This is a genomic window from Streptomyces sp. NPDC057854 (assembly GCF_042797055.1).
In the GTDB taxonomy this organism is placed as follows: domain Bacteria; phylum Actinomycetota; class Actinomycetes; order Streptomycetales; family Streptomycetaceae; genus Streptomyces.
The window spans coordinates 1-55,439 of record NZ_JBHVMF010000016.1 but is presented as its reverse complement, the minus strand read 5'-3'; the positions used below and the strand labels follow the sequence as shown (position 1 = coordinate 55,439).

The following is a 55,439-nucleotide window of genomic DNA, read 5'->3' as shown; positions in this document are numbered from 1 at the left end:
GCACCGCCACGTCCCGCACGGTCGTGCACACGGTCGTGGACAGCCCCTACGAGCCGCTGACCCTGGTGGCCGTCGACGGCGTCCTCAGCCGCGTCCACATGACCGGCCAGCGCCACCGCCCGCCCGAGGAGACCTTCGGCGAGCGCGACACGCGCCCCTTCGGCGAGGTGATCCGGCAGCTCGACGCGTACTTCGACGGCGAGCTCACGGAGTTCGACCTGCCGCTCCACCTGGAGGGCACCCCGTTCCAGCTGCGCGTCTGGGAACAGCTCCGGCTCATCCCGTACGGGGAGACCCGCACGTACGGCGAACTCGCCGAGGCCCTCGGCAGCCCGGGCGCCTCCCGCGCGGTCGGCCTCGCCAACGGCAAGAACCCCATCGGCGTCATCGTCCCCTGCCACCGGGTCATCGGCTCCGGCGGCAGCCTCACCGGGTACGGCGGCGGCCTGGACCGCAAGAAGCGGCTGCTGGCCTTCGAGGCGGGCGCCGCCGCCCCGGACGCGCTGTTCTAGGCCGCCGGGCGGGGGCGCGCCGCGCTCCGGGCCAGCCGCTCCAGCAGCGCCGGGAGGGCGGTGCCGATCGGTTCGCGCACGATCTCGGCGGCGAGCGGGTCGTACGGGGTCGGCTCGGCGTTCACGACGATCAGCCGGGCCCCGTGCTCGGCCGCCGTCCCGGCCAGCGAGGCCGCCGGCTGCACCTGGAGGCTCGTCCCGACCGCGATGAACACCTCGGCGGCCTTGGCCACCGCCATCGCGTTCCCCAGCACCACCGGGTCGAGCCGCTGCCCGAACATCACGGTCGCCGGCTTCAGGATCCCGCCGCAGGCCCGGCACGCCGGATCGGGGTCGCCGGCCTCCAGCCGCTCCAGCGCCTCCGCCATCGGCGAGCGGGCGTGGCACGCCGTGCACACCACCGACCGGGCGGTGCCGTGCAGTTCGAGCACCTTCCGCTCGGGCACCCCGGCCGCCTGGTGCAGCCCGTCGACGTTCTGCGTGATCACCCGCAGCGCGTGGCCGGTCCGCTCGAACGCGGCGACCGCCCGGTGCGCCGCGTTCGGCTCCGCCGTCAGCAGGGACGTGTCCCTGCGCATCAGCCACGACCGGCGGCGGACCTCGGGGTCCGCCATGTACGGCCCGTAGGTGACCAGCCGTTCGGCGTCCGGGTCCCGCCGCCACAGCCCGTTCGGCCCCCGGTAGTCCGGGATGCCCGAGTCGGTGGAGATGCCGGCACCGCTGAGGATCGCGACCATCGTCATGGCGGGAGGGTAGGCGCCCCCGACCGGCTCCCGCGAACGGTTTCCCGGTGCTAGGTTCCGTCCATGGCCAAGGTGAACATCGCGCTCGACGCCGAACTCGTCGTGGAAGTCATGGTCCTGGCGGGCGTCGGCAGCCCGCAGGACGCGGTGGAGGCCGTAGTCCGCGACTACATCGCGCGCGGCCACCGCACCGAGGCCCGCACCGCCACCCGCGACGAGGCGAACCGCACCGGCGAGATGCTGCCGCCCGAGCCCCCGCAGGGCTGACGGCGTGGGCGAGGACGCCGACCGGCGTGCCCGGCTCGTCCTGGGCGGCTGCTTCGGCGTGCTGATCGCCGGGATCCTGCTGGCCGTCGTCGCGATGCTGCTGATGTCCCTGGCGATCACCCGCTTCTACGGCGGGGGAGAGGACCCCGCAGGACCCGCCCCGACAGCTTCTCCCTGACGTTCCGTCAGGAGCCCACCGGCAGGCCGTTCTCCAGCTCCGCCGTTCCCCTCCCGTCCGCCAGCACGTCCAGCGCGGCCAGCACCCGCAGACCCAGGCTGCCCGGCAGGTGCGCCGTCACCTCGGAGCGCTCGATCAGCTTCCAGGACACCAACTCGCCCTCCTGGAGCCGGATCTGCCCGAACCGCTCCTCGGACAGCACCCCGCCGTCGTACACGTACGCCACGATCGGCGGCCGGACCGCGCTCTGCGCCCAGTCCACCGCCAGCAGCCGCCCCGGCGGCACGTCGAGCCCGATCTCCTCGGCGGCCTCGCGGCGGGCCGCCTGCCGGGGCGTCTCGCCGGTGCCGGACTCGACCGTCCCGCCCGGCAGCGCCCAGCCCTCGCGGTAGTCCGGCTCCACGACGAGGACCCGGCCCCGGTCGTCCCGGAAGAGCACGGCCGCCGCGGCGAGGACACGCGGCAGACCGGCGATGTAGGTGGCGTAGTCGGTGACCGTCACGTGGCCAGCGTAGCCAGCCGGGGCCCGGGCGGCGGATGGTCCGCCGTTCGCGGCGGGGGAGCGGGCGTCACGCACCGCCCTCGCGGGGCGGCTCGCCGCCCTCCGCGTCGGCGCGGGAGCGGGCCGCGCGGCGCAGCCGGTGGTGGCGGGCGCCGCCCTGCTCGGTCATCGCCTCGCCGACCAGCGTCCGCACCGCGTCCCGCAGCCCGTGCAGGGCGTGGTGGCGGGCCGGGCCGGCGCCGGGGTCCTCCCGCAGCTCCCGCACCAGCGCCCAGCAGAGCACCAGCATGACCACCACGAACGGCAGCGCCACCAGGATCGTCGCCGTCTGCAGCGAGTTCAGGCCGCCCGCCACGAGCAGCACCGCCGCCACGGCCGCCATCAGCACGCCCCAGGTCACCACCAGCCACGTCGGCGGGTGCAGCGAGCCCCGGCTGGTCAGCGAGCCCATGACGAGCGAGGCCGAGTCGGCGCTGGTCACGAAGTACGTCATCACCAGCAGCATCGCGACGACGGAGGTGATCGTGCCGAGCGGCAGCGCCTCCAGCATCGCGAACAGCGACGCCTCCGCGCCGTCCTTCACCGCCGTCGCCAGATCGGCCTCGCCGGTGGACTCCAGCCGGATCGCGGTGCCGCCCATCACGCAGAACCAGACGACCGTCGCGCCCGACGGCACGAGCAGCACGCCCACCAGGAACTCGCGGATCGTCCGGCCGCGCGAGATCCGGGCGATGAAGGTGCCGACGAACGGCGCCCAGGACAGCCACCACGCCCAGTAGAAGATCGTCCAGGCGCCCAGCCAGTCGCGGTCGGTGAAGGCGCCGGTGCGGCTCGCCATCGGCAGCAGCTGGTGCAGGTAGCCGCCGACCGACGCCGGGATGGTGTCCAGGACGTAGACGGTCGGGCCGAGCAGGAAGACGAACAGCGCCAGGCAGGCGGCGAGCACGATGTTCAGCGTCGACAGCCACTTCACGCCCTTGTGGAGGCCCGAGAAGGCCGACAGGACGAACGCCGCCGACAGCGAGGCGATGATGATCAGCTCGGTGGCCGTCGAGTCCTCGACGCCCATCGTGAGGTTCAGCCCCTCGGCGACCTGGAGCGCGCCGAGGCCGAGGCTGGTCGCCGTGCCGAAGACGGTCGCGAAGACGGCGAGCAGGTCGATCGCCCTGCCCTGCCACGACGCGGCCCGCCGCTCGCCCAGCAGCGGGACGAAGGCGCTGCTCAGCCGGTTGCCGCGGCCCTTGCGGAAGCCCGCGTACGCCAGCGCGAGGCCGGCGATGCCGTAGATCGCCCACGGGGTCAGCGTCCAGTGGAAGAAGGAGTACTCCATCGCCGTCCGCGCCGCGCCGCCGGTGCCCGCGGGGACGCCGCTGTCCGGCGGCGGGCTCAGGAAGTGCTGGAGCGGTTCGCCGACGCCGTAGAACATCAGGCCGATGCCCATGCCGGCGCTGAACATCATCGCGATCCACGCCAGGTTCGTGAACTCCGGCTCCGAGTCGTCCGCGCCCAGCCGGATCCGGCCGAACCGGCTCAGCGCCAGCACCACGCACAGCACCAGGAAGGCGTCCGCGGCGACCACGAACAGCCACGCGAAGTTGTCCAGGACCCAGGAGAGGGCGGCGGAGGAGGCGCTGTCGAAGGAGTCCTTGCCGAGCGCCGCCCATCCGACGACGCCGACGACGGCGGCCACACCGATCCCGATGACCTGCGCGTCGGGGCTGTGCCGTTCCGGTACGTGACCGGGGGACGGCCGCTCGTTCATATCCGTGCTCATGTGAGCCCACTATGGTCGGACATGTGTGGTTATCCGGGGGTGGCACGCCGTCTGCCCGTCCGGATAGGGTCGGCCCTGGCGCGACTGCCTGTTCGAAAGCAAGGGATGCAAGGTGACGGACGGAGCAGCAACTCAGGTCGCACACGTGCTGGTGGCGGCCGACAAGTTCAAGGGCTCGCTCACGGCCGTACAGGTCGCGGAGCGGGTCACCGCGGGGCTCCGGAAGGTCGTCCCCGGCCTCTCGGTCGAGGCCCTGCCCGTCGCCGACGGCGGCGACGGCACGGTCGCGGCGGCCGTCGCGGCCGGGTTCGAACGGCGCGAGGTACGGGTCACGGGACCGGTCGGCGACCCCGTCACCGCCGCGTTCGCCCTGCGCGGCACCACCGCGGTCGTCGAGATGGCGGAGGCGTCCGGACTCCAGCTCCTCCCCGCCGGGACGTTCGCCCCGCTGACCGCCACCACGTACGGCTCCGGCGAGCTGCTGCGGGCCGCGCTCGACGCGGGCGCCACCACGATCGTCTTCGGCGTCGGCGGCAGCGCCACCACCGACGGCGGCGCCGGCATGCTCGCCGCGCTCGGCGCCCGCTTCCTCGACGCGGCCGGCGAGCCGGTCGGCCCCGGCGGCGCGGCCCTCGCCGACCTCGCCTCCGCCGACCTGACCGCCCTCGACCCGCGCTTCGACGGCGTCGAGTTCATTCTCGCCAGCGACGTCGACAACCCGCTGACCGGCCCCAAGGGCGCGCCCGCCGTCTACGGCCCGCAGAAGGGCGCCACGCCCGAGGACGTCGAGACCCTGGACGCGGCCCTCGCGCACTACGCGCGGGTCCTGGAGCAGGCGATCGGCCCGAAGGCCGCCGAGCTCGCCGCCTCCCCGGGCGCCGGCGGCGCCGGCGGCATCGGCTACGGCGCGCTGCTCCTCGGCGCGAGCTTCCGCCCCGGCATCGAGCTGATGCTGGAGGTCCTCGGCTTCGCCCCCGCGCTGGAGCGCGCGACCCTCGTCATCACCGGCGAGGGCTCCCTCGACGCGCAGACCCTCCACGGCAAGGCCCCTGCGGGCGTCGCCGCGGCGGCCCGCGCGGCCGGCAAGGAGGTCGTCGCCGTCTGCGGCCGCCTCGCCCTCCCGCCGGAGACCCTCGGCGCGGCCGGCATCCGCCGCGCGTACCCCCTCTCCGCCCTGGAACCGGACCCGGCCAAGTCCATCCCGAACGCGGGCCCCCTCCTGGAGGAGGTCGCCTCCCACATCGCCCGCGACTTCCTGGCGTAGCGGCCCGGGCCGGGCGTCCCGTGACGTCCGGCCCGCCCGTCAGCCCGCGTCGACCGTCCGGTCCGGCGCGCCGGTCGACGGATCCAGCGTGATCCGCGTCGTACCGTCGCCGCCGGTGACCAGGAGGGCGTCCGGGCCGTCCCAGGCGACCGCGACGAAGCCCGACCGCTCGCCGTACGTGGCCACCGGATGGCTCCGGGCGGTCAGACCCGAGCCGGAGACCACCGTCACCCGCCACAGCGGGTCGATGAGCGCGGCACCCGTGTCCACGGTGACGTACCGCTCCGCACCGCCCGGCGCGGCCCAGCGCTCCGACTCCTCCCAGCCGGGGGAGAGGAAGCCGCCGAGGACCAGCCGCAGGAACACCAGCAGCACGGCCGCCGCCGCGCACAGGGCGACCAGCCCCTCACGCGCCCACCCCCGCGGTCCCGCCAGCCGGACGCCCACCGCGCACAGCACCGCCATGGCGAGCCAGTACGGCCACGGGGCCCCGAACACGGCCAGCAGCACCACCAGCCGCGTCGACTCCGCCACCAGCGCCCCCAGCACCTGCACCACCGGAGCCAGCAGCCCCACGGCGATCAGCACCTTCCCCGGAGCCGTCCACCGTTGCGTCGTACGCGCGTTCGTCCTCATGATCACGGGGGAATCCTGCCAGGCGGCCGTCACCCCTGCGCAGTCAGCCGGAACGCGTCCAGGGCCAGCGTCATCTCCGTGAGGTCCCGCGGCCGGGACAGGGACCGGGACGTCAGCTGTTCCAGGCGGCGGAGGCGGTTGAAGACCGTGTTGCGGTGGCAGTAGAGGCGGCCCGCCGCGCGGCCCGCCGAGCCCTCGCAGTCGAGCCACGCGTCCAGGGTCTCCAGGAGGACCGCGCGGTCGGCCGGGTCCAGTTCGAGGAGGCCGCCGAGGACGTCCGTCACGAGGAGTTCCGCCAGGTCCGGGCGGCCGACGAGCAGCGCGCCGGCGATGCGGCGGTCCAGCCGGACGACCTGCCGGCTGCCCGACGGGCAGGTGCGGAGGGCCAGTTCGGCCAGGTGCCGGGCGCGGCCCAGCTCGGTGAGGCCCGTGACGACGGGACTGATGCCGCCCGGGCCGGGCGCCCGCCCGTCGAGGAGCTCCGCCAGCGCGTCTAGGTCCGTGCCGCCGGCCAGCGCCACCACCCCGATCTCGCAGTCGGCCCGCATCCGCCACAGGAACCGCAGGCCCTCCGCCCGCACCTGCCGGTGGAACGGCTCCCGCTCCTCCCGGCGGTCCGGCCGCAGCACCACGACCGCGTACCGCCCCTGCTCCGGCAGGTCCAGCCCCGCCGCCGCCCGCGCCACCATCTCCGGCGACCGCTCGCCCTGGAGCAGGGCGTCCAGCAGCGCCTGGAGCTGTTCGTCCGTGCGGCGCCGCAGCTCCGCCTCCGTCGCCCGGTACGCCTCCGACGCGCGGTCCGCCTGCGCGTCCACCGCCGACCAGACCGTCGTCGCCGACTGCATCAGCGACGCGATCCGCTCCGCGTCCGGCCCCGCGCCCTCGATCAGCGCCTCCCACACCAGGTGCCCGGCGTGCCGGTACGCGTGCACCACCAGCTCCAGCGGCATGCCCTGCTCGGCCCGCCGGCGGCCCAGCAGCTCCGCGTGCTCCAGGTCCCGCCGGGGCGAGTGCCGGGGCGCCGAGATCATCTCGATCCCGATCCGCATCGCCTCCTGCGCCTCCTGCCAGTGCTGGTCGTACGGCACGATCCGCCCGTAGGCGGGCTCGTACGCGTGCAGCTCCGCCAGGTGCTCGTCCACCAGCTCCGGCACCCGCTCCAGAAGGTCCGTGCACGCGCGGGCGAGCACCTTCCAGTCGTCACCGGTCCGTCGTCTGCGCCGTCCCATGCCGGGAGCATCCACCGCACCGCGCCCCCACGGCAACGCCCTGACGCGCACCGTTGTGCGCGTGCACAGCGCCCCCGCGGCCCCGCTGGTCACCGGCAGCGTTTCTCCCGCCGGGCGTGGACGGGCGGTCCGGCGCGGTGCTGGGGTGAGCGCCACCGAACGGCCGAGTAGCACGCACGAGTAACAACGGCGGCCGGGGAAAGGGGAGTCATGGGAGGTACCGCACCCGCCCTGGCGGTGACGGACCTGACGGCGGGATACGGACCGGTGCACGCGCTCAGGCGCGTGTCGCTGACCGTGCCCGCGGGCGCCGTCGTCACCGTCCTGGGCGGCAACGGCGCCGGCAAGTCCACACTGCTGCGGGCGGTCTCGCGCACCCTGCGGTTCCACGGCGGTGCCGTGGTCTCCGGCACGGTCGCCGCGGCCGGCCGGCCGCTCGACGGGCTGCCGCCCGACCGGGTCGTCGCCGCCGGCGTCTGCCAGGTCCCTGAGGGCCGGCAGGTCTTCGCCCGCATGACGGTCGAGGACAACCTGCGGGCCGGCGGCCTCGCCCGGCGCGGCGACCGCGCCGCGAAGGCCACCGCCCTGCGCCGGGTCCACGAACTGTTCCCCGTCCTCGCCGAACGCGCCCGGCAGCCCGCCGGACTGCTCTCCGGCGGCGAACAGCAGATGCTCGCCGTCGGCCGCGCCCTGATGGCCGCCCCCGAACTGCTCCTCCTCGACGAGCCGTCGCTCGGCCTCGCCCCGCTGATGGCGGCCCGGATCGCGGACGCCGTCCGGGAGATCAACGCCCAGGGCACGGCGGTGCTGCTCGTCGAGCAGAACGCGGCGCTCGCCCTGAAGCTCGCCTCGCACGCGTACGTCCTGGAGGTCGGCGAGGTCACCCTCTCCGGCCCGGCGGCCGAACTCGCCGCCTCCGACGAGGTCCGCCGCCGCTACCTGGGTGTCGTCGACGCCGACGCGGCGGAGGACGCCGCCCGCGCCCGCGCCGCCCACCCCGTCCTGTCCCGCTGGGACGCACCACCCCGCGGCCCCCGCCGCAAGGAGACCCCTCGATGAGCACCCCGGACGAGCCGACCGTCCCCGCCCCGCGCACCCCCGACCCCGGAGCCGCCCCGGCCCGCGACGACGTCCCCGCCCTCACCGTCACCGGCCTCACCGTCCGCTTCGCCGGGCTCACCGCCCTCGACGACGTCGGCTTCACCGTCCGCCCCGGCACCGTGCACGCCCTCATCGGCCCCAACGGCGCCGGCAAGTCCACCTGCTTCAACGTGCTCTCCGGGGTGTACCGGGCCACCTCCGGCTCCGTACGGCTCGGCGAGCACGAGCTGACCGACCTGCCCCCGCACGAGATCGCCGGCCTCGGCGTCGGCCGCATCTTCCAGAACCTGGCCCTGCCGCCGCGCGCCACCGTCGAGGACAGCCTGATGCTCGGCCGCCACCGGCTCACCCGCACCGGCTTCCTCGCCGCCGGGCTCCGGCTGCCGTCCGCCGCCCGCGAGGAGGCCCGGCACCGGGCCCGCGTCCGGGAGATCGCCGACTTCGTCGGCCTCGGCGACCAGCTCGCGAAACCCGCGGGCTCCCTCCCGTACGGACAGCAGAAACTCGCCGAACTGGCCCGCGCCCTCTGCATGGAACCCACCCTGCTGCTCCTCGACGAGCCGGTCGCCGGCATGACCGCCGACGAACGGCGCCGCACCGCCGCCGTCATCGCCGGCGTCCGCGACGGCCTCGGCATCTCCGTGCTCCTCGTCGAGCACGACATGGGCCTCGTCATGCGGCTCGCCGACTCCGTCACCGTCCTCGAGTTCGGCCGCCGGATCGCCGACGGCACCCCCGCCGACGTCCAGAACGACCCCGCGGTCGTCCGCGCCTACCTCGGAGAGGAGACCGCCGCGTGAGCACCTTCGCCGAACTCCTCATCAACGGACTCTCGCTGGGCTCCGTCTACGCCCTGATCGCCCTCGGCTTCGTCGTCATCTTCCGCGCCACGGAGGTCGTCAACTTCGCGCACGCCTCGCTGCTCCTCGCCGGCGGCTACCTCGTCGCCGTCCTCCACGAACCGCTCGGCTTCTGGCCGGCGCTGGCCGCCGGCACGGCCGGCGCGGCGGTCGTCGGCGCCGCCGTCGAGTTCCTGGTGATGCGCCGCCACCGGGGCGGCGACCACAGCGTCCTCGCCATCGTCACCATCGGCGTCGACATCCTCCTCGCCACCGAACTCACCCGCCGCATCGGCACCGACATCCTCGCCCTCGGCGACCCGTGGGGCGACGCCGTCGTCACCGTCGGCCCGGTGACGATCGCCGAGACCCGGATCGCGGCCCTGCTCGCCGCCGCGCTCCTCATCACCGCCTTCCTCCTCGCCTTCCGGTACACCTCCTGGGGCGTCGCCATGCGGGCCGCCGCCGAGAACCAGGAGACCGCCGCCCTGATGGGCGTCCGGCTCGGCCGGGTGTCGCTCGGCGCCTGGGCGGTCGCCGGCGCGCTCGCCGCCGTCGCCGCGCTCTTCCTCACCGTCTTCCCCACCCCCGGCCTGGAGCGCGGCACCGCGCTCGCCGCCCTCAAGGCGTTCCCGGCGGCGATCCTCGGCGGCCTCGACTCCACCACCGGCGCGCTCGCCGGCGGCCTGATCGTCGGCGTCACCGAGTCCCTCGCCACCGGCTACCAGTCCGACCTGGCCTTCCTCGGCCGCGGCATCGGCGACCTCGCCCCGTACCTGGTGATGGTCGCGGTGCTGCTGATCCGCCCGGCCGGTCTCTTCGGAACCAAGGAGCTCGCCCGTGTCTGAGCGCCGCGGCATCCCCGCGCGGGCGTACGCCTGGGCCGCCTGCGCCCTCGTGCTCCTCGCCGTCCCCTTCTACCTGGAACGGTTCTGGCTCCAGGCCGGACTGTTCGCCATGGCCGCCGCGATCGGCGCCATCGGCATCAACCTGCTGACCGGCGCCACCGGCCAGCTCTCCATGGGCCACGCCTTCTTCCTCGCCGTCGGCGCCTACGGCTACTGCGCCCTCGCCGGCGACGGCACCGACGGCCTCGCCGGCCTCGGCCTGCCCGGCTGGCTCGCGGCCGTCCTCGCCGTCGGCCTCGCGGGCCTCGCCGGAGGCGTCTTCAGTCCCATCGCGGGCCGGCTGCACGGCGCGTACCTCGGCATCGCCACCCTCGCGCTGATCTTCATCGGCCAGCACGTCCTCTTCAACGCCCACGACCTCACCGGCGGCTACAACGGGCGGGCCGTGCCCCCGCTGAACCTCTTCGGCCTCTCCTTCGACGACACCGAACTGCTGCTGCTCCAGGTGCCGTTCGGCGCCGTCGAGAAGCTGTGGTACCTGGGGCTGGCACTGCTCCTCGCCGGGGTGCTGTTCGCCCGCGGCGTGCTCCGGGGCCGCCCCGGGCGGGCCATGAACGCCATCCGCGACCACCGGATCGCCGCCGGCGTCCTCGGCATCCCGGTCGCCCGCCACCGGGCCGCCGTCTTCGTCCTCTCCTCCATGTACGCGGGCCTGGCCGGCGTCCTGCTCGCCCTGGTCTTCCAGCGGACCGTGCCCGAGTACTTCGGCATGGCGCTCTCCCTGGAGTACCTGGCGATGATCGTCATCGGCGGGCTCGGCTCGGTCGCCGGCGCCGTCGCCGGCGGGATCTTCGTCGCGCTGCTCCCGCAGGTCCTCGGCCGGTACGCCGAGGCGCTGCCGCTGGTCTCCGCGCCCGGCACCGGCGGCGTCGCCCCCGGCGAGGCCGCCCGCTACCTGTACGGCGCCGCCGTCGTCGGCGTCGTCCTCTTCCTGCCCGGCGGCCTCGCGAGGCTCGTCGCGCGCACCCCGTTCCACCGACCCTCAGGGGAGACACGATGAAGCACAGACGACAGGCGGCCGTGCGGGGCCTCGCCGCGGCGCTCGCCACCCTGGTCGCGCTCACGGCCGCGGGGTGCAGCTCCAAGGCGAAGAGCGGCGACGGCAAGGACACCGGCGCGGGCGGGATCAAGACCGGCGAGGGCGTCACCGACACCACCATCGCCCTCGGCGCGCTCACCGACATGACCGGCGTCTACGCCACCCTCGGCAAGAGCGTCACCCAGGCCCAGCAGCTGTGGGTGAAGCAGGCCAACGCCGCCGGCGGCATCTGCGGCCGGAAGCTGGAGCTGACCGTCCGCGACCACGGCTACGACCCGCAGAAGGCGCTCGCCGCCTACACCGAACTGGAGCCGAAGGTCGTCGGCTTCCCCCAGTTCATCGGCTCCCCGTTCGTCGCCGCCGTCAAGCAGCGCGTCGACGGCCAGGACAAGGGCCTGATCATGCCGCAGGCGTGGTCGGCGTCGCTGCTCGGCTCCCCGTACATCCGCGTCCTCGGCTCCACCTACGACGTCGAGACGATCAACGCCGTCGACTTCCTCGTCACCGAGAAGGGCCTCGCGAAGGGCGACAAGCTCGGCCACGTCTACTTCGAGGGCGACTACGGCGAGAACGCGCTCAAGGGCGCGAAGCACGCCGCCGGGAAGGCCGGGCTCACCGTCGTCGAGCAGAAGATCAAGCCCACCGACAACGACATGTCCGCGCAGGTCGCCGCCCTCAAGCAGGCCGGCGTGAAGGCCGTCCTCGTCAGCGCAGGACCGCGCCAGGCCGCCTCCCTGGTCGGCGTCGCCGCCGCCACCGGGCTGCGCGTCCCCGTCGTCGGCAACAACTCGGCCTTCGCCCCGCAGCTCCTCGGCACCCAGGCCGGACCGGCCCTGGAGAAGATGTACTGGTTCGCCTCCCCGAGCCTCCCCATCGGCGCCGACACCCCGGCCGCGAAGAAGCTCGCCGCCGACTACGCCGCCGCCTACCAGGGCGACGGCCTCGACAACGGCGTCGTGGCCGGCTGGACCGCCGCCGCGGCCTTCGGCGAGATCCTGAAGAAGGCGTGCGAGCACCAGGACCTCAGCCGCGAGGGCGTCGCCAAGGCCCTGCTCATCCTCAGCGCCCACGACCCCGGCTTCGGCATCACCCACGACTTCAGCGACCCGAAGTCCCCGTCGTCCCGCCAGTCCGTCATCCTCCAGCCAGACAAGAAGGTCCCCGGCGGCATGCGGACGGTCCGGCAGCCCTTCGTGGCCGAGGCGGCCGAGAGCTACACCCCCTGACCGGCACCCCGGCACCCGCGCACCCGCGCCCGTGGGGCGGGGACGGCACCCGTCCCCGCCCCACGGGCGCGTCACCTGAAGGAAACGTTCCGGTGTGATGCTCGGCCCATGCACACAATGATCGAGGAGAACGCCGCGCACCCGCGCCTGCCCGCCCTGCTCACCGCCTACCACCTCGTCACCGAGGCCGAGAAGGGCGCCGCGGTCACCGGGCCCGCCGACCTGCCGGCCGCCCGCCGCGCCGAGACCGAGGACCCCGCCGCCGCCTTCGCCGGCGACACGGTCCTGCTCGCCACCGCGCCCGGCGCCGGCGAGCCGGCCGGCTGCCTGGTCCTGAAGGCCGGTCCGGTGCCCGAGATCAAGCGGGTGTGGGTCGACCCGGCGGCCCGGGGCCGGGGGCTGGCCGGGGCGCTCATGGACGAGGCGCTGCGCCGGGCCGCCGCGGCCGGGGCCGAGCGGGTCCGGCTCACCGTCTGGGAGTGGCGGGAAGGCCCCCTCGCGCTCTACCGCAAGCGGGGCTTCGCGCCCGCCGCGCCCTGGGAGGACCGGGCGGGCCTCGTCTTCCTGGAGAAGCGGCTCGCCCCCGCCGACCGGGTCGAGCTGCTGGCCCCCGAGGCCGTACGGGAGCACGCGGGGGCCCTGGGGGCGCTGCTGGCGGACGCGGTGGACGGCGGCGCCTCCGTCGGCTTCCTGGCGCCCCTGGACCCCGCCGAGGCCGCCGCCTGGTGGGCCGGGGCCGCCGGGACGCGGGACGTGTGGGCGGCCTTCGGGCCGGACGGCGCCGTCACCGGGGCCGTCACCCTCGTGCGTACCGGCACCGCCAACGGCCGGCACCGCGGCGAGATCGCCCGGCTGCTCGTGCACCGCTCGGCCCGCGGCCGGGGGCTCGGCCGCCGCCTGCTGGCCGTCGCCGAGGCCCACGCCGCCGCCACCGGCCTCACCCTGCTCGTCCTGGACACCCAGACCGACAGCCCCGCCGAGCGCCTCTACCGGAGCGCCGGCTGGACCGCGGCGGGCACCATCCCGGCGTACGCCGCCGACCCGGCCGGCGTCCCGCGGCCGACGACGCTCTACTACAAGCAGCTGCCGGCGGCATGACGAAGGGCCCGGAAGCGCGGTGCTTCCGGGCCCTTCACCCGTTCCGTACGGCCGGCGGGTCAGCGCAGCTGCGCCGCCTCCGCCTGCCGGGCCTCCCGGCTCTCGCGGCGGTTGCCGCGGAAGGTGTTCACCCGGCGGGCGGTCGCGAAGAGGGGGATCACGGCGCCCAGCACGACCTGGAGGGCGCAGCCGGTCTGGAGCAGGAACTGCCCGCCGGGGGCGTCGAACGCCCAGGCGGCCAGCATGGCCATCGCTCCGACGATCCAGCTGAGCATGGCCGCCGCGAGGACGCCCCGCGGCTTGGGGTACTCGACCCGGCTCACCATCAGCCACGCGGTGCCGATGATCGCGAGCAGCGTCGGGATGAACGGCAGCTCCAGCAGGATGATCGAGACCACCGTCAGCGCGCCGAAGGGGCTCGGCATGCCCTGGAACATGCCGTCCTTCATCGTCACGCAGGAGAACCGCGCGAGCCGCAGCACCACGGCGAGCAGCACCACGATCGCGGCGACCGCCGAGACCTTCTGCTGCGCGTCGTCGGCGACCATGCCGTAGACGAGCACGAAGTACGCCGGGGCCAGACCGAAGCTGATCAGGTCCGACAGGTTGTCGAGCTCGGCGCCCATCGGCGAGCTGCGGAGCTTGCGCGCCACGATGCCGTCGAAGAGGTCGAAGATCGCCGCGCACAGCATCAGTATCACGGCCGTGGCGGCGCTGTTGCGCGCCATGCCCGTCTCCGTGCTGCCGGTGAGGTGCGGGATGAGGATGCCCGTGGTGGTGAAGTACACCGCCATGAAGCCACACGTGGCGTTGCCGAGCGTGAGGGCGTCCGCTATGGACAGCCTCAGCGACAGCGGCATCTCCTCCGCCTCGTCGGCCGCGTCCGCCTCGGCGTCGGCGACCCAGTCGGCGGCCCGTGTGTCGGGATCAATCACGGTCAATGCGAGTCACCCCCGCGGTCGTGACCTGTCCCACCTCGACGGCGACCTCGACACCTTCCGGGAGGTAGATGTCGACGCGCGAGCCGAAGCGGATCAGGCCGATCCGGTCACCCTGCTCGACCTTCGTCCCCTGCGGGATGTACGGCACGATGCGCCGCGCCACGGCACCCGCGATCTGGACCATCTCGATGTCACCGAGCTCGGTGTCGAAGTGCCAGACGACGCGCTCGTTGTTCTCGGACTCCTTGTTGAAGGCCGGGACGAATCCGCCGGGGACGTGCTCGACCGAGGTCACCGTGCCGGCCAGCGGCGCACGGTTGACGTGCACGTTCAGCGGGCTCATGAAGATGGCGACGCGGGTCCGCCCGTCCTTCCACGGCATGATGCTCTGCACCACGCCGTCGGCGGGGGAGATGACGCGGCCCTGAGCGATCTCGCGCTCGGGGTCGCGGAAGAACCACAGCATGCCGGCCGCGAGCGCGGTGGTCGGCACGGCGATGGCCCGGGCGCGCTTCGAACGGCCGGAGCGCGCGAGGCTGAGCGCCGCCGTGGCGACGGTCGGCAGGAGCCACGGCGACGCTCCGCGTGCGATGCGTACGCCCTTGAGGCTGTCGCGGTGTGCAGAGTTTGGGCTGTGGGGCATGGATGACCTTCGTAGCGGATGATGCCGCGCTGGCAACGGGGGACGGCGGCTTTCCGGCGATGCTATCGGTTGCGGGGCGCAACTGGGCAAGCCAGGAACCGAGTCGACGGCCGGAAGACGAACACGATGTGTGATCTTCTTCGCGGCCGAATCGACTCAAAACCGACAATCAGCCCTGGAACCGGTACTCCTCAAGGAGGCGGCGGCCAATGATCATTTTCTGGATCTCGGCGGTACCTTCACCGATGAGCAGCATCGGCGCCTCGCGGTAGAGACGCTCGATCTCGTACTCCTTCGAGAACCCGTAGCCGCCGTGAATGCGGAAGGCATCCTCCACGACCTCCTTGCAGTATTCGGAGGCGAGATACTTCGCCATCCCCGCTTCGAGGTCGTTTCGTTCCCCGGAGTCCTTTTTGCGTGCTGCGTTCACCATCATGGCATGGGCGGCCTCGACCTTGGTAGCCATTTCGGCCAGCTTGAACTGGATCGCCTGGTGCTGGGCGATCGGCTTGCCGAAGGTCTGGCGCTGCTGGGCGTACTGGACACCCAGCTCGAAAGCACGCTGCGCGACGCCGCAACCACGGGCCGCCACGTTCACGCGGCCCACCTCGACGCCGTCCATCATCTGGTAGAAGCCCCGGCCGGTGACCCCGCCGAGCACCCGATTGGCCGGAATGCGCAGGCCGTCCATGATGAGCTCGGTCGTGTCGACGCCCTTGTAGCCCATCTTGTCGATCTTGCCGGGGATGGTGAGGCCGGGGCGGACCTCTCCGAAGCCGGGCTCCTTCTCGACGAGGAAGGTCGTCATCGACTTGTGGGGCGCGGTGCCCTCGGGGTGGCCTTCGTCACTTCGGACGAGAACGGCGACCAGCGTTGACGTCCCGCCGTTCGTCAGCCACATCTTCTGGCCGTTCAGGACGTACTCGTCGCCGTCCCGGACCGCCTTCGAGGTGATGGCGGACACGTCCGAGCCGAGGCCCGGCTCCGACATCGAGAACGCGCCGCGCACCTCGCCGGCCGCCATCCGGGGCAGGAAGTGGTCCTTCTGCTCCTGGGTGCCGTGCTGCTTCAGCATGTACGCCACGATGAAGTGGGTGTTGATGATGCCGGACACCGACATCCAGCCGCGCGCGATCTCCTCCACGCACAGCGCGTAGGTGAGCAGCGACTCGCCCAGGCCCCCGTACTCCTCGGGGATCATCAGGCCGAAGACGCCGAGCTCCTTGAGCCCGTCGACGATGTCCTGGGGGTACTCGTCGCGGTGCTCCAGCTCGGTCGCGACCGGGATGATCTCCTTGTCGACGAAGTCCCGCACGGTGGCGAGGATCTCCTGCTGGACGTCGGTCAGACCGTGGGTCTGGGCGAGTCGCGCCATGGCTTACTTCCCCTGTTCCTTCAGCTCCGGGCGGCCCGGCTGCTCGCCGCCGCGCGCGTCGATGTACTCGGCGGTCGGGACCATCACCTTGCGGCGGAAGACGCAGACGAGGGTGCCGTCCTGCTTGTAGCCCTTGGTCTCGACGTACACGATCCCGCGGTCCGTCTTGGACTTCGACGGGGTCTTGTCGAGGACGGTGGTCTCGCCGTAGATCGTGTCGCCGTGGAAGGTCGGCGCCACGTGCCGCAGCGACTCGATCTCCAGGTTGGCGATGGCCTTGCCGGAGACGTCCGGCACGGACATGCCGAGCAGCAGCGAGTAGATGTAGTTGCCCACCACCACGTTCCGCTTGAAGTCGGTCGTGTTCTCCGCGTAGTTCACGTCCATGTGGAGCGGGTGGTGGTTCATGGTGAGCAGACAGAAGAGGTGGTCGTCGTACTCGGTGACCGTCTTCCCGGGCCAGTGCTTGTAGACGGCACCGACCTCGAACTCCTCGTAGGTACGTCCGAACTGCATGGGGTCAGGCCTCCGGGATCTCGAACTTGCTGGTGCGCTGCATGCCGGCGGCGCGGCCCTTGCCGGAGATGACCAGGGCCATCTTGCGGGAGGCCTCGTCGATCATCTCGTCGCCGAGCATCGCGGAGCCCTTCTTCCCGCCGGCCTCGGAGGTGTAGTAGTCGTACGCGTCGAGGATCAGCTCGGCGTGGTCGTAGTCCTCCTGCGAGGGCGAGAAGATCTCGTTCGCGGCGGCGACCTGGTCCGGGTGGAGCACCCACTTGCCGTCGAAGCCGAGGGCGGCGGCGCGCTGGGCGACCGCCCGGTAGCCCTCCTGGTTGCGGATCTGGAGGTAGGGGCCGTCGATCGCCTGGAGGTTGTTGGCGCGGGCCGCCATCAGGATGCTCATCAGAATGTGGTGGTACGCGTCCGCCGGGTAGCCGGGCGGCTGCTCGCCCACGACCAGCGACTTCATGTTGATGGAGGCCATGAAGTCGGCCGGGCCGAAGATGATCGTCTCGACGCGCTGGGACGCCTGCGCGATCGCGTTGACGTTGTTCAGGCCCTGGGCGTTCTCGATCTGCGCCTCGATGCCGATCTTGCCGACCTCGAAGCCCATGGTCTTCTCGATCTGGGTGAGCAGCAGGTCGAGCGCGACGATCTGCTGGGCGTCCTGGACCTTCGGCAGCATGATGCAGTCGAGGTTCTGGCCGGCGCCCTCGACGACCGTGACGACGTCGCGGTACGTCCAGTGGGTCGTCCAGTCGTTGACGCGGACCACGCGGGTCTTGCCGGTCCAGTCGCCCTCGTTCAGGAACTTCACGATGGTGTGGCGGGCCTCCGGCTTGGCCAGCGGGGCGCAGGCGTCCTCCAGGTCGAGGAAGACCTGGTCGGCGGCGAGGCCCTGGGCCTTCTCCAGGAAGCGCGGGTTGGAGCCGGGCACCGCGAGGCAGGAGCGGCGGGGGCGCAGCCGGTTCACGGGGGACGCGGGGCTGGTCATGCGGGGACCTCCAGGGGGTCGAGCTTGTTCGCTTTCCGGATCTCGTCGACGATACGGCCGATGATCTCGGTGATGCCGAAGTCCTTCGGGGTGAAGACGGCGGCCACGCCCGCGCGGCGCAGTTCCTCGCCGTCGGCGTTCGGGATGATCCCGCCGACCACGACCGGGATGTCGGTCGCGCCGGCCTGCTTCAGCCGGTCCAGGACGTCCGGGACGAGCTGGGCGTGGGAGCCGGAGAGGATCGACAGGCCGACGGCGTGCACGTCCTCCTCCAGGGCCGCGTCCACGATCTGCTCCGGGGTGAGCCGGATGCCCTGGTAGACCACCTCGAAGCCGGCGTCGCGGGCCCGGACGGCGATCTGCTCGGCGCCGTTGGAGTGCCCGTCGAGGCCCGGCTTGCCGACCAGGAAGCGGAGCTTGCCGATCCCCAGGTCCTCGGCGGTGCGGTCCACCTTGCGGCGGACCTCGGCGAGCGGCGAGCCGGACTCGGCCGGCACGGCGACCGGGGCGGAGGAGACGCCGGTGGGGGCCCGGTACTCGCCGAAGACCTCGCGCAGCGCCCCGGCCCACTCGCCGGTGGTGACGCCGGCCCGGGCGCACTCCAGGGTGGCCTCCATCAGGTTCTCGGTGCCCCGCGCGGCCTCCTTCAGCTGCTCCAGGGCCTGCTGGGTGGTGGGGAAGACGAACGGGTCGCCGTTGCCCTGGCGGTCGGTGGACTCCTGCCGCTCGGCGCGCCAGCGGGTGACGGCGGCGACCACGCGGGCCTCGACGGCCGGGTCGACGGTCTGGATGGCGGTGTCGAGGTCGGCGGTGAGCGGGTTCGGCTCGGTGGTCTCGAAGACGTTGACGCCGACGATCTTGTCCTCGCCGGACTCGATCCGGGCGCGCCGCTCGGCGTGCGAGGCGACGAGCTGCGCCTTGAGGTAGCCGGACTCGACGGCGGCCATCGCGCCGCCCATCTCCTGGATCCGGTCGATCTCGGCCAGGCACTCGGCGACGAGGGCGTCGACCTTGGCCTCGATGACGTGGGAGCCGGCGAAGATGTCGTCGTACTCCAGCAGGTCGGACTCGTGGGCGAGGACCTGCTGGATGCGCAGCGACCACTGCTGGTCCCAGGGCCGGGGGAGGCCCAGGGCCTCGTTCCAGGCGGGGAGCTGGACGGCGCGGGCGCGGGCGTCCTTGGAGAGGGTGACGGCCAGCATCTCCAGGACGATCCGCTGGACGTTGTTCTCCGGCTGGGCCTCGGTGAGGCCGAGCGAGTTGACCTGGACGCCGTAGCGGAAGCGCCGCTGCCTGGCGTCCTCGATGCCGTACCGCTCCCGCGTGATCTTGTCCCAGATGCGGCCGAAGGCGCGCATCTTGCACATCTCCTCGATGAAGCGGACGCCCGCGTTCACGAAGAAGGAGATGCGGGCGACGACCTCGCCGAACCGCTCCTCGGGGACCTGCCCCGAGGCGCGGACGGAGTCGAGGACGGCGATGGCGGTGGACATCGCGTACGAGATCTCCTGGACCGGGGTGGCCCCGGCCTCCTGCAGGTGGTAGCTGCAGATGTTGATCGGGTTCCACTTCGGGATGTGGTTGACCGTGTACGCGATCATGTCCGTCGTGAGGCGGAGCGAGGGGCCGGGCGGGAAGACGTGCGTCCCGCGCGACAGGTACTCCTTCACGATGTCGTTCTGCGTGGTGCCCTGGAGCTTGGTGATGTCCGCACCCTGCTCCTCGGCCGCCACCTGGTAGAGCGCCAGGAGCCACATCGCCGTGGCGTTGATGGTCATCGAGGTGTTCATCTGCTCCAGGGGGATGTCCTGGAACAGCCGGCGCATGTCACCGAGGTGCGAGACCGGGACGCCGACCCGGCCGACCTCGCCGCGGGCGAGGACGTGGTCGGGGTCGTAGCCCGTCTGGGTCGGCAGGTCGAAGGCGACCGACAGGCCGGTCTGCCCCTTGGCGAGGTTGCGCCGGTACAGCTCGTTGGACGCCTCGGCGGTCGAGTGACCGGCGTACGTCCGCATGAGCCACGGACGGTCCTTCTGACGCTCAGTCATGTGCGGTCCCCGGCTCAGACGTTGCGGAAGCGGTTGATGGCGTCGATGTGCTTGGCCCGCATCTCCTCGTCGCGGACGCCCAGGCCCTCCTGGGGGGCGAGCGCGAGGACGCCGACCTTGCCCTGGTGCAGGTTGCGGTGGACGTCGTACGCCGCCTGGCCGGTCTCCTCCAGGGTGTACGTCTTCGAGAGCGTGGGGTGGATCTTGCCCTTGGCGATCAGGCGGTTGGCCTCCCACGCCTCGCGGTAGTTGGCGAAGTGCGAGCCGATGATCCGCTTCAGCGACATCCACAGGTAGCGGTTGTCGTACTCGTGCATGTAGCCCGAGGTTGAGGCGCAGGTGGTGATGGTGCCGCCCTTGCGGGTGACGTAGACGGAGGCGCCGAAGGTCTCGCGGCCGGGGTGCTCGAAGACGATGTCGATGTCCTCGCCGCCGGTGAACTCGCGGATCTTGGAGCCGAACCGCTTCCACTCGCGCGGGTCCTGGGTCCGCTCGTCCTTCCAGAACTTGTAGCCCTCCGCGTTGCGGTCGATGACCGCCTCGGCGCCCATGGACCGGCAGATGTCGGCCTTCTCGGGGGAGGAGACGACGCAGATCGGGTTGGCGCCGCCGGCCAGGGCGAACTGGGTGGCGTACGAGCCGAGGCCGCCGGAGGCGCCCCAGATGAGGACGTTGTCGCCCTGCTTCATGCCGGCGCCGTTGCGGGAGACCAGCTGCCGGTAGGCGGTGGAGTTGACCAGGCCGGGGGCGGCGGCCTCCTCCCAGCTGAGGTGCTTCGGCTTCGGCATCAGCTGGTTGGACTTGACGAGCGCGATCTCGGCGAGGCCGCCGAAGTTGGTCTCGAAGCCCCAGATCCGCTGCTCGGGGTCGAGCATGGTGTCGTTGTGGCCGTCGGACGACTCCAGCTCGACCGAGAGGCAGTGCGCGACGACCTCGTCGCCCGGGTTCCAGGCGTTGACGCCCGGGCCGGTGCGCAGCACGACGCCCGCGAGGTCGGAGCCGATGACGTGGTACGGCAGGTCGTGGCGCTTGGTCAGCTCGGAGAGGCGGCCGTAGCGCTCCAGGAAGCCGAAGGTGGAGACGGGCTCGAAGATCGAGGTCCAGACCGAGTTGTAGTTCACGGAGCTGGCCATGACGGCGACGAGCGCCTCGCCCGGGCCGAGCTCGGGGAGCGGCACCTGGTCGAGGTGCAGCGACTTGCGGGGGTCCTTGTCGCGGCTGGCGACTCCGGCGAACATCTCGGCCTCGTCCTTGTGGACGGTGACGGCCCGGTACGACTCGGGGAGCTTGATGTTCGCGAAGTCGGCGGACGTGGCGTCCGGCGACTGGATCGCGTCCAGGATTTCCTTCACGGTGTGCCTCCGGCGGTGAGCGTCCGGGACCGGACGCCTGAGGGATACGTCGGGGAGTGCTGCTGCTGTGGAGGTGTGCCGTCGGTTCGGCTCGGGTGGTGCGTGGCGGCGCCGTTGGTGGGGCGCGAGGGTGCCTGTGACGCAGGCGTCCGGGCGCACGGCCACGGGGGCCGAGGGGACGCCCGGAGCACGGGGTTCCGTGTGCTCCGGTCGCCCGGACACCCTCAACGTATGGCACGCCGTGTCACGTGACAAGGCACTGCGTGCCAACAATTTCTCTCAGATGCGAAAAGGTGCTCACGGATGAGCGATGATCGATCGAATGCGCCTCTGAGCTGGGTAAACGCGACGAGGGCCGCCTCCGGAAACCGGAGGCGGCCCTCGTGCCGGACCTTCGAAGATGGGGGAGAAGCGCCCCTCAGCCCTTCGTGAGTGCCTGCTGGATCGTCCGCATGACCTCGTCCAGCGGAGCGTCGGTACGGGCGACGGCGACCACCACGTCACCCGACCCGGAGACCTGCGCGACCGGCGCCTCCGGCGCCTCCGGCGTCTGCTGCGGGGCCGGCTGCCGCGTCTCCCGCGGGGGCTGGGCCTGGGGCGGCTGCGCCTGCGGCTGCGGCGAGGAGGGGGCCGGGCGGCCCGCGCCTATGCCGGTCCCGAACGTGTCCCGGACGATCGCGAAGGCGTGGTCGAGCTGGCTCTCCACGTCGCCCTGGCCGCCGGCCCGCAGCCACCGCCGCAGCACGTGGTTGTGGGCCGTGACCACCGCCGACGCCGCCACCTCGGCGAGCAGCGGGTCGTCGTTGCCGTCGTGGTGGTCCCGCTCGTCGAAGTGGCCCAGCAGATAGCGGGTGAAGAGCCGCTCGTAGCGGGCCACCGAGGCGATCTCGCGCTCCCGGAGCGTCGGCACCTCGCGGGTCAGCCGGTACCGGGCCACGGAGATCGCGGGGGAGCCCGCGTACATCTTCATGACCTCCTTGATGCCCCGGCAGACCGTGTCGAGCGGGTGCTCGTGCGGCGGCGCCGCGTTCAGCACCGCCTCCGCCCGCACCAGGGTGTCGTCGTGGTCCGGGAAGATCGCCTCCTCCTTGGACCGGAAGTGGCGGAAGAAGGTCCGCCGGGCCACCCCGGCCGCCGCCGCGATCTCGTCGACGGTGGTGGCCTCGTACCCCTTCGTGGCGAAGAGCTCCATCGCGGCGGCCGCCAGCTCCCGCCGCATCTTCAGCCGCTGCGCGGCGGCACGGGTCCCCGCCGCGCTCTCCTGAGCGTCCGACGGAGAGGTGGCACGGGGTGTCTTCACGGCCTTGGGCATGACCCGAACGTACTGCATACCCGCAGGAAGACGCGCCCTCGGGGGCGGGCCGCCGGACGGCTCCAGCAGCCCGCCCCACCCCGGTCCGGGATCGCCCGCGTCAGCGCCGGGCATATTCGCGGAAGCCGCGCCCCGTCTTGCGGCCGAGGCAGCCGGCCGCCACCAGGTGCTCCAGCAGCGGCGCCGGGGCCAGGCCCGGGTCGCGGAACTCGCGGTGCAGCACCTTCTCGATGGCGAGCGACACGTCCAGGCCGACCACGTCCAGCAGCTCGAACGGGCCCATCGGGTACCCGCCGCCCAGCTTCATCGCCGTGTCGATGTCGTCCAGCGTCGCGTAGTGCTCCTGGACCATCTTCACCGCGTTGTTCAGGTACGGGAACAGCAGCGCGTTCACGATGAAGCCGGCCCGGTCGCCGCAGTCCACCCCGTGCTTCCGGATCTTCGCGGTGACCTCGCGGACGGTGGCGTGCACGTCGTCGGCGGTCAGCACCGTCCGCACGATCTCGACCAGCTTCATCGCCGGCGCCGGGTTGAAGAAGTGCATGCCGATGACGTCCTGCGGACGCGTGGTGGCCCGCGCGCACGCCACGACGGGCAGCGAGGAGGTCGTGGTGGCGAGCACCGCGCCCGGCTTGCAGACCTTGTCCAGCCGGGCGAAGAGCTCCTGCTTGATCGCCAGGTCCTCGGCGACCGCCTCGACCGCCAGGTCCACCTCGGCGAAGGCGTCCAGCGAACCGGCCGGCGTGATCCGGGCCAGCGCCTCGTCGCGGGCCTCCGCGGTCAGCCGGCCCTTCTCCACCGAGCGGCCCAGCGACTTCGCGACGAACGCCTTGGCCGCGTCCGCCTTCTCCTGCGAGCGGGCGGCGAGGACGACGTCGTACCCGGCCTTGGCGAAGACCTCGGCGATGCCCGAGGCCATCGTGCCCGACCCGGCCACGCCGACCGCGCGCACCTCGCGGCCCGCGCCGCCCGCGCCCGGCCCGGCCGGGGTCTGCGCGTCGGCGACCTTCTCGGCCGAGTCCGGCGCCGCGTACGTGTAGAAGCCGCGGCCCGCCTTGCGGCCGGTCAGCCCGGCCTCGGCGAGCTGCTTCAGGATCGGGGCCGGGGCGTGCAGGCGGTCGTGGGACGCCTGGTACATCGCGTCGAGGACGGTACGGGCCGTGTCGATGCCCACCAGGTCCAGCAGCTCCAGCGGGCCCATCGGCAGGCCGCAGCCCAGCTTCATCGCCGCGTCGATGTCCTCGCGGGACGCGTAGCGGGCCTCGTACATCGCCGCGGCCTGGTTCAGATAGCCGAAGAGCAGGCCGTCCGCGACGAAACCGGCCCGGTCGCCGACCGCCACCGGCTCCTTGCCGAGGTCCTCGGCGAGCCGGGTGACGGCGTCCACCGCCCGCGGGTCGGTGAGCACCGAGGAGACCACCTCGACCAGCTTCATCGCCTGGACCGGCGCGAAGAAGTGCAGGCCGAGCACGCGCTCCGGGTGCGCGGAGTCGGCGGCCAGCCGGGTCACCGAGAGCGCGTTGGTGCCGGTGGCGAGGATGGCGTCCGGCCGGACGATCCCGTCCAGGGCGCGGAAGACCTCCTGCTTGGTCTCGTACGACTCCGGGACCACCTCGACGACGAGGTCGGCCGCGGCGGCGGCCTGGAGGTCCGTGTAGACGCGGAAGCGCGCCAGCGCGTCCTGCCGCTCCTCCTCGGTGATGCGCTCGCGGGCCACCGCGCGGGCGGTGGACGCCTCCAGGGCGGCGACGGCCCGGGCGGCGGCGGACTCGCTGATGTCGATGCCGACGACCTCACGGCCCGCCCGGATGAGGACGTCGGCGATGCCGGTGCCCATGGTGCCGAGACCGACGACGGCGATGGTGGAGAGAGGGGTGTCCATCAGGGGACTCCTGGGAGGAAGAGTGACGACTGAGGGCGGTCCGCGCGGAAAGGAGAGGCGCGGGAAATGCCGCGTGCGCGGTCGGCCGTCCGGAGACGGCGCCGCGGGGTACGGGATACGCCCCGGATACGGGATGCGGCCCGTGTACGGGGATCCGGACCCGGACGCACGGCGGCGAGGGCCTGGAGAGGAATAAAGGGCCGACGCGGGGCTCTGTCCCTGAGCCGCGCCGAGAACTGCCGAACCGACCAGCGCTCACCGCGGCTGCGTCACCAGGCCGCGGCGAGAAAGTGCGGGGGTTCCCCGCTCAGTTGAGATTAACCGGCCGGTAACGAGCGCGCCAGTCCTGGGAAGTCGGGAAAATGTGATGTGGATCGCGGATAGCCTCGGATTCATGGAAAACGCCGAGGGATTGTTCCGGGATCCCGAATTCTGCTCGATGATCGATCGATTGCGGGAGGAGATCGAGAACACCGGGGGAACCGTTCCCGCCGCATTCGAAGAACTCGCCCGCACCGCCGATCCCGGGGAACTCCACGCGCGGCTCAGCGCCCCCGGGCATCCGCTCTGGGCCCGGGAAATCGCCGCCTACCGGCTCGGCACGGCCGGCGACCCGCGTGCCTTCGAGGCGCTGGTCCTCCTCCTCAACCACCGGGACCCCGGGCGCTGCGTCACCGCCGCCCACGCGCTCGTCCGGCTCGGGGACCCCCGCACGGCCCGGGCCGCCGCCGCGCTCGCCACCAACGAACTCCGCGTCGCCTACGCCCTGTCGCCGGTCCGGCTGCTCGCCGAGCTGCGCGCCCCGGAGTCCGTCCCCGCCCTCGTCACCGTGCTGGAGCGCCGGCTCGCGCCGGGCGACCCGCACTGGCGGGTCGGCCTCGCGTGCGTCGAAGGGCTCGGGGCGCTGGGCGACCCGCGGGCCCGGGACGTCCTGGAGGCGGCCCTCCCGCACCCGCGCCTGGGCCGCGCCGCCGAACGCTCGCTGGCGCTGCTCGGCGGCCCCGCGGTCTGACCGGGCGGCGGATCAGCGGATCAGCCGCAGCTCCGCCGGTCCGTCCTGCGGGCGCCGCTCCGGGACCAGCGCGAACGCCTCGACCTCCATGAGCAGTTCGGGCCGCACCAGCGCGTGCACCTGGACCGCCGAGCTCGCCGGCAGCGGAAGCCCGGCGAAGGCCGCGTCCCGGGCGTCCCGCAGGGCCGGCAGGTGGGCGAGGTCGGTGAGGAAGTAGGTCAGCTTCACCACGTCCCCGAACCCCGCGCCGGCGGCGGCCAGGCAGCGCTCCAGGTTCGCGAAGACCTGACGGGCCTGCGCGGCCGGGTCGCCCGCGCCCACGACGGCGCCCGAGGCGTCGAGCGCGACCTGGCCGGAGACCGCGACGAACCGGCCCGTGCCCCAGACGACGTGGCTGTACTGCGGGCTGGGCGCGACGCCCTCGGGAGCGGGCACGTGGGTCAGGTGGCTGGTCATGCCCCACATCCTCGCGCACGCCACTGACAACGCCCGCGCCCTTCGGGGGGCGCGGGCGTCAGGAGTGACGAGAAGCACAGTCAGCGCACGTGCCCCAGCAGGCCGTGGAGGGTGGTCCCGGACGGCAGCACCCGGGCGGCGGCCTTCCGCACGGTGTCCGTCTTCGCGGCTTCCTTCGGGGAGTCCTTCGGTGCGGCTTCCTTCTCGGCGGGCTTCTTCGCGGGCTTCGCCGCGGCGACCGGGTCAGGCTTCGGCGCCGGGAGGGCGGCGCAGACGGCGTCCACCTCGGACCCGCCCTCGGCGCGCGGCACGCGCCCCGTGGCGAAGAAGGTGCTCAGGTGCCGGTCGAGGCAGTCGTTGCCGGCGAGGGTCACCCCGTGGTTCCCGCCGCCCTCCTCGACGACCAGGCTGGAGCCGCGGATCATCCGGTGCAGGGCGAGCCCGCCCTCGTACGGGGTGGCGGCGTCGTCCGTGGCCTGGAGGATGAGGACCGGCGGCAGCTGGTCGTTGGTGACGTCCGGCGGGGTGAGCGGCTCCACCGGCCAGAACGCGCACGGCGCATTGTACCAGGCGTTGTTCCAGGTGGAGAAGGGCGCCTTGGCGTGCACCTCCCAGTTGTCCTTCCGCCACACGTTCCAGTCGCGGGGCCAGGCGGCGTCGCGGCACTGGACGGCGGTGTAGACCGAGTAGCCGTTGTCGGCGGCGGCGTCGGCCTCGCCGTACCGCTCATAGGCGGCGGTGAGCGGCGCCGGGTCGCCCTCGTTCACGTACGCCGAGAACGCGGTCGCCAGCTTCGGCCAGTACCCGTCGTAGTAGCCGCCCGGCAGGAAGGTGTCCTCCAGCTCGCCGGGGCCGACCTTGCCGCCCGCCGGGGAGTCGCGCAGCTCCTCGCGCATCCGGTACCAGGCGGCCTCGACCTCGGCGGGGTCGGTGCCGAGCCGGTAGACGGCGTCGTGCCGCGCGACCCACGCCATGAAGTCCTTGTGGCGGGTGTCGAAGGCGTAGTCCTGCGCGATGTTGTCCTCGTACCAGACGCCGTTCGGGTTGACGACGGAGTCCAGCGCCATGCGGCCGACCCGCTCCGGGTACAGCCGCGCGTACACGGCGCCCAGGTAGGTCCCGTACGAGTAGCCGAGGTAGTGGATCCGCTCGGCGCCGAGCGCCCGCCGGATGAGGTCGACGTCGCGGGCGGTGGAGACGGTGTCGATGTACGGGAGCACGTCGGCGTGCTTCTTGCCGCAGGCGGCGGCGAAGGCCTGGGCGCGCTCCAGGGCGTTGCGCTCGGTGTCGGCGCCGCGCGGCACGGAGTCCGGGCGGACCGGGTCGAAGTGGCCGGGGCGGCAGTCGAGCGCGGGTTCGCTCTCGCCGACGCCGCGCGGGTCGAAGCCGATCACGTCGTACCGGGCGGCGACGTCGGCGGGCAGCGAGGCGGCGACGTAGCCGGCCATGCCGCGTCCGCTGCCGCCGGGGCCGCCCGGGTTGACGAGCAGCGGACCCTCGGAGGTCTCGGCGGTGTGCGGGATCCGGGTCAGCGCGAGCGTGATGCTCCGGCCGGCCGGGTCGTCGTGGACGAGCGGCACCTTCAGGGTGGCGCACTGGAGCCGGGGGTACGCCTTCGTACCGCAGGCGGTCCAGGAGAGGGCGGGGAGGGGGCGGGGGGTCGGGTCACCGGTGCCCGCGGCGGACGCGGGCAGGACGGTGACCGTCCCGGCGACCAGCGCCCCGGCGGCGATCAGCATTCCTGCGCGGGTGGTCATGGAGCGTGGAGTGCCCCGCGGGGCGCGGGACACGACAGGTTCAGCCGGTAATCGACCCGAACGGAGGGCGCGATGACGGCGTGTCAGGTGACTTCCCGGCGTGTCGCCGGGCGGGGCGATCCGGGCCGGGCCGCCGGGGTCCCGGCCTGGGGCGTCGAGGTCCCGGCCTGGGGGCGTCGGGTCAGAGCAGGGTCAGCTGTTCCGGGTCGCCGGCCGGCGGGGCGGGGGTGGGGCGCGGGACGCGCCGCGGGGTGCCCCGGTCGGCGGGGCCGATGCCGAACTCGGCGGCCAGTTCGTGGACCTGGCGGGTGATGCGGCGCTGGTACCAGGTCGGCGCGTAGGCCCCGCCCGCGTACATCCGCTCGTACCGTCCGACCAGGTGGGGGTGGTGGCGGGCGAGCCAGGCCATGAACCACTCGCGGGCGCCGGGCCGCAGGTGGAGGACGAGCGGGGTGACGGAGACCGCGCCGGCCTCGGCGATGGCGCGGACGGTGGCGCGCAGCTGTTCGGGGGAGTCGCCGAGGAAGGGGACGACGGGGGCCATGAGGACCCCGCAGCCGATGCCGTGCTCGCCGAGGACGCGGACGACGTCGAGGCGGTGGTGCGGGGACGGCGTGCCGGGCTCGATCGTGCGCCACAGCTCCTCGTCGGTGAAGCCGACCGAGACGGAGACGCCGACCTCGGTGACCTCGGCGGCCTGGGTGAGCAGGTCCAGGTCGCGCAGGATGAGGGTGCCCTTGGTGAGGATGGAGAAGGGGTTGGCCCGGTCGCGCAGCGCGGTGAGGATGCCGGGCATGAGCCGGTACCGGCCTTCGGCCCTCTGGTAGCAGTCCACGTTGGTGCCCATCGCGATGTGGGCGCCCTGCCAGCGGCGGGAGGCGAGCTGCCGGGCGAGCAGTTCGGGGGCGTTGACCTTGACCACGATCTGGGAGTCGAAGCCGAGGCCGGTGTCCAGGTCGAGGTAGCTGTGGGTCTTGCGGGCGAAGCAGTAGACACATGCGTGTGTGCAGCCGCGGTACGGGTTCACCGTCCATTCGAACGGCATCCGGGAGGCGCCGGGGACCCGGTTGAGGATGGTGCGGGCACGGACCTCGTGGAAGGTGATCCCGCGGAACTCAGGGGTGTCGAAGGTACGGGTCGTGACCGCGTCCGCGCCGAAGAGGGCGGTGTCGGCGGGCGCGGACGGGGTCTCGCCCAGATGGTCCCAGCGCATGACGCCTCCTCCTCGATCGGTTTCGTTCGTACGTTCGACTGCAGTGGCCTCCAGAATAGAACATCTGTTCCCTTGATCGCCGCCACCCCGATTTCGCGCCCCGCCGGGCACGTGGTTCGCTTGGCCCACACCCCTGCACGAACCCCTGACAGCTGGAGGAAATGCGATGGCGCAGGTCGAGGCCACGACGGAACGGATCATCGCGGCGGACGCGGAGACCGTGTTCGACACGCTGGCCGACTACAGCGGCACGCGCGCGAAGCTGCTGCCCGAGCACTTCAGCGAGTACGAGGTGCGCGAGGGCGGCGACGGCGAGGGCACCCTCGTCCACTGGAAGCTCCAGGCCACCAGCAAGCGCGTCCGCGACTGCCTCCTGGAGGTCACCGAGCCCACCGACGGGCAGCTCGTCGAGAAGGACCGCAACTCCTCCATGGTCACCACCTGGACCGTGACCCCCGCCGGCGATGGCAAGTCGCGCGCCGTCGTCACCACCGTCTGGAACGGCGCCGGCGGCATCGGCGGCTTCTTCGAGCGCACCTTCGCGCCCAAGGGCCTCGCCCGGATCTACGACGCCGTGCTCGCCAACCTGGCGGCCGAGACCGAGAAGTAACGCCCGGGGCGTTCACCGATTCGAGTGGATTCCCCGCCGCCCCCGTACCGGCGCCCGACGCGCCGAGGGGGCGCGGGGAGATCCGCAAACGCGCTGATGAAGCGCCTCAAGTGCCCCCTCGCGCACCGCCGTTCACCCCTGCCGCGCCACCCGCCGCCCGTCCCGCCCGACTTGCTCCCGCTTCGCGCCCGATGCGAAGAATGGCCCGTCCCCCGAGACCGCCTCCCCGCCGAGGCCCGCCGACCCGGGGCGACGCCGTGACGAGGGGAGCCGTACGTGGGTGCCATCACGCTGGTGAAAGACACAGGGGAAGCCGCGGCGCGCCCCCAGGACGGCCCGCCCGGCGGCCCCCCGCCGCAGCCCGCGGCCGAGGCGCCCCTCGACCCCCGCCGCGTCCGGCTCGTCTTCTTCGGCCTCATGCTCGCGCTGCTCCTCGCCGCGCTGGAGCAGATGATCGTCGCCACCGCCCTGCCGAAGATCGTCGGCGAACTCCAGGGCCTGGACCGGATGTCCTGGGCGATCACCGCCTACCTGCTGACCTCCACCATCGGCCTGCCCGTCTACGGCAAGCTCGGCGACCTCCTCGGCCGCAAGAGCGTCTTCCTCTTCGCCATCGTCGTCTTCGTCATCGGCTCCGGCCTCGCCGGCTGGTCCCGCAGCATGGACGAGCTCATCGCCTTCCGCGCCCTCCAGGGCGTCGGCGCCGGCGGCCTCATGATCGGCGTCCAGGCGATCATCGCCGACATCGTCCCGCCCCGCGAACGCGGCCGCTACATGGGCCTGATCGGCGCCGCCTTCGGCCTCGCCTCCGTCGCCGGACCGCTCCTCGGCGGCTTCTTCACCGACCACGTCTCCTGGCGCTGGTGCTTCTACTTCAACGTCCCCTTCGGGCTCGTCACCCTCGCCGTCGTCGCCGTCGTCCTCAAACTGCCCAAGCCGAAGGCCCGCGCCCGCTTCGACGTCCTCGGCACCCTGCTCCTCGCCGCCGCCTCCACCTGCCTGGTCCTGCTGACCAGTTGGGGCGGGACGGAGTACGAATGGGACGACCGGGTCATCCTCGGCCTCGGCTGCGGCGCCGCCGGAACCGTCCTGCTCTTCCTGGTCGTCGAGCACCGCGCGCCCGAACCCCTCATCCCCCTGCGCCTGTTCCGCGACTCCGTCTTCACCGTCACGTCGCTCGTCGGCGCCGTCGTCGGCATCGCCCTCTTCGGCGCGGCCAGTTACCTGCCGACCTTCCTCCAGATGGTCGAGGGCGCCACCGCCACCGAGTCCGGGCTGCTCATGCTGCCGCTGATGGGCGGGATCGTCGTCGCCTCCGTCGTCTCCGGCCAGCTCATCAGCCGCACCGGCCGGTACAAGATCTACCCGCTGCTCGGCTCCGCGCTCGCCGTCGCCGGCATGGCCCTGCTCTCCCGCATGGACACCGGCACGCCGCGCCTCACCCACAGCCTCTGGCAGGCCGTGCTCGGCACCGGCATCGGCCTGATCATGCCGGTGCTCATCCTCGCCGTGCAGAACTCCGTCCGCCCCGCCGACCTCGGCACCGCCACCAGCGCCCACAACTACTTCCGCCAGATCGGCGGCAGCGTCGGCGCCGCGATCTTCGGCACCCTCTTCGCCGCCCGCCTCGACTCCGCCCTCGCCGACCGGCTCCCCGCGCTCCAGGACCCCGCCGCCGCAGGGGCCGCCGCCCTGCCGCCCGCCGAGGCGATCACCCCGCAGACGGTGCACGCCCTCCCGCCCGCCCTGCGCGACCTCTACATCCAGGCGTACGCGGACGCCATGCCGCGCATCTTCCTCTACCTCGTGCCGGTCCTCGTGCTCGGCCTCGTCCTCGCCTTCTTCCTCAAGGAGCAACCGCTGGTGTCCCACCCCACCCCCGCCACCGAGGCCTCCGACGCCTACCTCGACACCGGCGTCCAGGCCGTCCCGCACGCCCGCCACGCCGCCCCCGCCCCGGCGCCCGCCGCACCCCTCCACACCGGGGTGCCCGTCTGCGGCACCGTCCAGCACCACGACGGCAGCCGCGTCCCGCGCGCCGCGCTCACCCTCATCGACGTCGGCGGACGCCAGGTCGGCCGCGGCGCCAGCGGCGAGGACGGGCGGTACGCGCTGAGCGTGCCCGCCAGCGGCTCGTACGTGCTGATCGCCGCCGCCGGCGGCCACCAGCCGCAGGCCGTCTCCGTGACCGTCGGCGACCGGCCCGTCGACCTCGACGTCGTCCTCGGCGGCGCCGGCCGGCTCGCCGGCTGCGTCCTCACCGCCGACGGCAGCCCCGTACGGGACGCCGCCGTCACCCTCACCGACGTGCGCGGCGAGGTCGTCGCGTCCACCCGCAGCGGACGCGAGGGCGGGTACGTGATCACCGAACTGGTCGCCGGCGAGTACACCCTCGCGGCCAGCGCCCCCGCCTTCCGGCCCGCCGCCGTCCCGGTCAGCGTCCAGTCCTCCCGCGAGACCCGCCAGGACATCGAGCTGGCGGGCGGCGCGGTGCTGCGCGGCACGGTCCGGGCCGGCGGCGGGCGTCCGGTCGAGGACGCCCGGGTCACCCTGCTCGACGCGGCCGGGAACGTCGTCGACACCCTCACCACCGGCCCCGACGGAACCTTCCGCTTCGTCGACCTGTCCTCCGGCGAGTACACGGTCATCGCCGCCGGCTACCCACCCGTCGCCACCGTCCTCCAGGTGGCCGGCGGCGGCCGCACCGAACGCGACCTCCAGCTCGGCCACCAGGACTGACCGGGACCGGCCGGGCGGTGCCTCAGGAGGCGGTCGGCGCGGCCTTCCGCAGGGCGGCGATGCAGCTGCCGATCGCCTCCTGGAGCGCTTCGAGGCGCTGGAGCATGTCCTCCTCGTAGATCTCCTCCTCCAGCACCTCGTCGAGCGTCAGCTCCTCGAAGACCTTCGTGGCCTTCTGCAGCGAGCTGTAGAACCGGGTCCGGCGCTCCTGCACCCGCAGCGCCGGGTCCTCCTCGACGGCCTTGGCGACGAGCCCCTTCACCGACTCGTACGCCTCGCCGGCCCACTCGCCGGCCTCCTCCGCGTCGTCCAGCTCGTCGATCAGCGACAGATGCCGCTCCGCCTCCGCGCGGACCTCCGGCGGCGCCTCCACCGTCTGCCCGGCAGGCGTCTTGACCTGCCCGTTCTCCACGATCTGGCGGACGTAGCCGATCCGGTCCGCGACCTTCGCCTCGGTGGCCACGGCCTTCTTCAGGCCGTCGGTGCGGGCGATGGCCCGCGCCAGCTCCGTCTGGAGCGCCGGGTCCTCCTTCATCCGGTCGAGCAGCGCCCCGCGCGCCGCCTCCGCCGTCCCCGGGTCGGCGAGGATCGCGGCCCGCAGCGCCGTCGGGTTCTCCGCCACCTCCAGCGCCTTCGTCGGCCGGATGCCCTCCGCCTCGGCGGCGGCGGTGATCGCCTGGCCGCGCACCGAGGTCGCGCTGGTGCGGGAGGCGTAGTACGACAGCCACACGTCCGCGTCCGGCAGCTCGATGTCGGCGCCCGGCTCCAGCACCTCGAACTGCGGCACCAGACCGTCGTCGGCCGCCATGTCCCACGCCTTGTAGTACCGCATGACCCGCTCGGGGGAGCACCCCGCCAGCGCCGCGAACGCCCGCGCCGACACCTTCCGCGCCGCCACCCCCTCGGCCGCCTGCCCCCCGGGCCGCACGCTCCGCGCCACCTTCAGCGCGAACGCCCAGCCGCCGGTCCGCGCGTACACCCCGAAGTCCCGGGCGTCCCGGACGACGACCGGGTCGTGCCCGGCGGGGTCGGCCGCGCCCTCGTCCTCCCCGTCGGTCTCGTCGGTCTCGCCGGTCGCGACGGTCCTTTCGGACACCTCGGGCGCGGGGGCGGCCTCCGGGACCCAGAAGTTCTCCGCCGGCTCGGAGGAGTCGGGGGCGGGGGCGGGCGTGGTGTCGGACGGATCGAGGGCGATGGTCACCGAGAACACTCCGGATCGGTCGGGCGGGACAACTGCGGCCGACAGCCTATACGTACCCTTGGCGCTGTTTGGCCCGATTCTGGACACGGCCTTCCCGGAGCCCGGGGGAAGGCCCCTGACGTGCCCGTACGTCCGTCCCGGCGGCGCCAGTGGTCCACTCCAACGACAGTTATCCACAGGGGTGGTGGCCGTGCCGGGCGGAGCGTACGGTTCCCTGCATGAAGATCCTCATCAGCGCCGACATGGAGGGCGCCACCGGTGTCACCTGGCCCGCCGACGTGCTGCCCGGCACGCCGCAGTGGGAGCGGTGCCGGCCCATGTTCACCTCGGACGTGAACGCGGCGGCGCTCGGGTTCTTCGACGGCGGCGCCGACGAGGTGCTGGTGAACGAGGCGCACTGGACGATGCGGAACCTGCTCCTGGAGCGGCTGGACGAGCGGGTGCAGATGCTCACCGGCCGGCACAAGTCCCTCTCCATGGTCGAGGGCGTCCAGCACGGGGACGTCGACGGGATCGCCTTCGTCGGCTACCACACCGGCGCCGGCGCCGAGGGCGTCCTCGCCCACACCTACCTCGCCAACTCGATCACCGGCGTCTGGCTGAACGGCCTCCGGGCGAGCGAGGGCGTCCTCAACGCCCATGTCGTCGCCGAGTACGGCGTCCCCGTCGTCCTCGTCACCGGCGACGACCTGACCTGCGAGGACGCCCTCGGGTACGCCCCCGAGGCGCTGAAGGTCGCCGTCAAGGACCACGTCTCGCGGTACGCGGCGGTGTGCCGGACACCGGCCCGCACCGCCGCCGACATCCGGGCCGCCGCCCGCGAGGCCGCCGCCCTCGCCGTCCGGCACGAACCGGTGCACGCCGGACCGCACACCGTCGAGGTCGAGTTCGACGCCGAGCACCTGGGCGCCGCCGCCACGGTGGTTCCCGGCGTGGCGCGGAGCGGCGAGCGGCGCGTCGCGTACACCAGCGCGACGATGTACGAGGCGATCCGCACGTTCAAAGCGGTCACGACGATCGTCTCGGCCGCCGTGGAGGAGCAGTATGGCTAGCAGCACGGCCCCCGCAGGTCCCGACGCGACGGCGCTCGACGAGGTCGTCGCCTTCACCTCGGACCTCATCCGCATCGACACCACCAACCGGGGCGGCGGCGACTGCCGCGAACGCCCCGCCGCCGAGTACGTCGCCGAACGGCTCGCCGGCGCCGGGATCGAACCGACCCTGCTGGAGCGCACCCCCGGCCGGACCAACGTCGTCGCCCGCATCCCCGGCACCGACCCCGCGGCCCCCGCGCTCCTCGTCCACGGCCACCTGGACGTCGTTCCCGCCGACCCCGCCGAGTGGACCGTCCACCCCTTCTCCGGCGAGGTCCGCGACGGCGTCGTCTGGGGCCGCGGCGCCGTCGACATGAAGAACATGGACGCGATGGTCCTCGCCGTCGCCCGCTCCTGGGCCCGCCAGGGCGTCCGCCCGCGCCGCGACATCGTCCTCGCCTACACCGCCGACGAGGAGGACAGCGCCGACGACGGCTCCGGCTTCCTCGCCGACCGGCACGCCGCCCTCTTCGACGGCTGCACCGAGGGCATCAGCGAGTCCGGCGCCTTCAGCTTCCACCCCCACCCCGGGATGACGCTCTACCCGATCGGCGCCGGCGAGCGCGGCACCGCCTGGCTCAAGCTCACCGCCCACGGGCGGGCCGGCCACGGCTCCAAGGTCAACGACGCCAACGCCGTCACCCGCCTCGCCGCCGCCGTCGCCCGCGTCGGCGCCCACACCTGGCCGGTCCGCCTCACCGCCACCGTCCGCGCCGCCCTCACCGAACTCGCCGCGCTGCACGGCATCGACGTCGACACCGACGACCCCGACCTCGACGTACCGGTCCTCCTCGACAAGCTCGGGCCGGCCGCCGCCCTCGTCGAGGCCACCGTCCGCAACAGCGCCAACCCGACCATGCTCCAGGCCGGGTACAAGTGCAACGTCATCCCCGGCCAGGCCGTCGCCTACGTCGACGGACGGATGCTGCCGGGCGCGGAGGAGGAGTTCGCCGCCACCATGGACCGGCTCACCGGCCCGGACGTGGAGTGGGAGTTCCACCACCGCGAGGTCCCCCTCGAAGCCCCCGTCGACTCCCCGACCTTCGCCAAGCTCCGGGCCGCCGTCGAGCGCTTCGACCCGGACGGGCACGCCCTGCCGTTCACCATGTCCGGCGGCACCGACGCCAAGCAGTTCTCCCGCCTCGGCATCACCGGCTACGGCTTCTCGCCGCTGAAGCTGCCCCCGGGCCTCGACTACGGCGCGCTCTTCCACGGCGTGGACGAACGCGTCCCCGTCGACGCCCTGCACTTCGGCGTGCGCGTCCTCGACCACTACCTGAAGACCGCCTAGCGCCCGGACACCACCGACCCGTACCCAGGGGGGAACGAGCATGCAGCACACGGCCACCTACGGCAGCTGGCCGTCGCCCGTCACCGCCGCGCTCGCCGCGGCCGGCGACGGACGGCCGGAACACCTCGGCACCGTCGGCGACGAGGTGTGGTGGTCCGCGCCCCGCCCCGCCGAGGGCGGCCGGCGGACCCTCGTCCGGCGGCGCCCGGACGGCACCGAGGAGACCGTCCTGCCGCCGCCCTGGAACGTGCGGAGCCGGGTCATCGAGTACGGCGGACGCCCCTGGGCCGCCGTCGAACGGCCCGGCACCGGGCCGCTGCTGGTCTTCTGCCACTTCCCCGACCAGCGGCTGTACGCCTGCGAGCCCGACGCCGAGGACGGCGCCGCGCCCCGGCCGCTCACCCCCGTCTCCCCGGTGGGCGGCGGGCTGCGCTGGTCCGACCCCGTGCTCATGCCCGACCGGGGCGAGGTCTGGTGCGTCCTGGAGGAGTTCACCGGCCCGGCGCCCACCGACGTCCGCCGGGTCCTCGCCGCCGTCCCGCTCGACGGCTCCGCCGCCGCCGACCGGGCCGCCGTGCGCGAACTCTCCGACGGACGCCACCGGTTCGTCACCGGCCCCCGGATCTCCCCCGACGGGCGGCGGGCCGTCTGGCTCGGCTGGGACCACCCCCGGATGCCCTGGGACGGCACCGACGCCGTCCTCGCCGAGATCACCGGCGACGGCACCCTCAAGGACGCCAGGACCGTCGCCGGCGGCCCGGAGGAGTCGGTGCCGCAGGCCGACTGGGACGCCGCCGGCCGGCTCCTCTTCGCGAGCGACCGCACCGGCTGGTGGAACCTGTACCGCGCCGAGGTCGCCGCCGACGGCACCGTCGGCCCGGCCCGCGCCCTCTGCGCCCGCGACGAGGAGTTCGCCGGCCCCCTCTGGAAGACCGGACTCACCTGGTTCCAGGCGCTGGAGACCGGCCCGATCGCCGTCCTCCACGGACGCGGCGACGCCGTCCTCGGCATTCTCGACCCCGAGACCGGCGCCCTCGCCGACGCCCCCGGCCCCTGGACCGTCTGGGGCGCCACCCTCGCCGTCCACGGCACCCGCGTCCTCGGCGTCGCCGCCTCCCCCCGGCGCTTCGCCGAGGTCGTCGAACTCGACACCCGCACCGGCCGCACCCGCGTCGTCGGCTCCCCGCACCGCGACCCCGTCGATCCCGCCTACTACCCCGAGCCTGTCGCCCGCACCTTCACCGGCCCCGACGGCCGCGAGATCCACGCCCACGTCCACCCGCCGCGCAACCCCGCCGCGACCGGACCCGCCGGCGCGCTCCCGCCCTATGTGATCCGTGCCCACGGCGGACCCACCGGACGCTCCCCCCTCGTCCTCGACCTGGAGATCGCCTACTTCACCTCGCGCGGCATCGGCGCCGTCGAGGTCAACTACGGCGGCTCCACCGGCCACGGCCGCGCCTACCGCGAACGGCTCCGCGAGCAGTGGGGCGTCGTCGACGTCGAGGACTGCGCCGCCGTCGCCCGCGCCCTCGTCGCCGAGGGCACCGCCGACCCCGCCCGCCTCGCGATCCGCGGCGGCAGCGCCGGCGGCTGGACCACCGCCGCCTCCCTCGTCCAGACCGACGTCTACGCCTGCGGCACCATCCTCTACCCCGTCCTCGACCTTCAGGGCTGGGCCACCGACGAGACCCACGACTTCGAGTCCCGCTACCTCGACGGCCTCGTCGGCCGCCTCGACGAGGTCCCCGAACGGTACGCGGAACGCTCGCCGCTCGCCCACGTCGACCGGATCACCGCGCCCTTCCTGCTCCTCCAGGGCCTCGACGACGTCATCTGCCCGCCCGCCCAGGCCGAACGCCTCCTCGCCCGCGCCGCCGGCCGGGGCGTCCCGCACGCCTACCTCGCCTTCCCCGGCGAAGGCCACGGCTTCCGCGACGCCACCACCATGATCCGCGCCCTGGAGGCCGAACTCGCCCTCTACGCCCACGTCTTCGGCTTCGACCGGCCCGACGTCCCGGAGCTGGAGCTGCGCACATGACGGACCCTGTCCCGCCGCTCGCCCGCCCGGCCCGGCTGCGGCCGGGCGACCGGATCGCCGTCGTCGCCCCCTGCGGCCCCGTCCCGGAGGACCGGCTCCGGGCCGGCCTCGACGTGCTGCGCGGCTGGCGGCTCGAACCCGTCGTCGCCCCGCACGTCCTCGACGCCCACCCGGCCCTCGGCCACCTCGCCGGCACCGACCTCGCCCGCGCCCGCGACCTCACGGAGGCGTACGCCGACCCCGCCGTCGCCGCCGTCATCTGCGCGCGCGGCGGCTACGGCGCCCAGCGGATGGTGGACCTGGTCGACTGGGAGGCGATCCGCGCGGCCGGCCCCAAGCCCTTCATCGGCTACAGCGACGCCACCGTCCTGCACGAGGCGTTCGCCGTCCGCGCCGGGTTCGCCACCCTGCACGGCCCGATGATCGCGACCGCCGCCTTCCTCGGCGACCCGCGCACCCGCGACTCCCTGCGGGCGGCCCTCTTCGCGCCCGAGACGGTACGGACCCCGGCGACGGGGACCCCGCTGGTGCCGGGCCGCGCCGCCGGCGTCACCCTCGGCGGCTGCGCCAGCCTGCTCGCCGCCGACCTCGGCACCCCGCACGCCCGCCGCTCCGCCCGCGGCGGGCTGCTCCTCCTGGAGGACGTGGGGGAGGAGCCGTACCGCCTCGACCGGATCCTCACCCAGCTGCTGCGCTCCGGCTGGTTCGACGGCGTCGCCGGGATCGCCCTCGGCTCCTGGGAGGAGTGCGGGCCGTACGAGGAGGTCCGGGCGCTGCTCGCCGACCGGCTCGGCGGCCTGGGCGTGCCGGTCGTGGAGGGGATGGGCTTCGGCCACGACCCCGCCGCGCCGACCGTGCCGCTCGGTGTCCCCGCCGTCCTCGACGCCGACGCCGGCACGCTGACCGTCGACGTACCCGCCCTGCGCTGAAGGGGCCCGTGCCGAAGGGACCCCGCGAGCCGCGCGGGGGCGGGGCGGGGCGGGGCGGGCTACTCCGCGGCGAGGCGGCGCCGGTGCTCCGTCGCCTTGCTCTGGCTGGTCTCCAGGTGGTGCAGCGCCAGTTCCTCGACGCGCTCCACGTCCCGCGCCTCGATGGCCCGGAACAGCTCCTCGTGCTCGTCGGCGACGACCGCGAACTCGTCGTGCTGGCCGAGCAGCCAGCGCATCCGGCTCCGCAGGGTGCCCTCCAGCTCGGTCAGCAGCGCGTTGTCGGCGAGTTCGGTGACCGTCTCGTGGAAGTCGGCCGCCGACCGCCGCGCCTCGGCGCCGTCGCCGCGCTCGGCCGCCGCCCGCTCGGCGTCGAGGACGCTCCGCAGCTTGGCGAGGCCCGCGCGGGTGCGGCGCTGGGCGGCCAGCCGGAAGGCCAGGATCTCCAGGGCGGACCGGACCTCGACGAGGTCGGCGATGTCGGAGGCGGTGAACTCCCGCACCACCGCCCAGGTGCGCGGCCGGGGCGTCACCAGCCCCTCGTTGACCAGGTCCCGCAGCGCGTCGCGGACCGGCAGACGGCTCACGTCCAGCTCGGCGGCGATCTCCCGCTCCACCAGCCGGCTGCCGGGCGCCCGCGTCCCGTCGATGATCTGGTCGCGCAGGGTGCGCGTGATCCGCTCCGACTCGGGCCTGAACTCCTCAGCAGCTGTCATGGCGCCCATTGTTCCACCGGGGAGGACGGCGCCCGCCGCCCTCCCCGGGGCGGTCACAGCGCCGCGTACCCCGGGCGCACGACCTCGTCGATCAGCCGCCGGCGCTCGGGCAGCGGCAGGAACGCGGCCTCCAGGGCGGCGACCGTGAACTCCTCGAAGACCTCGGGGCCGTACCCGAAGGCGTCCGCCATGTGCTGGAACTCCTCGCTCATGGTGGTGCCGGAGACCAGCCGGTTGTCGGTGTTCAGGGTGATCGTGAAGCCGAGGCGGCGCAGCTCGTCGATCGGGTGGGAGCCGTAGTCCTTGGCGGCGCCGGTCTGCAGGTTGGAGGTCGGGCAGACCTCCAGGGCGATCCGGTTGTCGCGGACGTACGCGGCGAGCCGGCCGAGCGCGCCGTCCTCGGCGATGTCGTCGGTGATCCGCACGCCGTGCCCGATCCGCTCGGTGCCGCAGACCTGCACGGCCTCGTGGATCGACTCGGCGCCGACGGCCTCGCCGGCGTGGATGGTGAAGTGGCAGTTCTCCCGCTTCAGGTGCTGGAAGGCGGGGAGGTGGCGGGCCGGGGGGTTGCCGATCTCGCCGCCGGCGATGTCGAAGCCGGCCACGCCGTTGTCGCGGTGGGCGACGGTCAGCTCGGCGATCTCCAGCGAGCGGTCGGTGTGCCGCATGCCGGTGAGCAGCGCGCGGACGGTGATCCGGCCGCCGGTCCTGCGCTCGCCCTCGCGGAAGCCGTCGTTGACCGCCGCCACGACCTCGTCGAGGGTCAGCCCGCCCTCCAGGTGCTGCTCGGGGGCGTAGCGGACCTCGGCGTAGACGACCCCGTCGGCCGCCAGGTCCTCGGCGCACTCGGCCGCGATCCGCAGCAGGGCGTCCCGGGTCTGCATCACCGCGCAGGTGTGGGCGAAGGTCTCCAGGTAGCGCTCCAGGGAGCCGGAGTCGGCGGCGTCCCGGAACCAGACGGCGAGCGCGGCCGGGTCCTCGGTGGGCAGCGCGGTGTAGCCGCACTCCCGGGCCAGCTCGACGATGGTGGCGGGGCGGAGCCCGCCGTCGAGGTGGTCGTGGAGGACGGCCTTCGGGGCGCGGCGGATCCAGTCGGCGACGGCGGCTCGGACGGGCGTGGCAGGGTTGTCAGACAAGTGCATGGCGGGGAAGTGTACGTCATGACCCGCCCGGCGGGGAGGCCCCGCCCACCGGGGCCGGCGGGGGCTCAGTGCGACTGGAGGACCGGCAGCGCGGGCGCGCCCGTCGGCAGCATGTGCTTGGCGGCCAGCACGGGCGTGTCCCCGACCCGTACCACCTGGGTGACCAGGACCGCGGCGGTGTCGGCGGGGCGGCCCAGCTGCTCGCCCCGGCGCCGGCCGAGGAGGGTCGCGGTGATCCCGCTGTGCGCGTGCAGCGCGACGTCGCGGGAGGCGTCGAGCAGGACCGCCAGCATCGAGGTGCCGCCGCCCCGCGGGGTGTCCTCGCAGGCCCGCAGCGCGGTCGCGAACGCCGGGTGGACGCGGTCCAGGACCTCGTCGGTCGCCGCCCACTCGTGGCACAGCGCGGCCGGCCCCGCCTCGCCGGCCAGCACCGACTCCCAGAACCGCAGCTCGGCGCGGGCCGGCGCGAGGAGGTGCTGGGTGGTGAAGTCGGTGGGCTCCTCCAGGGTGCGCACGAGGGCCCGGACGCGCGGGCCGGGGCCGCCGCCGACCAGCTCCTCCAGCGGGCGCACGTGCTCGAAGCCGCGGCGCGGCGGGCGGGCGTTCACCGTCCGGCCCACGCCCCGGCGCACGGTGACCAGCCCGTCCTCCTGGAGCAGCAGCAGCGCCTCGCGCAGCGCCGGCCGGCTCACCCCCAGCTCGGCGGCGAGCTTCGGCTCGGAGGGGAGCGTGGAGCCGGGCGGGTAGGTGCCGTCGTGGACGGCGTCCGCGATCCGCTCGTAGAGCGCCACCACCGGTCGCCGCCGGTGCCCGCTGAGCGCCACGGTCCCTCCTCGTTCCCGTCGTCCGGCCACCACCGTAGCCGCCCCTGGTTGTCTGACAAGTCACCCGGACGGCGTCGTCCACCGGCCCGCCCGCGTGCAGGTCCCCCCATTCTGGTCCCACGGGTACGCCGGTGACGGACGACGGAGGAGGGCCGGGCATGAGTCCCAAGGACACGGCGGGCACGAGGCGGGGGGAGAGGCTCGGAGCCGTCACCCCCGGACGGATCGCGATCGTGGTCGTCGCGGTCCTCCTGCTCGTCTTCATCTTCGAGAACACCCGCCAGGTGAAGATCCGGCTGCTCATCCCCGAGGTGACCATGCCGCTGTACCTCGCGCTGCTCGCCACCGCCCTGCTCGGCGGGCTCTGCGGCTGGTACGTCGCCCGGAGGGGCCCGAGGAGCGGCAGGTGAGGCGCGGCGCGCTGATCGGGGCGGGCGCGGCGCTCGCCGTCGCCGCCGTGGCGGCCGGCGCGGCCGGCGACCCGGCCGCCCGCCGGGTCCGGCCGCCGATGCCGGACTTCCTGGGCGGCGGCCTGTGGCGGGTCTTCACCCGCCTGGACCACCGCACCCGGCTCGACGTCCACGACGCCTCGGGCCGCGACCGCCGCGTGCTGTGGCCGCCGAGCTGGCGCGTCTGCACCCAGTACCCGGCCGCCGGCACCGGCCTCGACCGCCGTACGACGGTCATGATCGGCGTCCTCCGCAAGGGCGAACCCTGCCCGCCCCGCGTCACGACGGCCCGCCGCTGACAGCCGTCGGCCGGCCGCTTCCGGGCGGGGCGGAGGGCGGCTCGCGCTGCCCGCCGGCGCAGGCGCGTGCCCCCGCCGCCCCGGGCGCGGGCGCGCCCTCCGTCACCGCCCCTTGCGGTTGACCTTCATCGTGTCCAGGTCCGTCACCGTCGACTTCAGGCCCTGATAGCCGTGACCGAGCGCGGCGAGCGCCGCCTCGACGCGCTCCTCGGCCAGCGCGCCGGCCAGCTCCTCGCCGTCCTCCGCGTCCGACGTGACGACCAGGCGGTACGAGAAGTGCTTGAGGGCCCGGTCGTACGTGAGCGAGCCCTCCTCGGTGAAGCGCATCGACGCCAGGCCGTGCTCCTCCACCTCGGCGAGCAGCCGCTCCCGGCTCTCGGGCGTCAGCCCGTCGAAGGTGCCCCGCACGATGACCCGGTAGGTGTGTGGCGTGCCCATCTGTCGTACTCCCGTGGTGCTCCCGGCGCCCGCCACCGCGGCGGACGACCCTCCACCCTAGGCCGGGCCCCGCCTCCGGCGCGCGCCCATTTCCGGTGGCCGAAAGCGCTGGTCACGCGGTCTGTTCACGGCGGTCCGGGGCGTGTTCCATGGGCGGATGACGACCGTACGACGTGCCGTGCTCACCCTGCCCGCGGCCCCGCTCGGCCCGGACGACCCGCTGCCCGTGCTCCGCGCGCCCGGCCCGCTGCCCGCCCCGGTCCGCGAGGGCGACGGCCGGGACCGCGCCGAGCGCACGCTCGACGCCCTCGTCCTGGAGAACGACCGGCTGCGCGTCACCGTGCTGCCGGGGCTCGGCGGCCGGGTCCACTCGCTCCACCACAAGCCCACCCGCCGCGAACTCCTCCACCGCGACCCCGAGTTCCCGCCCGTCGCATCCGCCCTCGACGGCATCTGGTTCGCGGGCGGCATCGCGTGGCCCGCCGGCGCCGCCGGCCACGGCGCCCTCTCCGGCGCGCCCGTGCACGTGGCGACCGTCCCGGCCCCCGACGGCACCCCGATGATCCGCCTGTGGGAGTGGGAGCGCCTGCACGGCCTGCCGGTCCAGGTCGACCTGTGGCTGCCCGAGGGCTCCGACTTCCTGTACGCCGGCGTCCGCGTCCGCAACCCGCACGAGCGGCCCGCGCCCGTCTCCTGGTGGCCCCACGCCGCCGTCCCCGAGCGCTGCCGGATCGGCCGGCGCTGGATCGCCGCGCTCGACGAGGACGGCACCGGCCTCGCCCGGACCTCCACGGACGCCCCGCCGGTCCGGGCCGGTCTCGCCGGCACCCCGCTCGAACTCCGCGCACTCGCACCGGAGTCGGAGCTGAGCCGGCTGGAGGCGTACGGGCCGCTCGCCGCCGATCCCGGTATCGCTCCCGGCGCCGGCCGGGCGGCGGCCCGCGCGGCGGCCGAGCGCGCGCTCGACCTTGCCCTGCCGCGTACCGCCGTCGACGCCGCCCACACCGCCTGGCGCGAGCGGGCCGCCGACACCGACCCGGCACCGGACGCGGTCCTGGCGGCCGGTTCCGGCTGGGGCGCCCTCGACGTCCTGCGCGGCGGGCACGTCCTCCCCGGCACCCCCTTCCCGGCGTCGACGCTCGGCGCGGACCAGGAACCCTGGCGCGCCCTGCTGCGCACCGGCGTCCTGCCGCCGCCCGCGAAGGGCGCCGTGCCGCACCCGCCGCAGGTCGGGCCGGCCTGGCGGGACATGCTGGAGACGGCGCCCGCCGACCCGTCCACCGAGTACCACCTGGGCATCGCCCAGTGGCACGCCGGCGACCGGGCGCAGGCGGTCCGCAGCTGGGAGCGGGGCCTGGCCCGGGCGGAGGTCCGCTGGCCGCTGCTGTACTGCCTGGCCGTCGCCGACCGCGAGGAGGGGCACCGGGAGCGGGCCGCCCACCGCTTCGCCGAGGCGTGCGGGGAGCTGGACGGGACGGTCGACGGGCCGGCCGCCGGCACCGTGGCCGCCGCGCTGACCCGCGAGGCGGTCGACGCCCAGCTGGCGGCGGACCGGCCCGAGCGGGCCCGCGCCCTGTGGCGGGCCCTGCCGGAGGAGGTGCGGGCCCGGGGCGCGTTCCGGCTCCTGGAGGTGCGGGTCCTGCTCGCCGAAGGGCGGCCGGCCGAGGCCCGCGCCGTCTTCGACGCGGCCTTCGAGGTCCCCGGCCCCCGCGAGGGCGCCGAGCCCCCGGGCGGCCTGTGGTCCAGAATCACGGGCGAACGGCGCCCGGACGCCTACGAGTTCCGTACGCGGTCCTGAGCGGAGGTCACGGCACCCGGCACAGGATCTCGCCGTGCGGGACCATGAACCAGGCGTCCTCCCGGGTGCCCCACGCGCGCCACGCCCCGGCGATCTCCGCCAGCTCGGCGCGGGAGGCGTGACCGCCGCCGACCGCCCGGTCCGCGTAGGACGAGGCGGTCGTGCGGTCCGCCCAGAGACCGCTCCACCAGGCCCGCTCCTCGGGTCCCGCGAAGGTCCAGACGCTGCCGGAGGCGGCGACGTCGGTGAACCCGGCCTCCCGGGCCCACGCGAACAGCCGCCGTCCGGCGTCCGGTTCGCCGCCGTTGGCGCGCGCCACCCGGCGGTACAGGTCCAGCCAGCCGTCCAGCCCGGGCTGTTCGGGGTACCAGGCGAAGGTGGCGTAGTCGCTGTCCCGGGCCGCCACGATCCCGCCCGGCCGGCACACCCGGCGCATCTCGCGCAGGGCCCGCACCGGGTCGCCCACGTGCTGGAGCACCTGGTGGGCGTGGACCACGTCGAAGGAGTCGTCGGGGAAGTCCAGGGCGTGCACGTCGGCGACGGCGAACTCGACGTTGTACAGGCCCCGTTCGGCCGCCGCGGCGCGCGCCTTGCCGAGCACGTCCTCGGCGTTGTCGACACCGGTGACCCGGCCCGGGGCGACCAGCGCGGCCAGGTCGGCGGTGATGGTGCCGGGCCCGCACCCCACGTCCAGCACGTCCAGTCCCGGGCGCAGTTCGCCCAGCAGGTAGGCCGCCGAGTTGGCGGCGGTGCGCCAGGTGTGCGAGCGGAGGACCGACTCGTGGTGGCCGTGGGTGTAGACGGCGGTCTCGCGGGCCTGGGGCCCCTCGGAGGCGTGCGACATGGAACCGGCTCCCTCGGTGTGGGTCACGGGTCTCCACCGTAGAGCCATCTGACGCATGGTGAGACGGACGTCTCGCGATGCGGACGAGCCGCGAGATCCGGACAGGGAAAAGTCTGGACTGGAGTTGGTTTCTAGAAGCGAATTCTATATCTTTTCCTCCGGGGGGAACGCGCGACGGGGGCGCGTACCCGCGACGGCGGCCCGGACCATCGGGGGAATCCGGGCCGCCGCCGCGCACGCAAGCCTCCGGCCGCGCCGATCCGCGCCCTCACCCGCCACTCCGGGCCTCACCCGACTCCGGGCCCTCACTGCACTCCGGGCTCTCACCCGTCACTCCCGCGCCCGTCCCCGCCGGACCGCCGCCCTGTGACAGCCTCGTGAACGCCCGTCCGGAAACCGGTCCCCGCCGCCTCGCGCACCCCTACGATCGGCCCGCCGCCGTCCGGCGGCCCGACCCGCGACCGTGCCGAGGAGTCCCGTGCCGCATCCGCCCGTGCCGCAGCCCGCGCCCGTCCGCCGTACGCTCCTGAAGACCCTCGCCGCCGTCCCGGCCGCGGTCGCGCTCGGCGGCTCCGCCACCCCGGCGTCCGCCGCCGCACCCACAGAGGGACCCGCCGCCCCGCCCGCCGCCGCCGGACCCGCCGCCCCCGGCATCGTCAAGCTGCTGCCAGAGGCGCACTTCACCGTCCGCGGCACCAACGCCGAGGCCCGCTTCGACGCGCTCGGCGACACCGGCCTCCTCACCCCCGCCGACCGCTTCTTCGTCCGCAACCACACCACCACCCCCGTCCTCGACGCCCGCGACTGGCGCCTCACCCTCTGGGGCGACGGACTGCACGGCCGCGCGCCCGTCCACCTCACCTACGGGCAGCTGCGCGACCTGCCCGCCGTCACCCGGACGGCCCTCGTCGAGTGCGCCGGGAACGGCCGCAGCCTCTACGCCACCCAGCAGGGCCAGTCCGTCTCCGGCACGCCCTGGACCCTCGGCGCCGTCGGCGCCGCCCGCTGGCGCGGCGCCCGCCTCGGCGACGTGCTGCGCCGCGCCGGACTCGCGGGCGACGCCGTCGACCTGCTGCCGCGCGGCCTCGACGACCCGTACGTCTCCGGCGGCACCGACTTCGGCCGGGTCCGCCGCCCGCTGCCGGTCGCCAAGGCGCTGGACGACGTGATCCTCGCGTACGAGATGAACGGCGAGCCCCTGCCGTACGACCACGGGCACCCCGTCCGGCTCATCGTGCCCGACTGGGTCGGCATCGCCTCGATCAAGTGGCTCGGCGACATCGAGGTCTCCACCCGCCCGCTCAGCAGCCCCTGGTCCACCGACTGGTACCGGCTGCTCGGCGAGGCCCACCCGCCCGGCGGCAGCGCCCCGCTCACCCGGCAGACCCTCAAGTCCGGCTTCCACCTGCCCTTCGGCGCCACCCTGGAGTCCGGCCGCGTCCACCGGCTGACCGGCCGCGCCTGGTCCGCGCACGCGCCCGTCCGCTCCGTCGACGTCTCCACCGACGGCGGCGCCCGCTGGCGGCCCGCGCGCCTCCACGACGGCCCCCGGCGCGGCGGCTGGGTCCGCTGGTCGGTCCTCTGGCGGCCGGAGCGCACCGGGCCCGTCACCCTGCTGTCCCGCACCACCGACGCCGCCGGGAACACCCAGCCCGACCGGGCCGTGCACAACACCCAGGGGTACCTCTTCGACGCCGTGGTCCGGCACCCGGTCGCGACGGCATGAGCGCTCACTTATAAAGGGGCTCGGGGACGCCGTGCCCGGCGCCCCCGTGCGCTCAGGAGGTGCGGGACATGCGGGAGACGGCTCCGGAAGGCCGCGGCCCGGTGCGCTACGGGCCGCCCGCGCCCGCGAGCGGGCGGCCCGTCCCGCCGGTGCTCGCCGCCCTCCTCGCGGCCGCCGCCGGCCGGACCGAACCGGAACCGCCCGGCGCCGGCCCGGTCCTGCGCGAGGCCGCCGCGGGCTACTGGTGGCGGCGCGGCCTGCGCGGCCACGCCGAGGACTCCCTCGCCGCCCCCGGCGCGCCCGCCCTGCTCCTCGCGCTGCTGGCCGCCCACGGCGGCGACGTGCTGCTGCCCCGGCCCTGCCCCGCCTGGTGGACGCCGCAGATCCGGCTCCTGGGCCGGCCCGCGTACCACGTCCCCACCACCGCCGAGGCGGGCGGCGTCCCCGACCCGTACGCCCTCCTGGAGACCGTCCGCCGCGTCCGCGCCGAGGGCGGCGACCCGCGGGTGCTGCTCCTGTCCGTCGCCGACGACCCCACCGCCACCGTCGCCCCGCCCGAACTCGTCCGGGAGAGCTGCGAGGCCGCCGTCGCCGAGGGCCTGCACGTGATCAGCGACGAGACCTGGCGCGACACCCTCCACCAGCCGCGCGAGACGGTCCTCGTCAGCCCCGCCGAGATGTGCCCCGACGACGTCACCGTCCTCGCCGACCTCGCCGGCGGCGGCCTCGTCCCCGCCTCCTGGCCCTGCGCGATCGCCCGCTTCCCGCCCACCGGCCCGTCCCGCGCCGACCGGTACGGCGACCCCCGCGCCCGCGCCCTCGACGTGCTCACCGCCCTCGGCGCGGTGCTGCCGGCACCCGTCGCCCCGGCCGTCGCGCACGCCCTCGACGAGCCCGAGGACGTCTCCGTACCGGCCCTGCGCGCCGCCGCCGTCCACGGCCGGCTCGCCGCCGCCGCGCACCGCGCCGTCCTCGCCGCCGGCGCCGTCGCCCGGCCGCCGCGGGCCGGCCGCCACCTCTACGCCGACCTCGGGCCGCTCCGGCCCGCCCTCGCCGCCCGCGGCGTCACGGACTCGATGGAACTGGAGCAGTACCTCACCGGCCGCCTCGGCCGGCCCGTCCCCGGCGGCCACCGCTTCGGCGACGAACTCGGCGCGCTGCGCGTCCGCCTCGACACCGGGCCGCTGCTCGGCGCCACCCCGCCGGAGCGCGCCGAGACCCTCGCCGCACGCGCCCCCGAGACCCTGCCCCAGGCGGCCCGCGCCCTGGCCCGCCTGACCGCCGCCCTCGGCGACCTCACCGCCGAGCCCGCGGACCCCCGGCCCGCCGCCGGCCACCAGCCCCCCACCGCGCAGAACGGAGCCCGCAGATGACCGAACGCACGGCCCGTACCGCCCCGGGCGCCGAGGCGCCGCGCCGGCCCGCGTCCGCCGCGCTGCCCACCTCCGTGCTCCAGCCGCTGGGCCGGCTCGGCCGCGGGTGGCCGCGCAGCTTCGCCGACCGGCTCACCGCGCCGCTGCCCGGCGTCCGCGCCTTCGCCCGGCTCGCCCGCGAGGGCGCCGTACGGCCCCGGCGCGAGGGCCTGCGGGACGTGCCGCTGCTGCCCTTCGCGCCCGGCCCGCTGCCGCCCGCCGGACCCCGCACCGTCGCCGTGACCTGGGCCGGGCACGCCAGCTGGGTCGTCCGCATCGGCGGCCTCACCGTGCTCACCGACCCGGTCTGGTCCCGCCGCATCCTGGGCACCCCCGCCCGGCTCACCCCGGTCGGCATCCGCTGGGAGGACCTGCCGCCGGTCGACGCGGTCGTCATCAGCCACAACCACTTCGACCACCTCGACGCCCCCACCCTGCGGCGCCTCCCGCGCGCCACCCCGGTGCTCGTCCCCGCCGGTCTCGGCCGCTGGTTCGTCCGCCGCGGCTTCACCCGCGTCACCGAGCTCGACTGGTGGGAAGCGGTCGAACTCGGCGGCGTCCGCTTCGACTTCGTCCCCGCCCACCACTGGTCCAAGCGGACCCTCCTCGACACCTGCCGGTCGCTGTGGGGCGGGTGGGTGCTGACCGACGCCGCCGGCCACCGGGTGTACTTCGCCGGGGACACCGGTTACGGCCACTGGTTCGCCGAGATCGGCCGCCGGCACCCCGGCATCGACCTGGCGCTCCTGCCCATCGGCGCCTACGACCCCCGCTGGTGGCTCCGCGACGTCCACACCGACCCGGAGGAGGCCGTCCGCGCCCACCAGGACCTGGGCGCCCGCCGGATGGCCCCCATGCACTGGGCCACCTTCGTCCTCTCCTCCGAACCCGTCCTCGAACCCCTCACCCGCGTCCGGGCCGCCTGGGAGCGCGCCGGCCTGCCGCGCGCCGACCTGTGGGACCTGCCGGTCGGCGGCTCACGCGTCCTCGTGCCGTAGCGCGCCGCCGCGCTCGCCCCGGCCGCCGCCCCGGATCCGCCGCCACACCGCCGGCACCGCGCCGACCAGCAGCGTCAGGCCGACCGCCGCGACCACGCCCTGCCACGGCTCCGGGAAGAGCGAGCCGCCGAGCACGCCGATCAGCTGGTACGTCGCCGCCCAGGCCAGACAGGCCGCCGCGTCGCCGCGGGCGAACCGGCGCAGCGGCATCCGGGCCAGCAGACAGGCCAGCATCACCGGGATCCGGCCGGCCGGGACCAGCCGGGACAGCACCAGCACGGACACCTGGTGGGTGTCGAGGCGTGCCTGCGCGTGCGCCAGCCGCTCCGGCGCCGCCCGCGAGCGGAGCGCCGCCAGCCAGCGCGAGCCGTTCCGGGACCGCACCCCGCGCTGCCCCAGCCAGTACAGCGCCAGGTCGCCGAGGAACGCGGCGAGCGAGGCCAGCAGGAAGACGAAGAGCAGCGAGAACGGCGACGACTGGTGGAAGGCGACCACGGCCGCCGAGCTGACGATCGCCCCCGTCGGCACCACCGGCACCAGCGCGCCCAGCGACACCAGCAGGAACAGCGACGGATAGCCGACGGCCTGCTGCGTCGACTCCGGCGGCAGGTCGCGGACGGCGGCGAGCAGCCCACCGGTCACCGGGCGACCTCCGGCCGCACCCGCTCGCCGTGCGCGAGCCGGTGCACCGCGACCTTCGGCGCCAGCCGGGCCGCCTGCCGGACGAACTCGTCGCCCGGCGCGTGGAACTCGTGCGGACGGACGCCGTCCAGGCCGATCGGCCAGTAGGTCCCGTAGTGCACGGGCACCGCCGCGGCGGGGGAGAGCGCCGCCAGCGCCTCCGCCGCGCGCCCCGCGTCCAGGTGGCCCTGCCCCAGGAACGGGCCCCAGCCGCCGACCGGCAGCAGGGCCACGTCCACCGGGCCGACCGCCTCCGCCATGCCGTCGAACAGCCCGGTGTCGCCGGCGAAGTACGTCCGCGCCCCGCCCTCGACGACGTACCCGAGGGCGGGGGAGCGGCGCGGGCCGAACGGCAGCCGCCGCCCGTCGTGCAGCGCCGGCACGGCCCGTACCGTCACGCCCTCCACCGTCACCGCGTCGCCGGCCGCCATCTCCGTCAGCCGCAGTCCGCCCGCGGCGAGCCGCCGCAGTCCGGGCACGGCGTCGGGCGCGCCGCGCGGCACCAGCAGCCGGGTGCCGGGCGCGAGCCGGGCCAGCGACGGCAGGTGCAGGTGGTCGGCGTGCAGATGGGAGACGAGGACCGCCTCCGCGACGGCCGCCCCGGGCGGCGGCGGGGCGCCGCGGCGGCGGCGCAGATGGGCGAGGCGCCGCGCGAACAGCGGGTCGGTGAGGAACCGGACCCCGGAGTCCTCGACCGTGCAGGTCGCGTGCCCCCACCAGGTGACCTCCACCGGCATGCCGCCCTTCCCTCGCCCGTTCGCTCCCTGCCGTCGAGAGTAGAGGCCCGGCGGGCCTCCCGTGCGGCACCGCGGGGCAGTAGGGTCGGCCCATGAACGACGTCCGGGTCGCGGCGATCGCCAGCCTCACCCCGCTCGAAGAACTCGATTCCCACCCCTTCCTCGTCGACACCCGCGGCCAGTACGCGATGTGCGCCCGCTGGGCCGTCGAACGGGGGTACGTCCTCACCCGCCAGCTGCTCTTCTACGGCGTCCGGCCCGACCACGCCGAACTGTGGGCCGACGTCGAGTCCGGCGACGTCGACCTGTTCGTCGCCGCCAGCGAGGGCGTCCTGGCCCGCGCCGTGACCTCGGTGCCCGCCTTCCGCGAGGAGTGCGCCCGCCGGGGCGTCCGGGTGGAGACGGCCGACGCGCCGCCGCCCGCCTACGACTCCGCCGCGCGGGCGGCCGTCCACCGGCGGCTCTCCATGCCGACGGCCGGCTACGACGGCTCCTGACGCTTCCGCGCGGCCCCGTCCGACGTGCCTTCCGCCGCACATGGGTAGGTGTGTCAGGGTAGGGGGACGTGTGGGTGAAAGGTGACGGGCGGCGTGGGCGACGGGCGTAGGGGCGGTGCCGAGCGCTGGCGCACCGCGGGGCGGACGGCCGTCCGGGTGCTGACCGTGTGGGCCGTGTCGACGCTGACGCTGCTGGCGCTGGCCGGGCTGCTGCCGGACTTCCAGCTGCAGTCCGCCGACGGCGACACCCTGACCCGTACCGCCCTCACCGCCGCGTCGGCGGCCGGCGCGTTCGGTGTGCTGACCGCGCTCGTCTGGCCCGTGGTGGTCCGCGCGCTGCTGCTCGTCCCCGCGCTCGTCCTCGGGCTGCTGGTCTTCTTCCTGAACGGCTCGCTGCTGCTGGTCGCGCTCTGGCTGATCCCGGACGGGCGGGGCGCCGCCGACCCGGAGACGGCCGTCGTCGTCGCGGCCGTGATGTCGGCGGTGGCGTCCGCGACGTCCACCGCGCTCGCCGTGCGGGACGACGAGGCGTACCGCCGCCGGCTCTACCGGCTGACCGGCCGCACCCGGCCCCGCGACCCCCGGACCGTCCCCGCGCCGCCGCCCGGCACGGTCTTCCTCCAGCTCGACGGCGTCGGCCACGACGTGCTGCGGGACGCCGTCGCCGCCGGTCTGATGCCGACGGTGGCGGCCTGGCTGGAGGCCGGGCACCGGCTCGTCCCGTGGCGCACCGACTGGTCGAGCCAGACCGGCGCCAGCCAGCTCGGCATCCTGCACGGCAGCAACGAGGACGTGCCGGCCTTCCGCTGGTACGAGAAGGACACCGGCCGGGTGATGGTCTCCAACCGGCCGGCCAGCGCGGTGGAGCTCCAGCGCCGGGCGGTCCGCCGCACCGGCGACGGCGGGCTGCTCACCCTGGACGGCGCCTCCCGGGGCAACTTGTTCAGCGGCGGCGCCGACGAGGTGGCGCTGGTGCTGACGGTGGCCGCCCGGCGGGGCCGCAGGAACCGCTCGCGGGTGGGCTACTTCGCGTACTTCTCCGACCCGGCCAACGCCGTCCGCACCGCCGGCTCCTTCGTCAGCGAGGTGGCGCGCGAGCTCGCCCAGTCGACGCGGGCCCGGCTGCGCCGCGAGACCCCCCGGATCCGGCGCGGCGGCGCCTATCCCTTCGTGCGCGCCTTCGCCACGGTGATCGAGCGGGACGTGGTCGTCGCCGCCGTGCTGGGCGACGTGCTGGCGGGCCGGACCGCTGTCTACGCGGACCTGGTGGCGTACGACGAGGTGGCCCACCACTCGGGGCCGCGCGGGCGCGACACGGACCAGGTGCTGCGCCGGCTCGACCGCTCGGTCGGGCTGATCGCCCGGGTCGCCGAGCACGCGCCGCGGCCGTACCGGATCGTGCTCCTCTCCGACCACGGGCAGAGCCCGGGGGAGACCTTCGCGGGGGCGTACGGGCTGACGCTGAAGGACCTGGTCCGGGCGGGCTGCGGGCTGCCGGTGCCGCGCCGGGTGGGCCGGACCCGGAGCGGCGCGGAGGCCCGCGACGCGGCCCGGGAGGCGCTGCGCAGCGCCCTGCACCGGCCGGTGGAGACCGGCGAGGAGGCCGGGGAGGAGCTGCCGGCCCGGCGCTCGGAGCCGGTGGTGCTCGCGTCGGGGAACCTGGGCCTGATCTCCTTCCCGGACGTGCCGCGCCGGATGACGAAGGAGGAGATCGACCGGCGCCACCCGGCGCTGCTGCGGACGCTGGCGCAGCACCCCGGGATCGGCTTCCTGCTGGTGGCGAGCGCCGCGCACGGGGCGGTGGTGCTGGCCGCCGACGGGGTGGAGGTGCCGGTGGCGGAGCTGGCGGACGACGGGCCGCTGGCGGTCTTCGGGCCGGGCGCGGCCGACGCGGTCCGGCGGACGAACGGCTTCCCGCACGTGGCCGACGTGATGGTCAACTCGATGTACGACCCGGAGACCGGGACGGTGCACGCCTTCGAGGAGCAGATCGGCTCGCACGGCGGTCTCGGCGGCGAGCAGGGCCGCCCCTTCCTGCTGTCCCCGCCGGAGCTGTCGCCGCCGGTCGCGGAGGGCGAGGAGCTGGTGGGCGCGGAGCGGGTGCACCGGGTGCTGCGCCGCTGGCTCCGGGAGGGCGACGGGCCGCAGGTGCCGGTGGACGCCGCGGCGGGGGCTCCGGAGATTTCCCCGTCCGGAGCAGAAGCGGAATCAGTTCTTCCGGCAGAGGGGCCGGTCCTGCCGGACAAAAACCACTGATTTGGACGGGTGTTCGCCATCGCCCACCATGGTCCGGTTCCGGACGATCCGGACTGCACGACGGAAGGCGCACCACCCCATGAGCACGGCCCCCACGGCCCCGGCAGCTCCCACGGCCCCCGCGGGCCCCGTGACTCCCGAGGACCCCACCGCTCCCGCCACCCCCGCCGACCCGCACGGCGGGACCGGCCGGCGGCACGTCCGGCGCTTCGGCCTGCCGGTCGCCACCGCCCTGGTCATGGGCAACATCATCGGCGGCGGCATCTTCCTCCTCCCCGCCTCCGTCGCCCCCTTCGGCACCATCAGCCTGGTCGCCTTCGGCGTCCTCACCGCCGGCGCCCTCGCCCTCGCCCTCGTCTTCGGGAAGCTCGCCCGCCGCCACCCGGTCACCGGCGGCCCGTACGTCTACGCCCGCGCCGCCTTCGGCGACTTCGCCGGCTTCCTCTCCGCCTGGTCGTACTGGATCACCGCCTGGGTCTCCAACGCGGCCCTCGCCGTCGCCGCCGTCGGCTACCTCGACGTCCTCGTGCCCCTGCACGACTCCAAGGCCGCCACCATCGCCGCCGCCCTCGCCCTCCAGTGGCTGCCCGCCGCCGCCAACCTCGCCGGCACCCGGTACGTCGGCGCCGTCCAGCTCGTCGCCACCGTGCTCAAGTTCGTCCCGCTGCTGCTGGTCGCCGTCGGCGGGTTCTTCTTCTTCGACAGCGCCAACCTCGGCCCCTTCCGGGCCGGCGACGAGAGCGCCCTCGGCGCGGTCTCCGCCTCCGCCGCGATCCTGCTCTTCAGCTACCTCGGCGTCGAGTCCGCCGCCGTCAGCGCCGGCGAGGTCCGCGACCCGCGCCGCAACGTCGGCCGCGCGACCGTCCTCGGCACCCTCGGCGCCGCCGCGCTCTACCTGCTCACCATGGTCTCCGTCTTCGGCACCGTCCCGCACGACCGGCTCGTCGACTCCAGCGCCCCCTTCGCCGACGCCGTCAACCTGATGTTCGGCGGCACCTGGGGCGGCGCCGCCGTCGCCTGCATGGCCCTCGTCTCCATGGTCGGCGCCCTCAACGGCTGGACCCTGCTCAGCGCCCAGACCCCGTACGCCGCCGCCCGCGACGGCCTCTTCCCGCAGGTCTTCACCGTCAAGCGGCGCGGCGTGCCCACCGCCGGCGTCGTCGTGACCGTCGTCCTCGCCTCGCTGCTGACCGTGTACAACTACACCGCCGGCCCCAGCGGCGTCTTCGAGGTCCTGGTCCTCGTCACCACCTTCACCGCCACCGTCCCGTACCTGCTCTCCTCCGCCGCCCAGATCTACTTCCTCATCTCCGGGCAGGCGGACCGGGTCCAGCGGTCCCGGCTCGTCCGCGACACCGTCCTCGCGCTCGCCGCCGCTGGCTTCTCCCTCTGGCTCGTCGCCGGCTCCGGCTACGCCGCCGTCTACCAGGGCGTCCTCTTCCTCTTCGCCGGCGTCCTCGTCCACGCCTGGATGTCCGCCCGCAAGCGCGCCGCCGCCGGCGCCGCCGAGGCGGTGAATCCGGCCCCCGAGGCGTAGTCCAGGAGGGCGGATCTCCCGCCCGGGCGGAGCGCCGGCCGGGCGTGCGGGGCAGTACGGATCACCGTGAGCCCCGCACCACCGACGCCCCGCGCGCCCGCCACCCCGGCGGGCCGCCCGGCACGCGCCCGGCGGCTCCTGCTCCTGCTCTGCGGCCTGCTCCTGGTCGTCACCGGCCTCGCCGCCGGTACCGGCGCGAGCGCCGCCGCCCCCGCCGAACCCCGGCCGGCCGGCGCGCCCGCCGCCCCCGACCCGGCCGGCGAGACCCACGAACCGGGCCCCGCCGAAGCCGGGCTCCCCGGCCGCGCCCGGCGCCGCCGCACCCGCGTCCGCCCCGCCCCGGCGCCCCCCCCCCCCCCCCCCCCCCCCCCCCCCCCCCCC

At 74.6% G+C, this 55,439-nt stretch carries 51 protein-coding genes and 1 pseudogene (1 of these 52 running past the window's edge); 27 read left to right on the top strand and 25 right to left on the bottom strand.

The genetic code is table 11. The annotated features are described in order from the left end of the window. Positions 1-512, top strand: the 3' portion of a protein-coding gene (locus ACFVQZ_RS22785; protein ID WP_383625366.1) for a methylated-DNA--[protein]-cysteine S-methyltransferase. It extends 7 nt beyond the left edge of the window; only the last 512 of its 519 coding nucleotides appear in the window; its start codon lies beyond the left edge, outside the window; it ends in the stop codon at positions 510-512. Here the strand turns inward: ACFVQZ_RS22785 and ACFVQZ_RS22780 are convergent. Beyond that, positions 509-1,255 (bottom strand): NAD-dependent deacetylase, encoded by a 747-nt coding sequence (locus tag ACFVQZ_RS22780; protein WP_383625363.1) that lies wholly within the window; start codon positions 1,253-1,255, stop codon positions 509-511. The two genes, ACFVQZ_RS22785 and ACFVQZ_RS22780, sit on opposite strands and share 4 nt — an antisense overlap. A 63-nt stretch (positions 1,256-1,318) precedes the next feature. On the opposite strand from ACFVQZ_RS22780, the gene ACFVQZ_RS22775 reads away from it, so the two are divergent. Next, positions 1,319-1,522 carry a type II toxin-antitoxin system VapB family antitoxin gene (locus ACFVQZ_RS22775; RefSeq protein ID WP_030497067.1) on the top strand — a complete coding sequence of 68 codons (204 nt, stop codon included), beginning with the start codon at positions 1,319-1,321 and terminating at the stop codon, positions 1,520-1,522. A gap of 4 nt (positions 1,523-1,526) precedes the next feature. Beyond that, positions 1,527-1,700 carry a hypothetical protein gene (locus tag ACFVQZ_RS22770; RefSeq protein WP_321193312.1) on the top strand — a complete coding sequence of 58 codons (174 nt, stop codon included), beginning with the start codon at positions 1,527-1,529 and terminating at the stop codon, positions 1,698-1,700. A 7-nt stretch (positions 1,701-1,707) separates the two neighbouring features. Here ACFVQZ_RS22770 and ACFVQZ_RS22765 read toward each other — a convergent pair whose 3' ends face one another. Next, entirely contained in the window at positions 1,708-2,202 is a 495-nt protein-coding gene (locus ACFVQZ_RS22765; protein WP_030497068.1) for an NUDIX hydrolase, read from the bottom strand. A 67-nt stretch (positions 2,203-2,269) separates the two neighbouring features. Further along, the gene (locus ACFVQZ_RS22760; protein ID WP_030497069.1) at positions 2,270-3,976 is read right to left on the bottom strand and encodes a BCCT family transporter; all 1,707 of its coding nucleotides are present in this window, start codon (positions 3,974-3,976) and stop codon (positions 2,270-2,272) included. Between the two features lie 112 nt (positions 3,977-4,088). Between ACFVQZ_RS22760 and ACFVQZ_RS22755 the strand changes: the two genes are divergently transcribed. Continuing rightward, on the top strand, positions 4,089-5,240 hold the full coding sequence (locus ACFVQZ_RS22755) for a glycerate kinase (RefSeq protein WP_030497070.1): 1,152 nt from the start codon (positions 4,089-4,091) through the stop codon (positions 5,238-5,240). 39 nt (positions 5,241-5,279) lie between these two features. On the opposite strand, the gene ACFVQZ_RS22750 is transcribed toward ACFVQZ_RS22755, so the two are convergent. Together ACFVQZ_RS22750 and ACFVQZ_RS22745 are read right to left on the bottom strand one after the other, a co-directional pair. Next, positions 5,280-5,882 carry a hypothetical protein gene (locus tag ACFVQZ_RS22750; RefSeq protein WP_321193313.1) on the bottom strand — a complete coding sequence of 201 codons (603 nt, stop codon included), beginning with the start codon at positions 5,880-5,882 and terminating at the stop codon, positions 5,280-5,282. Positions 5,883-5,905: 23 nt separating this feature from the next. After that, positions 5,906-7,105, bottom strand: coding sequence for a PucR family transcriptional regulator (locus ACFVQZ_RS22745; protein WP_030497072.1), 1,200 nt, complete (start codon positions 7,103-7,105; stop codon positions 5,906-5,908). Positions 7,106-7,315: 210 nt separating this feature from the next. Between ACFVQZ_RS22745 and ACFVQZ_RS22740 the strand changes: the two genes are divergently transcribed. From ACFVQZ_RS22740 to ACFVQZ_RS22710, 7 genes and pseudogenes are all read left to right on the top strand, one after another. Next, the gene (locus tag ACFVQZ_RS22740; RefSeq protein WP_051788220.1) at positions 7,316-8,164 is read left to right on the top strand and encodes an ABC transporter ATP-binding protein; all 849 of its coding nucleotides are present in this window, start codon (positions 7,316-7,318) and stop codon (positions 8,162-8,164) included. Further along, positions 8,161-9,006: an ABC transporter ATP-binding protein gene (locus ACFVQZ_RS22735; protein ID WP_051788222.1), complete on the top strand. Its 846-nt coding sequence runs from the start codon at positions 8,161-8,163 to the stop codon at positions 9,004-9,006. The genes ACFVQZ_RS22740 and ACFVQZ_RS22735 overlap by 4 nt, the downstream gene beginning before the upstream one ends. Continuing rightward, complete coding sequence (locus ACFVQZ_RS22730) at positions 9,003-9,893, top strand: branched-chain amino acid ABC transporter permease (RefSeq protein WP_030497075.1); 891 nt, start codon at positions 9,003-9,005, stop codon at positions 9,891-9,893. Before ACFVQZ_RS22735 ends, ACFVQZ_RS22730 begins: the two co-directional genes overlap by 4 nt. Further along, on the top strand, positions 9,886-10,953 hold the full coding sequence (locus tag ACFVQZ_RS22725; protein WP_030497076.1) for a branched-chain amino acid ABC transporter permease: 1,068 nt from the start codon (positions 9,886-9,888) through the stop codon (positions 10,951-10,953). The genes ACFVQZ_RS22730 and ACFVQZ_RS22725 overlap by 8 nt, the downstream gene beginning before the upstream one ends. Continuing rightward, the gene (locus ACFVQZ_RS22720; RefSeq protein WP_030497077.1) at positions 10,950-12,218 is read left to right on the top strand and encodes an ABC transporter substrate-binding protein; all 1,269 of its coding nucleotides are present in this window, start codon (positions 10,950-10,952) and stop codon (positions 12,216-12,218) included. Before ACFVQZ_RS22725 ends, ACFVQZ_RS22720 begins: the two co-directional genes overlap by 4 nt. 108 nt (positions 12,219-12,326) lie before the next feature. Beyond that, positions 12,327-12,773 (top strand): annotated as a pseudogene (locus tag ACFVQZ_RS22715) (GNAT family N-acetyltransferase); the annotation flags it as partial. 45 nt (positions 12,774-12,818) lie between these two features. Further along, on the top strand, positions 12,819-13,316 hold the full coding sequence (locus tag ACFVQZ_RS22710; protein ID WP_030497078.1) for a GNAT family N-acetyltransferase: 498 nt from the start codon (positions 12,819-12,821) through the stop codon (positions 13,314-13,316). 59 nt (positions 13,317-13,375) lie between these two features. Here ACFVQZ_RS22710 and pssA read toward each other — a convergent pair whose 3' ends face one another. From pssA to ACFVQZ_RS22665, 9 genes are all read right to left on the bottom strand, one after another. Next, positions 13,376-14,251 carry a CDP-diacylglycerol--serine O-phosphatidyltransferase gene (gene pssA, locus ACFVQZ_RS22705; protein ID WP_030497079.1) on the bottom strand — a complete coding sequence of 292 codons (876 nt, stop codon included), beginning with the start codon at positions 14,249-14,251 and terminating at the stop codon, positions 13,376-13,378. After that, a complete protein-coding gene (locus ACFVQZ_RS22700; protein ID WP_030497080.1) occupies positions 14,244-14,900 on the bottom strand; it encodes a phosphatidylserine decarboxylase in 657 nt (218 codons plus the stop codon). Before ACFVQZ_RS22700 ends, pssA begins: the two co-directional genes overlap by 8 nt. 169 nt (positions 14,901-15,069) lie before the next feature. Further along, the gene (locus ACFVQZ_RS22695; RefSeq protein ID WP_030497081.1) at positions 15,070-16,275 is read right to left on the bottom strand and encodes an acyl-CoA dehydrogenase family protein; all 1,206 of its coding nucleotides are present in this window, start codon (positions 16,273-16,275) and stop codon (positions 15,070-15,072) included. Positions 16,276-16,278: 3 nt separating this feature from the next. Further along, positions 16,279-16,791 carry a MaoC family dehydratase gene (locus tag ACFVQZ_RS22690; RefSeq protein ID WP_030497082.1) on the bottom strand — a complete coding sequence of 171 codons (513 nt, stop codon included), beginning with the start codon at positions 16,789-16,791 and terminating at the stop codon, positions 16,279-16,281. Positions 16,792-16,795: 4 nt separating this feature from the next. Next, complete coding sequence (locus tag ACFVQZ_RS22685) at positions 16,796-17,770, bottom strand: CoA ester lyase (RefSeq protein ID WP_189946016.1); 975 nt, start codon at positions 17,768-17,770, stop codon at positions 16,796-16,798. Next, positions 17,767-19,818 (bottom strand): protein meaA, encoded by a 2,052-nt coding sequence (locus ACFVQZ_RS22680; RefSeq protein ID WP_030497084.1) that lies wholly within the window; start codon positions 19,816-19,818, stop codon positions 17,767-17,769. The genes ACFVQZ_RS22685 and ACFVQZ_RS22680 overlap by 4 nt, the downstream gene beginning before the upstream one ends. A 14-nt stretch (positions 19,819-19,832) precedes the next feature. After that, positions 19,833-21,170 (bottom strand): crotonyl-CoA carboxylase/reductase, encoded by a 1,338-nt coding sequence (gene ccrA, locus ACFVQZ_RS22675; RefSeq protein WP_030497085.1) that lies wholly within the window; start codon positions 21,168-21,170, stop codon positions 19,833-19,835. A gap of 418 nt (positions 21,171-21,588) precedes the next feature. Next, positions 21,589-22,482 (bottom strand): TetR family transcriptional regulator, encoded by an 894-nt coding sequence (locus ACFVQZ_RS22670; protein WP_383625347.1) that lies wholly within the window; start codon positions 22,480-22,482, stop codon positions 21,589-21,591. 100 nt (positions 22,483-22,582) lie between these two features. Then, positions 22,583-24,364, bottom strand: coding sequence for a 3-hydroxyacyl-CoA dehydrogenase family protein (locus ACFVQZ_RS22665; protein WP_383625344.1), 1,782 nt, complete (start codon positions 24,362-24,364; stop codon positions 22,583-22,585). Between the two features lie 394 nt (positions 24,365-24,758). Here ACFVQZ_RS22665 and ACFVQZ_RS22660 point away from each other — a divergent pair, with 394 nt between their 5' ends. Next, entirely contained in the window at positions 24,759-25,376 is a 618-nt protein-coding gene (locus ACFVQZ_RS22660; RefSeq protein WP_030497088.1) for a HEAT repeat domain-containing protein, read from the top strand. 12 nt (positions 25,377-25,388) lie between these two features. On the opposite strand, the gene ACFVQZ_RS22655 is transcribed toward ACFVQZ_RS22660, so the two are convergent. The 3 genes from ACFVQZ_RS22655 to ACFVQZ_RS22645 all read right to left on the bottom strand — a co-directional run bounded on the left by ACFVQZ_RS22655 (position 25,389) and on the right by ACFVQZ_RS22645 (position 28,802). Continuing rightward, a complete protein-coding gene (locus ACFVQZ_RS22655; RefSeq protein ID WP_030497089.1) occupies positions 25,389-25,832 on the bottom strand; it encodes a RidA family protein in 444 nt (147 codons plus the stop codon). An 80-nt stretch (positions 25,833-25,912) separates the two neighbouring features. Beyond that, on the bottom strand, positions 25,913-27,589 hold the full coding sequence (locus ACFVQZ_RS22650) for an alpha/beta hydrolase (RefSeq protein ID WP_383625339.1): 1,677 nt from the start codon (positions 27,587-27,589) through the stop codon (positions 25,913-25,915). A 181-nt stretch (positions 27,590-27,770) separates the two neighbouring features. Further along, a complete protein-coding gene (locus ACFVQZ_RS22645) occupies positions 27,771-28,802 on the bottom strand; it encodes an Rv2578c family radical SAM protein (RefSeq protein WP_383625336.1) in 1,032 nt (343 codons plus the stop codon). Positions 28,803-28,968: 166 nt separating this feature from the next. On the opposite strand from ACFVQZ_RS22645, the gene ACFVQZ_RS22640 reads away from it, so the two are divergent. Together ACFVQZ_RS22640 and ACFVQZ_RS22635 are read left to right on the top strand one after the other, a co-directional pair. After that, positions 28,969-29,412: an SRPBCC family protein gene (locus ACFVQZ_RS22640; protein WP_383625333.1), complete on the top strand. Its 444-nt coding sequence runs from the start codon at positions 28,969-28,971 to the stop codon at positions 29,410-29,412. 276 nt (positions 29,413-29,688) lie between these two features. After that, on the top strand, positions 29,689-32,151 hold the full coding sequence (locus ACFVQZ_RS22635; RefSeq protein ID WP_383625330.1) for an MFS transporter: 2,463 nt from the start codon (positions 29,689-29,691) through the stop codon (positions 32,149-32,151). 22 nt (positions 32,152-32,173) lie between these two features. On the opposite strand, the gene ACFVQZ_RS22630 is transcribed toward ACFVQZ_RS22635, so the two are convergent. Next, positions 32,174-33,352 (bottom strand): hypothetical protein, encoded by a 1,179-nt coding sequence (locus tag ACFVQZ_RS22630; protein WP_383625327.1) that lies wholly within the window; start codon positions 33,350-33,352, stop codon positions 32,174-32,176. A gap of 218 nt (positions 33,353-33,570) precedes the next feature. Between ACFVQZ_RS22630 and ACFVQZ_RS22625 the strand changes: the two genes are divergently transcribed. From ACFVQZ_RS22625 to ACFVQZ_RS22610, 4 genes are read left to right on the top strand one after another with little or no spacing between them, the layout of a single operon-like run. Continuing rightward, positions 33,571-34,404, top strand: a complete 834-nt coding sequence (locus ACFVQZ_RS22625) for a M55 family metallopeptidase (RefSeq protein WP_030497095.1) — start codon at positions 33,571-33,573, stop codon at positions 34,402-34,404. Further along, entirely contained in the window at positions 34,397-35,737 is a 1,341-nt protein-coding gene (locus ACFVQZ_RS22620; RefSeq protein WP_030497096.1) for a M20/M25/M40 family metallo-hydrolase, read from the top strand. Before ACFVQZ_RS22625 ends, ACFVQZ_RS22620 begins: the two co-directional genes overlap by 8 nt. A 40-nt stretch (positions 35,738-35,777) precedes the next feature. Then, a complete protein-coding gene (locus ACFVQZ_RS22615) occupies positions 35,778-37,778 on the top strand; it encodes a prolyl oligopeptidase family serine peptidase (protein WP_383625322.1) in 2,001 nt (666 codons plus the stop codon). Then, positions 37,775-38,707, top strand: coding sequence for an LD-carboxypeptidase (locus tag ACFVQZ_RS22610; protein ID WP_383625319.1), 933 nt, complete (start codon positions 37,775-37,777; stop codon positions 38,705-38,707). Before ACFVQZ_RS22615 ends, ACFVQZ_RS22610 begins: the two co-directional genes overlap by 4 nt. 59 nt (positions 38,708-38,766) lie before the next feature. On the opposite strand, the gene ACFVQZ_RS22605 is transcribed toward ACFVQZ_RS22610, so the two are convergent. The 3 genes from ACFVQZ_RS22605 to ACFVQZ_RS22595 form a co-directional block, all read right to left on the bottom strand. Beyond that, entirely contained in the window at positions 38,767-39,420 is a 654-nt protein-coding gene (locus ACFVQZ_RS22605; protein ID WP_030497099.1) for a GntR family transcriptional regulator, read from the bottom strand. Positions 39,421-39,473: 53 nt separating this feature from the next. After that, positions 39,474-40,562 (bottom strand): adenosine deaminase, encoded by a 1,089-nt coding sequence (locus ACFVQZ_RS22600; protein ID WP_383625315.1) that lies wholly within the window; start codon positions 40,560-40,562, stop codon positions 39,474-39,476. Positions 40,563-40,627: 65 nt separating this feature from the next. Beyond that, complete coding sequence (locus tag ACFVQZ_RS22595; RefSeq protein WP_030497101.1) at positions 40,628-41,386, bottom strand: GntR family transcriptional regulator; 759 nt, start codon at positions 41,384-41,386, stop codon at positions 40,628-40,630. A 158-nt stretch (positions 41,387-41,544) separates the two neighbouring features. On the opposite strand from ACFVQZ_RS22595, the gene ACFVQZ_RS22590 reads away from it, so the two are divergent. After that, entirely contained in the window at positions 41,545-41,796 is a 252-nt protein-coding gene (locus ACFVQZ_RS22590; RefSeq protein ID WP_030497102.1) for a lipopolysaccharide assembly protein LapA domain-containing protein, read from the top strand. Beyond that, on the top strand, positions 41,793-42,134 hold the full coding sequence (locus ACFVQZ_RS22585) for a hypothetical protein (RefSeq protein ID WP_030497103.1): 342 nt from the start codon (positions 41,793-41,795) through the stop codon (positions 42,132-42,134). The genes ACFVQZ_RS22590 and ACFVQZ_RS22585 overlap by 4 nt, the downstream gene beginning before the upstream one ends. A gap of 102 nt (positions 42,135-42,236) precedes the next feature. Here ACFVQZ_RS22585 and ACFVQZ_RS22580 read toward each other — a convergent pair whose 3' ends face one another. Continuing rightward, complete coding sequence (locus ACFVQZ_RS22580) at positions 42,237-42,572, bottom strand: DUF6204 family protein (protein WP_383625311.1); 336 nt, start codon at positions 42,570-42,572, stop codon at positions 42,237-42,239. Between the two features lie 157 nt (positions 42,573-42,729). Between ACFVQZ_RS22580 and ACFVQZ_RS22575 the strand changes: the two genes are divergently transcribed. Beyond that, positions 42,730-44,370: a DUF5107 domain-containing protein gene (locus ACFVQZ_RS22575; RefSeq protein ID WP_383625308.1), complete on the top strand. Its 1,641-nt coding sequence runs from the start codon at positions 42,730-42,732 to the stop codon at positions 44,368-44,370. Between the two features lie 7 nt (positions 44,371-44,377). On the opposite strand, the gene ACFVQZ_RS22570 is transcribed toward ACFVQZ_RS22575, so the two are convergent. Continuing rightward, complete coding sequence (locus ACFVQZ_RS22570) at positions 44,378-45,214, bottom strand: methyltransferase domain-containing protein (protein ID WP_030497106.1); 837 nt, start codon at positions 45,212-45,214, stop codon at positions 44,378-44,380. A gap of 478 nt (positions 45,215-45,692) precedes the next feature. On the opposite strand from ACFVQZ_RS22570, the gene ACFVQZ_RS22565 reads away from it, so the two are divergent. The 3 genes from ACFVQZ_RS22565 (at position 45,693) to ACFVQZ_RS22555 (ending at position 49,350) form a co-directional block, all read left to right on the top strand. Then, positions 45,693-46,940, top strand: a complete 1,248-nt coding sequence (locus tag ACFVQZ_RS22565) for a sulfite oxidase (protein ID WP_383625305.1) — start codon at positions 45,693-45,695, stop codon at positions 46,938-46,940. 68 nt (positions 46,941-47,008) lie between these two features. After that, positions 47,009-48,313 carry an aminotransferase class I/II-fold pyridoxal phosphate-dependent enzyme gene (locus ACFVQZ_RS22560; protein WP_383625302.1) on the top strand — a complete coding sequence of 435 codons (1,305 nt, stop codon included), beginning with the start codon at positions 47,009-47,011 and terminating at the stop codon, positions 48,311-48,313. Next, the gene (locus ACFVQZ_RS22555; RefSeq protein ID WP_383625299.1) at positions 48,310-49,350 is read left to right on the top strand and encodes an MBL fold metallo-hydrolase; all 1,041 of its coding nucleotides are present in this window, start codon (positions 48,310-48,312) and stop codon (positions 49,348-49,350) included. The genes ACFVQZ_RS22560 and ACFVQZ_RS22555 overlap by 4 nt, the downstream gene beginning before the upstream one ends. On the opposite strand, the gene ACFVQZ_RS22550 is transcribed toward ACFVQZ_RS22555, so the two are convergent. Then, complete coding sequence (locus ACFVQZ_RS22550) at positions 49,330-49,992, bottom strand: DedA family protein (RefSeq protein WP_383625296.1); 663 nt, start codon at positions 49,990-49,992, stop codon at positions 49,330-49,332. The two genes, ACFVQZ_RS22555 and ACFVQZ_RS22550, sit on opposite strands and share 21 nt — an antisense overlap. Next, positions 49,989-50,768 carry an MBL fold metallo-hydrolase gene (locus tag ACFVQZ_RS22545; protein WP_030497111.1) on the bottom strand — a complete coding sequence of 260 codons (780 nt, stop codon included), beginning with the start codon at positions 50,766-50,768 and terminating at the stop codon, positions 49,989-49,991. Before ACFVQZ_RS22545 ends, ACFVQZ_RS22550 begins: the two co-directional genes overlap by 4 nt. A gap of 92 nt (positions 50,769-50,860) precedes the next feature. On the opposite strand from ACFVQZ_RS22545, the gene ACFVQZ_RS22540 reads away from it, so the two are divergent. From ACFVQZ_RS22540 to ACFVQZ_RS22530, 3 genes are all read left to right on the top strand, one after another. Next, on the top strand, positions 50,861-51,265 hold the full coding sequence (locus tag ACFVQZ_RS22540) for a hypothetical protein (protein ID WP_383625292.1): 405 nt from the start codon (positions 50,861-50,863) through the stop codon (positions 51,263-51,265). Positions 51,266-51,358: 93 nt separating this feature from the next. Then, on the top strand, positions 51,359-53,521 hold the full coding sequence (locus tag ACFVQZ_RS22535) for a phage holin family protein (RefSeq protein WP_383625289.1): 2,163 nt from the start codon (positions 51,359-51,361) through the stop codon (positions 53,519-53,521). Positions 53,522-53,600: 79 nt separating this feature from the next. Further along, positions 53,601-55,058 (top strand): amino acid permease, encoded by a 1,458-nt coding sequence (locus ACFVQZ_RS22530; protein WP_383625286.1) that lies wholly within the window; start codon positions 53,601-53,603, stop codon positions 55,056-55,058. Positions 55,059-55,439 lie beyond the last annotated feature (381 nt).

Coding starts and splice junctions, on each gene's coding strand:
- ACFVQZ_RS22670 (WP_383625347.1), bottom strand. CDS start 22,482: ATGCCCAAGGCCGTGAAGACACCCCGTGCCACCTCTCCGTCGGACGCT.
- ACFVQZ_RS22620 (WP_030497096.1), top strand. CDS start 34,397: ATGGCTAGCAGCACGGCCCCCGCAGGTCCCGACGCGACGGCGCTCGAC.
- ACFVQZ_RS22775 (WP_030497067.1), top strand. CDS start 1,319: ATGGCCAAGGTGAACATCGCGCTCGACGCCGAACTCGTCGTGGAAGTC.
- ACFVQZ_RS22530 (WP_383625286.1), top strand. CDS start 53,601: ATGAGCACGGCCCCCACGGCCCCGGCAGCTCCCACGGCCCCCGCGGGC.
- ACFVQZ_RS22680 (WP_030497084.1), bottom strand. CDS start 19,818: ATGACTGAGCGTCAGAAGGACCGTCCGTGGCTCATGCGGACGTACGCC.
- ACFVQZ_RS22600 (WP_383625315.1), bottom strand. CDS start 40,562: ATGCACTTGTCTGACAACCCTGCCACGCCCGTCCGAGCCGCCGTCGCC.
- ACFVQZ_RS22560 (WP_383625302.1), top strand. CDS start 47,009: ATGCGGGAGACGGCTCCGGAAGGCCGCGGCCCGGTGCGCTACGGGCCG.
- ACFVQZ_RS22650 (WP_383625339.1), bottom strand. CDS start 27,589: ATGACCACCCGCGCAGGAATGCTGATCGCCGCCGGGGCGCTGGTCGCC.
- ACFVQZ_RS22575 (WP_383625308.1), top strand. CDS start 42,730: ATGACGACCGTACGACGTGCCGTGCTCACCCTGCCCGCGGCCCCGCTC.
- ACFVQZ_RS22760 (WP_030497069.1), bottom strand. CDS start 3,976: ATGAGCACGGATATGAACGAGCGGCCGTCCCCCGGTCACGTACCGGAA.
- ACFVQZ_RS22615 (WP_383625322.1), top strand. CDS start 35,778: ATGCAGCACACGGCCACCTACGGCAGCTGGCCGTCGCCCGTCACCGCC.
- ACFVQZ_RS22655 (WP_030497089.1), bottom strand. CDS start 25,832: ATGACCAGCCACCTGACCCACGTGCCCGCTCCCGAGGGCGTCGCGCCC.
- ACFVQZ_RS22720 (WP_030497077.1), top strand. CDS start 10,950: ATGAAGCACAGACGACAGGCGGCCGTGCGGGGCCTCGCCGCGGCGCTC.
- ACFVQZ_RS22685 (WP_189946016.1), bottom strand. CDS start 17,770: ATGACCAGCCCCGCGTCCCCCGTGAACCGGCTGCGCCCCCGCCGCTCC.
- ACFVQZ_RS22580 (WP_383625311.1), bottom strand. CDS start 42,572: ATGGGCACGCCACACACCTACCGGGTCATCGTGCGGGGCACCTTCGAC.
- ACFVQZ_RS22540 (WP_383625292.1), top strand. CDS start 50,861: ATGAACGACGTCCGGGTCGCGGCGATCGCCAGCCTCACCCCGCTCGAA.
- ACFVQZ_RS22660 (WP_030497088.1), top strand. CDS start 24,759: ATGGAAAACGCCGAGGGATTGTTCCGGGATCCCGAATTCTGCTCGATG.
- ACFVQZ_RS22690 (WP_030497082.1), bottom strand. CDS start 16,791: ATGCAGTTCGGACGTACCTACGAGGAGTTCGAGGTCGGTGCCGTCTAC.
- ACFVQZ_RS22745 (WP_030497072.1), bottom strand. CDS start 7,105: ATGGGACGGCGCAGACGACGGACCGGTGACGACTGGAAGGTGCTCGCC.
- ACFVQZ_RS22610 (WP_383625319.1), top strand. CDS start 37,775: ATGACGGACCCTGTCCCGCCGCTCGCCCGCCCGGCCCGGCTGCGGCCG.
- ACFVQZ_RS22545 (WP_030497111.1), bottom strand. CDS start 50,768: ATGCCGGTGGAGGTCACCTGGTGGGGGCACGCGACCTGCACGGTCGAG.
- ACFVQZ_RS22605 (WP_030497099.1), bottom strand. CDS start 39,420: ATGACAGCTGCTGAGGAGTTCAGGCCCGAGTCGGAGCGGATCACGCGC.
- ACFVQZ_RS22555 (WP_383625299.1), top strand. CDS start 48,310: ATGACCGAACGCACGGCCCGTACCGCCCCGGGCGCCGAGGCGCCGCGC.
- ACFVQZ_RS22735 (WP_051788222.1), top strand. CDS start 8,161: ATGAGCACCCCGGACGAGCCGACCGTCCCCGCCCCGCGCACCCCCGAC.
- ACFVQZ_RS22590 (WP_030497102.1), top strand. CDS start 41,545: ATGAGTCCCAAGGACACGGCGGGCACGAGGCGGGGGGAGAGGCTCGGA.
- ACFVQZ_RS22695 (WP_030497081.1), bottom strand. CDS start 16,275: ATGGCGCGACTCGCCCAGACCCACGGTCTGACCGACGTCCAGCAGGAG.
- ACFVQZ_RS22700 (WP_030497080.1), bottom strand. CDS start 14,900: ATGCCCCACAGCCCAAACTCTGCACACCGCGACAGCCTCAAGGGCGTA.
- ACFVQZ_RS22780 (WP_383625363.1), bottom strand. CDS start 1,255: ATGACGATGGTCGCGATCCTCAGCGGTGCCGGCATCTCCACCGACTCG.
- ACFVQZ_RS22740 (WP_051788220.1), top strand. CDS start 7,316: ATGGGAGGTACCGCACCCGCCCTGGCGGTGACGGACCTGACGGCGGGA.
- ACFVQZ_RS22665 (WP_383625344.1), bottom strand. CDS start 24,364: ATGGACACCCCTCTCTCCACCATCGCCGTCGTCGGTCTCGGCACCATG.
- ACFVQZ_RS22640 (WP_383625333.1), top strand. CDS start 28,969: ATGGCGCAGGTCGAGGCCACGACGGAACGGATCATCGCGGCGGACGCG.
- ACFVQZ_RS22645 (WP_383625336.1), bottom strand. CDS start 28,802: ATGCGCTGGGACCATCTGGGCGAGACCCCGTCCGCGCCCGCCGACACC.
- ACFVQZ_RS22625 (WP_030497095.1), top strand. CDS start 33,571: ATGAAGATCCTCATCAGCGCCGACATGGAGGGCGCCACCGGTGTCACC.
- ACFVQZ_RS22570 (WP_030497106.1), bottom strand. CDS start 45,214: ATGTCGCACGCCTCCGAGGGGCCCCAGGCCCGCGAGACCGCCGTCTAC.